Raw genomic sequence first — 57,671 nt, 5'->3', positions numbered from 1 at the left:
GGTCACCCGGACCACCGCCCAGCCCTCGCCGGTGCCCAGCGGGAACGCGGCGACCCAGCCCGCCGGGATACCGATCAGCGGCGTCAGCGCGGCCTGCGGCGTCTCCGCCGGGCGGATCGCCAGGTCACGCTGGGTGGTACCGGCCCCGGCCAGCGCCTGCTCCGCGCGCTCCCCGCCGGCCGCGACCTCACGGGCCAGGTCGATCGCCTGCTCGCGGGACTCCGCGACGGCCACGTCGGCGGTGGCCGACAGCCGGTCGAGATCCCGGCGGGCCAGTTCGGTGAGGGTCAGCTGGTCGCGGATCGCGGCCTGCGCGCCACCCACCGAGAGTGAGCTCGCGGTCACCGCCTCCGGGCCGCCCGCCTGGGCGATCGCGGCGTCGACCTGCTGATCGGTGACGGTGATCCCCTGCTCCTGCGCGGCCCGGGCGAGCAGATCCCGGATGACCAGCTGGGACACCACGGCGCGGCCGATGTCGGCCTCCGATCCGCCCTGCGCCGCCAGCCCCTCCACCAGCCCCGGCCGAACGAGCACCTGGCTGATCGACTGCTGGGTCCCGTCCAGCGGGATCGACGTCTCGCCGACGATCGCGGCCGAATCGGCCCGGTTCGGACCGGCACCGCAGCCCGCGACCAGCGCCGAGACGATCACCAGGGCCGCCGTGAACCTGCCCGTCCGTGTGCGCACCGGATCAGCCTCTCACGCGATGTGGTGGCGGTCTCCGGCGGCTCGCGACGCCGGTCACAGCTCGCTCAGCTCCACCAGCCCGTCCTGCAGGGCCCGTGCCACCAGCGCCGCCTTCGACGGCGCGGGGCGCCCGGCGTCGGCGTACTTGGTGCGGACCCGCGCGATGTAGGTGTCGACGGTCGTCACCGACAGATGCAGCCGGTGCGCGACAAGGGTCTTCGACTCCGACTCGAACCAGGCCAGCAGCACCTGCCGCTCCCGGGCCGACAGCACCGGACGCTCCGGACGGCGGTCACCGGCGAGCACACCACCCAGCATCGGCCCGGTGTAGGACTCGTCGCGGGCCGCCGCGTGCACCGCCGCGACCAGGTGCCCGGCCCCCTCGGACTTCGCCAGATAGCTCGACGCACCGAGATCGACACAGCCCAGCACGGTCTCCGGCGTCTCGTCCTGGGAGTAGACGACGACCCTGCGGCCGGTCTCGACCAGATCGCGCAGCACCGCGAAGCCCGGCGCCGGGCCGCCCAGGAACAGATCCAGGACCACGACGTCGGCGCCGGCGCCCGGGCCGTCCCGGGCGAGCTCCGGCCGGTGCCCGGCCGCCAGCACGGTGATCGGCGGATCGGCCGCGGCGCACCAGCCGCGGACCCCTTCCACGATCGCCGGATGGTCGTCGACGATCACCGCGGTGACCGCTGCTGCCATCGGACCTCCAACCAGGTACGTCCTTCGTGCTCCAGGATCGCGGTACGCACTCCGGCCGCGTCACCGGGTGCGGTCCACGGTGTGTGTCCGGGGCCGAGTTCGGCGAGCACCGACAGGACGATCTCCCCGTCGTCGTCGTGCAGGGCCACCCGGGCGGTGCCGGTCGCGGCGAGCAGCATCGCGTCCGCGTGCCCGATCAGCACCCGGCGAACCGGGGCCGGCGGCTCGGACGCGGGCGCCGCGACGGCGAACCGCACGACCAGGCCGCGGCGCTCCGCCGACTCGACGAGCGCCGCCAGCTCACCGACGAGCGCACCGCCACCGTCGTCGGCACCGGCGAACAGCCGTCGCAGCCGGGCGGACTCGATCGCGGCCCGGTGCCGCACGTCCGGATCGGCGGGGGATTCCGAGCCGTCCCGCAGGGCGCGCAGCAGCGGCAGCACACCGGCCCGCAGCGCCGCGTAGCGCTGCTCCCGGTCGCCGTGTACCCGCTGCGCGACCTCCTCCCCGGTGACGACGTCCGCCCGCGCTGCCGCCGCAGCGGTCGCCTCGGTCGCGACCGTGCGCAGCGCCACCGCCCCGAGCGCGACCGCCAGGTGCAGTCCCTCCACCCCGACCACGACGATGCCGAACTCGACCAGGGTGGCCGGGTCGGCGCGGCCCCGGACCACGAGCACACCCGCCATCAGGGCGACGTGCACCGCGATGAACCCGACGGTCCGGCGCAGTGGCCGGTCGCAGAACAGCAGCACCCCGAGGAAGCCGGTCACCCCGAGCGTCCAGTGCGCGGGCCGGACGAGCTCATCGGCGGGCAGCGACAGCGTCGCCCCGAACGACATGAGCAGCACGAACGCCGCGGCGGGCAGCCGGGCCGCGCCCCAGAAGCGGTCCGCCCGCACCAGGGCCAGGTCGGCGAGCGCGACCGCGGCGATGCCGGCGAACCAGATCCAGGCCGTCCACGGCACCGGGTACAGCTCCACCGTCGCGAGCAGGTTCCCCAGGCAGAACACCCCGATCACGATCAGCACGACCAGCGACTGCGCGAGCCGCAACCCGCGCAGCAACCGTGGCGCCGGTGTCTCCGGATCCGGGGTGCGGCCGGGCACGACGGTCCGGGCTGCGGCTGGGTCTCTGACTGCTGCTGCGGCCGGGTCTGCGGCTGCGACCGGACCTGTGGCCGTGACTGCGGCCGGACCTGTGTCTGTAGCTGTGGCTGTGGCTGTGGCTGTGGCTGTGGTCGGGTCCGGGTCCGGGTCCGGCCAGTCGAGCAGCACCGTGGTGCCGCGGCCGGGCGCGGACAGCACCGTCGCCCGGCCCCCCGCGCCCGCCATCCGTCCGGCCACCGACGCCCGCAACCCGATGCGTCCGCGCGGCACTGCCGCCGGATCGAACCCGCCGCCGTCGTCGGTGATCTCGATCCGGACGCCGCCGTCGCGCGGGTGCAGCCGGAGCCGGGCGGCGCCGGTCCCGGCGTGCCGCCGGACGTTCTCCAGCACCTCGCCGACGGCGCCGTCCAGCGCGGTGAGCGCGTGCGCCGGCAGTTCCGGATAGGACGGCGCCGGCTCGGGATGCACCCGCACCCGGGACCGGGCCACGGTGCGGGCCAGCGACGGCGCGGGCCCGCCGGACGGGTCCTCCAGGGTCGCGATGTCCCGGTCGAGCTGGCCCGGCAGCCACGGCTCCCGGCCACTCACCTCGCCCAGCCCGACCATCAGCAGGGTCCCGGCGGCGGTGTCGTGCACGGCGGCCCAGTGCCGGCGCTGCTCGGTCCGCCGGGCCGACTCGGTCGCCGCGATGCGCTCCCGGGCGAAGCGATCGGCCAGCAGCGCGTCGGCGTCCCGGCCGGCCCGGGCGACCAGGACCCGGAGCAGCCGGGACAGCAACGCGCCGACCGGCATCCAGGCGCCGCCCCCGGCCAGCAGCGCCTCCGCGAGGCCGATCCCGGAGAGCAGGCAGCCGCCCAGGTAGGCGGCGGTGAGCAGTACCGCGATCACCGCACCGGCGAGTGGGGGCCGGTACCACTGCACCGTGATCGCGGTGAAGGACACCACCACCGACACCCAGCTGAGCTGCAGCACGACGAGTTCCGGATCGACCAGCCACGGCTGCGCCAGGCCCAGTGCCGCGACCACCAGCGGATCGATCCGGCCGGCACCGGCCGGGCGCGCGGTGCGCGCCCAGTGCAGGTGGACGAGGTTCCACCCGGCGAAGGCGACCGCGACCGCGGCGCAGAGCCACGGCCCGGCGGGTGGCCCGGCGAACGGCGCGAGGCCCACCGAGAGGATCCCGACGACGGCCCGCGCGGACGCCGCGTACCGGCGGCCGCGGCGGTCCAGGAACCGCGTGGTCCCGGCGTCCCCGACCGGCAGTGTCCGGATCATCACGGAGAGGGTGTCGCATCGGCGTCCGTCCCGTTAGCCCGCCCTCCGCCGACGTGCGGAAGGTCTCTCCGCGGCGGACCCCGCTACCGGTACCCGCATCTGCACGCCGGCCGGCCCGACGGACCGCACCGCGGCCGCCTGCCGGGACACCGTGCCGGTGCCTGCGCCGCCGCGGACCCGCCGTTCATCCGGCGGGCCCGGCTGTCCGGCTCAGCGGGCGGGCCCCGCCGTGTACACCGGGGTGGACGACGGCACGATCTGCGCCAGCAGCTCGGCACACCAGGCCAGCAGCTCCACGTCGCGCACCGGCGCACCACCGATCCGCCCGCCCTGCACCGGCTTCGGCACCGTGACGACCTGCGCGGCCGCCTTGTACTGCGCCTTCGGGTAGAGCCGCCGCAGCCGCAGCTGCGCCGAGTCCGGGAGCTGCATCGGGCCGATCCGCAGCTGCGTCCCGGCGGAGGCGACCTCGCGGATCCCGAGCCGCCGGCAGAGCTGCCGGAACCGGGCCACCTCGAGCAGGTTGTGCACCGGGGTCGGCGGCTCGCCGTAGCGGTCGGTCAGCTCCTCCACGATCGCGCCCAGCGCCGCGTCGTCGGGCGCCTCGGCGATCTTGCGGTAGACCTCCAGCCGGAGCCGCTCGCCGTCGACGTAGTCGTGCGGCACGTGCGCGTCGACCGGGAGATCGACCCGGACCTCGGGCAGCTCCTCCTCGATCTCCCCGGCCTCGCCGCCCGCCTGCTTGCGGAACGCCGCCACCGCCTCGCCGACCAGCCGGATGTAGAGATCGAAACCGACGCCCGCGATGTGCCCGCTCTGCTCGGCGCCGAGGATGTTCCCGGCGCCCCGGATCTCCAGGTCCTTCATCGCCACGGCAGCGCCCGAGCCCAGCTCGGAGTGCTGGGCGATCGTCGCCAGCCGGTCGTGCGCGGTCTCGGTGAGCGGGTGCTCGGGCGGGAACAGGAAGTAGGCGTAGCCGCGCTCCCGGCCGCGGCCCACCCGGCCGCGCAGCTGGTGCAGCTGGGAGAGCCCGAGGGTGTCGGAGCGCTCGACGATCAACGTGTTGGCGTTGGAGATGTCGAGCCCGTTCTCCACGATCGTGGTGCACACCAGCACGTCGGACTCGCGATGCCAGAACGCGCTGACGGTGCGCTCGAGCAGGTCCTCGTTCATCTGGCCGTGCGCCACCGCGATCCGGGCCTCGGGCACCAGGTCCTGCACGTGCTTCGCGGCCCGGTCGATCGAGGAGACCCGGTTGTGCACGAAGAACACCTGGCCGTCGCGCAGCAGCTCGCGGCGGATCGCGGCGGTGACCTGCTTGTCGTCGTAGGCGCCGACGTAGGTCAGGGTGGGGTGCCGGTCCTCGGGCGGGGTCACGATCGCGGACATCTCGCGGATGCCGGCGAGGCTCATCTCCAGGGTCCGCGGGATCGGCGTCGCGGACAGCGTGAGCACGTCGACGTGCGCCCGCAGCGCGGTGATGTGCTCCTTGTGCTCGACACCGAAGCGCTGCTCCTCGTCGACGATCACCAGGCCGAGGTCCTTGTAGTGGATCCCGGTCTGCAGCAAGCGGTGGGTGCCGACGACGATGTCGACCTCGCCCTCGGCGAGCTTCGCGATCGTCTCCGTGCCCTCCGCCGCGTCGGTGAACCGGGACAGTCCGCGCACCGTCACCGGGAAGGCGCGCATCCGCTCGGCGAACGTCGACAGGTGCTGGGTCGCCAGCAGCGTGGTCGGCACCAGCACGGCGACCTGCTTGCCGTCCTGCACCGCCTTGAACGCCGCCCGGACCGCGATCTCGGTCTTGCCGAACCCGACGTCACCGGAGATCACCCGGTCCATCGGCACCGGGCGCTCCATGTCCCGCTTGACCTCGTCGATCGCGGTCAGCTGGTCGGGCGTCTCGGTGTAGGGGAACGCGTCCTCCAGCTCCCGCTGCCACGGGGTGTCGGCACCGAAGGCGTGCCCCGGGGACGCCTGACGGGCGGCGTAGAGCTGCACCAGCCCGGCCGCGATGTCCTTGACCGCCTTGCGCGCGCGCCCCTTGGTCTTCGCCCAGTCGCCGCCACCCAGCTTGTTGACCGCCGGCTGCTCACCGCCGACGTAGCGGCTGATCTCGTCGAGCGCGTCGGTGGGCACGAACAGCCGGTCCGCGGGCTGGCCGCGCTTGGACGACGCGTACTCCAGCACCAGGTACTCCCGGGTGGCGCCCTGGACGGTCCGCTCCTTCATCTCCACGAAGCGCCCGATGCCGTGCTGGTTGTGCACCACGTAGTCGCCGGTCTGCAGCGCCGCGAGATCGACCGCATTGCGCCGGCGCGGGGTGGTCTTGCGGGGCGCCGCGTCCAGCCCGGCGCGACTGCCGGTGAGATCGGCCTCGGACACCAGCACGAGCCCGATCTCGGTGGCGGTGAAGCCGTTCAGCACCCGGCCGCAGGTGACGGTGACGACGCCCTTCTCCGGCACGTCGGTCAGCGACGGCACCGTCGTGGCGGGCACCTCGGCTTCGCGCAGCTGCTCCATCGAGCGGTCCGCGGTGCCCTGCCCGGCCAGCACCAGCACCGCGGCACCACCGGTGGCGACGTGCGCGCGCAGGTCGGTCAGCGCCCGCTCGATGTCACCGCGGTAGGGCTCGATCTCGTGCACGCCGGGCACGATCGCCTCGTCCGAGCCGGAGATCAGCGGCGACAGCGCGATCACTGGCCGCCCGGTGGCGGTCGCGTGCGTGAGGGTGACGGTGAGGTCCCGGTACGCCGAGCCGGAGACGTCGATCGGCGCCTCCCCGCCGGCACCGGTGGCCAGCCAGGACGCCTCCAGGAACTCCTGCCCGGTGCGCACCAGATCGGCGCACCGGGTGCGGATCCGCTCCGGGTCCGCGAGCAGCACCCGGGTGTCGGCCGGGAACAGGTCGGTCAGCTGCTGCATCTCGCCGTGCAGATCGCCGGGCTCGCCGGGGTCGCCGGGGTCGCCGACGAGCACCGGGATCAGCGACTCCATGCCCTCGCCGGGGATGCCCTCGGAGAGCTTCTCCAGCAGCTCGCGGAGCGGGTTGCGGTTCAGGCCTGCCGTCTCGGGCTGCTCGGCGGCCAGTGCCCTGGCGCGCGCCCGGACCGGCCCGGTGAGCAGCAGCTCCCGGCACGCCGGGACGACCACCCGGTCCACGTCACCGACCGAGCGCTGGTCGGCGACCGAGAACGCGCGGAGCTCGGACACCTCGTCACCCCAGAACTCGACGCGCACCGGATGCTCGGCGGTCGGCGGGAACACGTCGAGCAGGCCACCCCGGACGGCGAACTCGCCGCGGGCGGTGACCATCTCGGCGCGGGTGTAGGCCAGCTCGACCAGCCGTTCCAGCAGCTGCTCGAAGTCGTGCTCCTCGCCCGGGGCCAGCGACACCGGCGCGAGCCCGCCCAGGCCCGGCGCGACCGGCTGGATCAGGCTGCGTGCCGCGGTGACGACCACCCGCGGTGCGGTCCGGGCCGACGCCAGCCGGTGGAAGATCGTCAGCCGGCGGGCGACGGTGTCCGGCCGGGGCGACAGCTTCTCGTGCGGCAGCGTCTCCCATGACGGCAGCACGACCACCGGGGCCCCGGCGCTGTCGGCGACGCTGTCGGCGGCGGCGTCCAGCGCCGCACCGTGCCCGAGCAGGTCGGACACCGCGGCCGCGAGATCCTCGGCCTCCCGGTCGGTGGCGGTCACGGCCAGCACGGTCGACGCCCCGGCCAGGCCCGCGGTGAGCAGCGGCCGCAGTGCCGCCGGACCCTCGACGCTCACCGCCGGGGTCTCGGTGGTGCGGGTGTCGGCATCGCGGGCGGCATCGACGGCGGCCCGCAGGCCGGCGTCGGACAGGGCGGAGGTGAGCAGACCGGACAGGATGGCCACGACGGCGCTGGCTCCTCGATCGGGAGTGGGCTGGCGGTGCGCAGGACAGACCCCTGCCCGGGTCTCGTGCGATCCGGGTGGAGGCGCCGGCACCTGACGATACGCCCGGCCCGCGGACCGGGTCGGACCAGCCCGGCACGGTCCGGGAGGAACCGGAAATGCGGACGATTACGACACCATGTCACTACTATCTTCCATCGTAGAACCGTGCCCGTTCGAGTGCGCTAACGTCCGATGACGCCAGCCGGGGAATCCGGATGCCGCACGGACGGAGAACACCGTTGATCACGGTCTACCTGAACCGCCGGATCGGCGACGACGAGCGCCGCGAGCTCCTTTTCGGCGGCGACTTCTTCCTCTACTCCGACATCGGCGGCGCCGACGCGCTCGCCGATCATGCCAAGGACCTGATCGGGCAGGCCTTCGACGGCCTGGACCCCGAGCGCGCCCAGTACGAGATGGACGTCGACGAGTTCATCCGGCGGGTCGAGCCGCTCAAGCGCGAGTTCACCAACGGGCAGCGCACGAAGGAACTGTGCCGGCAGTTCGCGACCGATCTCGGCGTCGACCCGGAGCTCACCTACTTCGACATCCCGCGATTGCGGGTCATCCCGGCCGATCAGTTCCTGACCGCCGGGGTCTCCTACAACTACAAGGCGCACCGCGACATGTGGTACGGCCATCCGCAGCAGCTGGTGAACTACTGGACGCCGGTGTTCCCGGTCGTCGGCGACAACGTGATGAGCATGTACACCGACTATTTCGACAAGCCGGTGAAGAACGGATCGAACCAGTACGACTACGACGAATGGGTCAGCAAGCACCGCACCGCCGCGGCCGGGGAGAAGACCACCGACACCCGTCCGCACCCGCTGCCGCTGGAGGACTTCGAGTCGCACGGCGAGATCCGGATCGCCGGCCAGGCCGGTGACGTGTTCATGTTCTCCTCGAACCACCTGCACGCCTCGGCGCCGAACACCTCCGACGTCACCCGGTTCTCCTACGACCTGCGCACCATCAACCTCGATGACGTCCGGCGTGGTCGCGGCCCGCGCAACGTCGACTCCGGCGCGACCGGCACCACGCTCGGAGACTTCCTGCGCGTCTCCGACCTGGCCCCGCTCGACGCCGACGAGTTCTCCGACGCCCTGTCCGGCTCCTGACCGACGGGCGCCGCGGGGCGGCGGGCGGCACCGCCGCCCCGCAGATGCCCGGTCAGCGGATGCCCGGTCAGCGGGCGTAGCGCAGCTCCGCGCGGGCGCGCGCCTTGGCCGCCTCGATCTCGCGATCCTTCGGCGGCGCGGTGGTGGTCAGGCCGTCCAGGAGCTCCCGGGTGGCCGCGGTCACCGCCGCCACCGCCCGGTCGAACGCCTCGGCGTTGGCCTGCGACGGCTTCGCCGTACCCGAGATCTTGCGGACGTACTGCAACGCCGCCGCCTGCACCTCGTCGGCGTCGGCGGGCGGCTCGAAGTTGTGCAGTGTCCGGATGTTCCGGCACATCGGCGCCTCCGGCGCTCGTGAGTGGTGTCGCGGTGCAACCACGATAACCACTCACGAGCGGGCGGCGGCTACTTGATGACGTGCATCGATCCGTCCAGCTCGCCGGCCTTCTGCCGGGCGTTCAGCACCGCGAGGCGGGTGAAGGAGTTGTCGAACGAGTCCTGGGTGAGGCCGCGGGCCTGGTACTCGGTCGCGAGCTGCTCCGCGCCGGCCGGGATGGTCCAGCCGGCCTCGAAGCCGAGCTCCTTGCGGGCACGGGAGAAGTCCACCCGGTACGAGCGGGGGTCGTTGCCCGCCTCGCCGGTGATGTTCAGCGTCGAGCCGGGGACGGCGTCGATGACCGCCTGGGCGATCTCGGCGACGGTCCGGTTGTTCTTCTCGGAACCGACGTTGTAGGCACGCGCCCGGACGACGTCGGCCGGGGCGCCCAGCGCGGCGACGACCGCACCGGCGATGTCCTCGGCGTGGGCCAGCGGGCGCCACGGGGTGCCGTCGGAGAGCACGGTGACCTCGTTGGTGAGCACCGCGCGGCCGACCAGGTTGTTCAGGACGATGTCGGCGCGCAGCCGCGGCGAGAAGCCGAACGCGGTCGCGTTGCGCATCGAGACCGGCACGAAGTCGGCGTCGGCCAGCTCGGCCAGATCGTCTTCCACCCGGACCTTGGAGATCGCGTACGGGGTGACCGGCTTCAGCGGGGCGTCCTCGTCGACCAGGTCGTCACCGGACTGCGCGCCGTAGACCGAGCAGGTCGACGCGTAGACGAAGCGGCCGACCCCGGCCTCCTTCGACAGCGTCGCCAGCCGGGTGGACGCGTGGTGGTTGATGTCGTAGGTGATCTCCGGTGCCATCGAGCCGAGCGGGTCGTTCGACAGCGCGGCCATGTGCACGACGGCGTCGAAGCCCTGGAGCTGGTCGGCGGTGACGTCCCGCAGGTCGGTGGCGAAGCCGTCGACGTCGGGGGTGTCCAGCGAACCCAGGATGCAGGAGGCGAACAGCCCGGAGTCGAGCCCGGTGACCTCGTGTCCCGCGGCGGCGAGGAGCGGTGCCATCACCGTTCCCAGGTAGCCCTGATGTCCGGTGAGCAGTACCCGCATGGTGATCCCTTCGAGAGTGTGGTGGTGCAGGTCAGGCGGCGCCGAAGCCGGGCGACGGCTCGGATCCGGCGATCGGTGCGACGGACAGGGTGAGCTTCTGCACGTGGAACGCCTCGGCGTAGCGGGCGTGGCACTGCACGCCGCGCACCCGGGCGAGCCCGCGGAAGGTCTCGTCGTCGAACCAGGGACGGTCCTGCTGGGAACCGTAGTGCTCGCTCAGTTTCGCGACCTTCTCGGTCAGCACCGGCTCGGCCAGCGGGAGGTAGACGGTGGGCTGGGCGAGATCGCCCTCCCACTTCAGGATCTCGTAGCCCAGCGTCAGATGGTCCCGGTAGGCGGTCGGGATCATCTGGGCGAGCGTCCGGTGGTCCTGGTGGGCGTCGTGCGGGGACGGCCCGAGGATCAGATCCGGCTCGCCGCGGGTGCGCAGCTCCTCGAGCGCCATCTTGGCCCGCTCCCAGTGCAGCGGCACCCGGCCGTCCGGCAGGTCCATGACGACGACCTCCAGCTCGGCTCCCGGGGTGAAGGCGGCGAGCGCGGAGCGCTCCTCCTCCTCACGCAGCGAACCGGCCCCGGTCAGGACCAGCGCGGTGACGTGCACGCCGGGGTAGGCGCGGCACAGCTCGAGGAGCGTGCCGCCCGCACCGATCGCGATGTCGTCGCAGTGCGCTCCCAGCAGCAGGATGCGGTCCAGCCGCTCGGGCAGCAGGTTCAGCACGTTCTCTCGGTCCCTCCGGCAACTCGGCGCGTCAGTCGCGCTGGTGGCTGCTGCTGTGCATCGCGACGATCGCGGCCTGCAGCGGGTCGCGATCGGTCCCGTGCGACTCCCACAGCATCCACGGCCGGGCGCCGCCCTGGTAGGCGGCCTCCAGAGCATTGCGCTCCTTCACGGTGTCCGCGGGCTGCCAGAATCCCCGGTGCCGGAACGCCGCCATCCTGCCCTTGCGGGCCAGCGGTGCACACACGTCGCCGATGAGGTCACAGTCCTTCTCGAGGTAGTCGAAGACCTCGGGCCGGAACATCAGGTAGCCGCCGTTCTCGTACAACGGCATCTCCTGCAGCGTGGTGATCGATTCCAGCTTCCCGTCGTCGGTCACGTCCACGCAGTGGAACGCCGACTGCGGCGGGACGGCCATCAGCTGACCGATCGCGTCGGTGCCGCGGAACTGGTCGATCATCCGGTCCAGCGGGGCGTCGGTGAGGACGTCGGCGTAGTTGGCGTGGAACATCTCGTCGCCCTCGACGAGATGGCGCACCCGGCGCAGCCGCTCCCCGATCGGCGAGTCCAGACCGGTGTGGACGAACGTGATGTTCCAGTCCTGGATGTCGCTGCCCATCAGATCGACCTCGCCGTGGTGCAGCACGAAGTCGTTGGACTCGGTCTCGTCGTAGTTCAGGAAGTAGTTCTTGATGTGGTGTGCGCCGTAGCCCAGGCACAGGACGAAGTCCTTGTGTCCGAAATGGGCGTAGTAGCGCATCACGTGCCAGATCAGCGGCCGGGGCCCGACCGGATGCATCGGCTTCGGGAGGTCGGACGCGCCGTCGCGCATGCGCATGCCGTAACCACCGCAGAACAGGACGACCTTCACGTCAGACCACCTCGAGCGACGGGATCGGGAACACCAGCCGGCCGCCCCAGTCGTGCACGTGGGCGAGTTGTCCGGCGAGCTCGGTACGCAGGTTCCAGGGAAGGATCAGGACGTAGTCGGGGCGGTCGGCGTCGATCCGCTCCGGTGGGTGGATCGGGATCCGGGTACCCGGCGTCAGCCGCCCGTGCTTGTACGGGTTCCGGTCGACGGTGTACTCGAGCAGATCGGGGCGGATACCGCAGTAGTTGAGCAGGGTGTTGCCCTTGCCCGGCGCGCCGTAGCCGACGACCCGCTTCCCCCGTCTGCGGGCGTCGATCAGGAACGAGACCAGGTCGTCCCGGATCGTCGAGACCGCCTCGGCGAACCCGTCGTGCCCCTCCGCGCTGTGCAGGCCCGCCGCCGACTCGGCCGCGAGCACCTCGCGCACCCGATCGCTCGGCTCGCCGGCGGCACCGTCGGGCCGGGCCCACATCCGGATGGAGCCGCCGTGCGTGTCGAGCAGCTCGACGTCGACCAGGGTCAGGCCGCCCGCGGCGAGCGCCCGCTGCCCGGTGAGCAGCGTGTAGTACTGGAAGTGCTCGTGATAGATCGTGTCGAACTGGCGGCGCTCGACCAGCGTGAGCAGGTGCTGGACCTCGATCGAGACCCAGCCGTCGTCGGCGACCATGGCGCGCAGGCCCTGCGCGAAGCCGACGACGTCCGGGATGTGGGCGAAGACGTTGTTGCCGCAGACCAGGTCGGCCGGGCCGTGCTCGGCGCGGACCCGGGCACCGGTCTCCGGGGTGAGGAACGCGGTGAGCGTCGGGACGCCCTTGTCCCGGGCGGCCTCGCCGACGTTCACGCTCGGCTCCACGCCGAGGCAGCGGATGCCCTTCTCGACCACGTGCTGGAGCAGGTATCCGTCGTTGCTGGCGACCTCGACGACGAACGAATCGGCCCCCAGACCGGCCCGCTCGGCGGCGGAGTCGACGAACCGGCGGGCGTGCTCCACCCAGGACGAGCTGAACGAGGAGAAGTAGGCGTACTCGGAGAACGTCTCCTCCGGCGTGATCTCCGGCGGGAGCTGCGCCAGCAGGCAGGCGTTGCACACCCGGACGTGCAGCGGGTAGGTCGTCTCCGGGCGTCCGGCCGCCTCCGGCGTGAGGAACAGCTCGCAGGGCGGCGTCGCACCGAGATCGCAGAAGCTGCGCAGGTCCGTGGAGCCGCACAGCCGGCAGGTCAGCACGCCCTCCTTGTCGCCTGCCGCGTCGGACTCCACGCCACCCTGCCTGGAAACCCCCGTTTTCAGCACGTATCTCAGTCTGTCAACTCCGGACGCTCGTGGCACGCCCGGGGGTGAGGTCGCCCGATAGTGGGTGTTTGTCCGGGGAGCAACCCTCGCAAACCGGATCGAGGGCGAGGTGCGCCGCGAGCGCGTCTGATCGCTCATGTCACCATGCTCGGTACAGTCCGCCGTGGTGTAACGGCAGCACCTCGGATTTTGGTTCCGATGGTCCAGGTTCGAATCCTGGCGGCGGAGCAAGGCCCTGGCGGCGGGACGGCCCTGCACTCGCGCTAGCAGCGCCCCTCCCGCTTCTCATCGTCCGATCTCCCGTTGGAGGTCATCGAAGTAGACGTCGGTGAGGGTGTACCCGCTGAACGACTCGCGGCCTACGCAGCCGTTACGAGACACGATCGGACCGAAGACGCCGGCCGCCCGTTCACCACCGAGGAACAACCGCTGTCACCCCCACAGGCTGCGGGCCCGGTCCCGCCAGGTCTTCCAGTGCACCCGTAGTAGTGCGGATCGAGCCGGCTGGGCATGGTGGGATGGAGCGCCGCGGCCTCGTTGCACTGCGCCATGTCGACGACGCCCACCCGAGACTGAACGAGTGCCATGGGGCAGCACTCCCGAACCCCGGCCGCCTCACACACGAGCCCGATGGCCGGCGTCGCCGACGGACCGGGATCCTGGTCCCGGCGGCGACGTACCGCCGGGAGGCGGACCGAGCATGACGAGTACCTGGACCGAGGGCGCGCCCGGTGTGCTGCGCCTCCCCTCCGGACGACTGGTGCGCGGCCGCGCACTGCGCCGACCACTCCCCGACGGGCCGGTCCCCGACTTCGGGCTCTACCTGCTCGGCAGCGAGCCCGCGGCCACCGACTGGCCGTCGCGCTGGGTGCGTTGGCCCGACTTCCTGCTCCCCCGCGACCGGACGGCGTTCGGGGCAGCTCTGCACGAGCTGCTCGACCGGGCCGGCTCCGGACGCGTGGAGGTCGCCTGTGCCGGCGGGTCCGGCCGCACCGGCACCGCGCTCGCCTGCCTCGCCGTCATCGACGGCGTTCCGGCCGGCGACGCCGTCGGGTTCGTCCGGAGCCACTACTCGCCACGGGCGGTCGAGACCCCGTGGCAGAAGCGGTTCGTGCGGCGCTTCCGAGGCTGAGACGAACGGCACCGATGAGTTCCGGCCGGGCGGACGGTCCGACGGAGGAGAACACACCCGACAGAACGGACCGAAGCATGTCGTTCCAGGCCTACCTCGACGCGATCGAGAAGAAGACCGGGAAGATCCCGGCCGAGCTGGTCGCCGAGGCGACCGCGCAGGGATTCGGCCCGGAGACGAAGGCCGGGGACATCGTGGCGTGGCTGAAGGCCGACTACGACCTCGGCCGCGGGCACGCGATGGCGCTGGCCCACGTCGTCCGCAACGGCACCACCATCAGCGACAAGCACGTCGGCACGACCGGCACCCACCGCGACGAGTCGGCGGAGCTACGTCTGGACGGCATCGCGAACCGCTGAGGTGCGCGGCCGGTGTCAACCCGGCCGATCCGGGGCGGGCAGTGCGGTCGGCAGCCCGGCCCGCCCGCCGATCCCGAGCTTGGCGTAGGCGTGCGCAAGGTGCGTCTCCACCGTGCGCACCGACAGCACCAGCCGGCGCGCCACCTCGGCGTTGCTCGCCCCCTCGGCCGCGATCTCGGCGATCTCCCGTTCCCGGGTGGTCAGCCGGGGCCGGACCAGCCGGTCCAGGGCGGGTGTCCTGGCGCCGCAGGTCCCCGCGAGCTCGGTGGCCCTGGCCGCCGACGAGGCGGACCTGCGGCGCTCCCCGGCCCGGTGGTGCGCGGCGGCCGCGGCGGCCGCGACGTCGGCGGCGTCCAGCCGGGCACCGGCCACCGCGAGATCGGCCGCCACCCGGTCGAGCCGGGCCCCCGCCGCGGTTCCGGCCCGGGCCGCCGCGGTCGCGTGTGCGGCGAACAGCTGCAGCAGCGGTGACCGGCAGCGGGCTGCGACCGCCGCGAGCCGGTCGACGACCCGGTCCGGACGGCCGAGCCGGGCCACGTCGTGGAGCAGCACGACCTCGGTGACCAGGTCCCCGCGGGACGCGGCGGATCGCGCCTCGGCCAGCAGCGCGCGGACCGGGGCGGCCCCGGACGTGTCGGCGGCCTGCAACCAGGTCCGGGCCCGCACCACGGCGGCGGTCGCGGCCGGCGGCGCTCCTTCGGGCAGCCCGTCGAGCAGTTCCCGCGCCCGATCCCGCTCACCGGTGAGCACGAGCACCAGCGCGAGCGTCGCGGTGCAGTCGGCCGCCAGGCCCATCGGGTCACGATCGGAGGTGCCGGCCCGCGCCTCGGCCAGGTGCCGTCCCGCGGCGTCGAGATCGCCCCGGACCAGGGCGGCCCGGCCCCGGTGCCAGGCGATCCACGCGTCCCCGGCCCAGCCGGGTGCGGCGAGGTTGTGGCGGTGCGCGTCCTCGGCGGCGCGCTCCAGCTCCTCCGGACGCCCGGCGACACGCAGCGCGGACAGCTCCGCGTCCACCAGCAGCAGCCGGGTGAGCGCCGGTTCGGCGCGGTCGCCGGTGTCCGGGTCCGATCGGACCCCGGCGACCGTGGCGAGCGCCTCCGCGGGCCGGCCGGCGGCCGCGAGCCGGCCGGCCCGGGCTGCGGCGGCGAGCGCGGCCCAGCGGCCGCCGGGCAGGTCCTGCCCGGCCGGCGGGGGCTCGCGCCGCGCGGCGGAGCCTCCCGCCCCCGGATCGTCGCCGGGGACCGCCTCCGGACGTCCGTCCGGCCCGTTGTCGCCGGGAGCCGGGCCAGCCGCCGTGCGGCTGTGCGGCCCGGTGGACGGACGCACGGTCCGGGCGAGCGCGACGCCGTCCAGCCGGGCGGCCGCCTCCAGCACGGCGGTCACCGCGGCGGGCGAGTCCCGCGAACCCCCCGGGTCCGCCGCGACAGCCAGGCCCTCCGGGGCGGCCGGGCTCGCCGGGGCCGCGCGCCCCGCCCCGGCGAGCGCGGCCTCGGCCGCCGCGAGCGCCGGCTCCCCGGCGCGCCGCGCGAGCAGCGCCCGGGTCAGTGCGAGCCGGGCCGGGCCGTCGCCGGTGCGTACCCGGCGGGCGGCCGCGTCGAGCAGCGGCGGCAGCTCGGCCCCGCGGTCCTGCCAGCGCAGCGCCTCGATCAGCTCCAGATGAGCGGCGCCGTCCCGGTCGTCGGCGAGTGCGTGCCGCGCGATCCGCTCGGCGCCGGCGTGGTCCAGGTCGCGGTTGGCCGCGATCGCGGCCGCCACCGGGTCCGGCCGGTCGCCGGGCGCCCGGGCGGCGGGCACCTCCGGTTCGGCGCGATCCGCACCCGCGACGACGGCGGCCACGAACGGCGGCACCTCGGCCCGCCCGGCGCGGTCGATCCGGATCAGCTCCCGCCGGACCAGCTCCCCCGCACCGCCGTACCCGGCGCCCGGCACGCCCGCCACCAGCTGTTCCAGCACGGCCCGCTCGTCGGCACCCAGCCCGGCCAGCACGAACGACCCGAGTCGCGGCGGCGGTTCCATCGGGCCGTCCCACCGCCACGGGCCGGAGTCACGGGTGAGCCGGCCGGTCTCGTGACCCGCGCGCACGATCTCCCGCAGGAACAGCGGGGTGCCCTGGGCCAGCTCGCGCAGCCGCTGCGCGGTACGGGCCTCGACGTCGCCCCCGAGCATGCCGTGCAGCAGCCGGTCGGTGTCCGCATCGGCCAGCGGACGGATCGCGAGCGGCCGCACGTCGTCGCCGAGGGTGCGCAGCCGATCGACCCGGGCATGGTCGCTGCGTTCGGTCGCGACGACCGTGGCGTCCCCGGCGAGCAGCAGCTGCTCCAGCACCGAGCAGGTGAGGTCGTCGAGCCGGTGCGCGTCGTCGACCGCGATCACCGGGCGGTCCCGATCACCGCGCAGCGCGGCGAGCGCATGTTGCAGCAGGACGAACCGGTCCGCCTCCCCCGGCACCGGCGGCACCACGTGCGCGAGCGGCCCCAGCGGGACGTCCGGCCCGGTCCCGGTGACGAGCACGGTGCGGCGCCCGAGATCGCGGGCGAGGCGGACCGCCTCCCGCAGCAGCCGGGTCCGCCCCACCCCGAGCGGCCCGGTCAGCAGCACCCCGCCCGGTGCGGCGTCCACCAGGAACCGCTGCAGGACGGCGAGCTCGGCGTCCCGCCCGACCAGCGACGGATGCGCACTCAGCACCGCGGGCCCGGCATCACGGCGGCGGTCGGACGGCGGCGCCACTGCGGCCACGCGATCCTCCCCCCGTCGGCGAGCTCCCAGGGGTATGTCCGTTCGGGGGGCCGGTTCGGTTCACCTCGGCGGCGGAGTGCTCACCGCAACGTTCCGGACACCGGCACCGATCCGGTGGCCGGAGCGGGCGCCGCGGCGCTCGCCGCCGCGGTCACCACCGGGCCGGACGCCGCCAGCAGCACCGCCACCGTCGCGCCGAGCAGCGCCCCCGCCCGCACCGGTCGTTCCCGGTCCAGCACCCGATCGGCCAGCCCGGCGGCGAGCATCGCCATCACCGGCCCGAGCAGCAGCACCGCGGCCGTCCTGGTGTCGGGGAACAGCGTCGCGGTGAGCAGCACCGCCGCGCCGGTGCCGAGCGGGGCCAGTGGGCGCCGGAAGCGCACGGTCAGCAGCACCAGGAGCGCGCCGGCGGCGATCAGGACGAGCTGTGTCGGGCTCACGTCCGGGAACACCCCGGCGCGGCCGATGAGTACCCCGCCGCCGAGCGCCGCGACGGTGGCGGCGACGAGTCCCACCGTCCACCGGCCGGCCGGGCGCAGCCGCGGTCCCAGCTGGCCGGTGCGGATGGCGTGCGCGACGAACGCCGCCAGCGCCACCGCCGCGACCGGTGTGGTCAGGACCGCGATCCCGCAGGCCAGGTAGGCACCCCGGGCCGCGGCCGGGCCCCGGCCGGCGAGCAGCGCGGCGACCAGCAACCAGAACGCCGCAGGGGCGGCCGGGTCCGCGGCCGCGTGCAGCACGACCAACGGGGGCACCGCACCGGCCAGCACGACGGCCAGGCCCACGATCGGCGCGGGCAGCCCGATCCGGCGGCCCATCGGCCACAGCAGCACCGCGGTGACCGCGCCGAGCAGCACCCCGGTGACCGGCCCGGAGGTGCCGGCGAGCGTGACCAGCGCGGCGATCTGCCGTGCACCCAGCCCCAGCGGGTCCGACGACCCGGCCACCGCGGGCAGCTGCTGCGCCCCGGCCGCGGTGAGCGCACCGATCAGCAGCACCGGCAGCAGGGTGCCGACGAGCGTCGGCAGCGCCCGGTCACCGGTGCGGTGGGTCTCGACGAGCCGGCGCAGCAGCGGCCGGCCGAGCAGCGAGAGCACCAGGCCGAGCAGCAGCGCGCCGCCGACGATCGGCAGCACCAGCAGCGCGGCGCGGACCGTGCCGAGCACCGCCTCGACCGCGACCCCGTCCCGTACCCCGGCCGCGGCGTCGTCGAGGAAACCGCGGGCTCCGCCGAGCATCTCGGGCACGACGACCGGTGCGGCCAGCAGGAACCCGCCGAGGAACAGCACCAGGAACGGGACGACGAGCGCGACCCACAGCTCGACGGTGCGGCGGACCCCCGGCCGCAGCTGGGTCAGCTTCGGGTCCGGTTTCGCGCCGGGCAGCCGGCTGCGCAGCACCGGCCCGAGATAGCTGAACAGGTCCGGGACGCCGACGATGTCGCTGAGGATGTAGTAGCCGTCGAGCCGGATCATCGGCAGGAACTGCCGGGCGGTCTCCAGGTGCAGCACCGCCAGCACGACGAGCAGCCAGTCCGTGCCGGTGACCAGCCAGGTCGCGGCGAGCCCGCCGAGCACCATCGCGTTGAAGTAGACCCCGCCCAGGTCGGTGCGCAGCCGTCCGGCCCTCGACAGCCGGTAGCTGTCGGTGACGGTGCTGTAGAAGGCCGGCCAGACCAGGTAGACGCCGAGCCCCATCGCACCGGGCCGGGCGCCGCCGTAGCGGCAGGCGGACACGTGCCCGGCCTCGTGGAAGGCCCCGGCGGCGAGGAACAGGCCGAGCACCACCAGCACCAGTGCGGGGTTCGCGACCATGTCGCCCGCCCCGCCGAGGGCGCCGGCGATCCCACCGCCGAACAGCACCGCCAGATCGAGCGCCAGCACCGCGATCAGCACCGGGACCACGACGAACGGCCGGTGCAGCCAGGTGAACATCCCGGCGATCACCCAGCTCACCGACGGCGGCACCACCGGCAGCCGGAACCGCAGCATCAGCAGGTGATCGGGACGCTGCTCCAGCCGTTCGGGCTCCTCGCCGTCCCCGGCCCCGTCGGTCTCGACCAGGCCGGCCGGGACCAGCCGCTCCCGGACGAGTGCGTCCACGTCGACCGCGGTGAGATCCTCGCCGGACTCGGCGGCGACCCGCTCGGCCAGCTCCGCCGTCCCCGAGCGGCCGTCGACGGCCGAGGCGATCCGGAAGAGCAGTTCGGACAGCTGGACGACCTGGCCGTCGCCGCGGACGACGACGTAGCGCTGCGCGGCGTAGCCCGAGCCCTGATACGGCCCCACGAGCTCGATCCCGGCGGCCGGGCGGAACGGGGCCTCGACGAGCTGGGTCGACGGGTCGAGAACCACGGTCTGCATTGCCGTCCTCTGTTCACCTGATCGCCACCGGAAATGTCTGGAACGCACCAGAGGGGCGACCCGCGGGCCGCCCCTCCGACTACCCGGAAATCATTTCACAATGATTTCCACGGATGGCTCAGCGCCAGTTCTGGAAGACCCAGGAGTCGGCGTCTCCACCGGAGCCGCCGTCGCCACCGCTGCCGCCGTCGCCACCGTCGGACGAGGCGTTGCCGCCGTCGCCGCCGGAGCCGCCCTCGGCCAGCTGGTTGGTGCTGCCACCGTCACCGATGACGCTGAAACCGCTGAGCACGGACACGTTCGTGCCGCTGCCACCGGAGCCACCGTCGGCCGACGCCGACGAGTCGCCGCCGTCGCCACCGGAGCCACCGTCGCCGCCGGACCCACCGATGACACCCAGCAGGGTCATCTGGGTACGGGCCGGGAGAAGCTCGACGTGCTCGGTGTCCAGGTGCCGGGAGATCGAGTCGCTCATATGCGGACTCCTTTTCTCGATTCGGAGTCGTGGATCGCGCTCCACGTTCTCGGGAATCGACTCGGTCGAGCCGATCTGGTTTCCATCCTGGCCGCCCCGGCGAGCGGCCCGCAATCAGAATCGGTACGTACAAATCAATGGCTCGAACCACGTAGGTTCGTTCTCGCGGTACGGAGATGACCGGATCGGCCACTGATCCCGACAGCGCCCCACAACGAGTCGGGGGCGGGCCGGGAGTCCCGGCCCGCCCCCGGGCGGTGGTGGTTGCGGCGCGCCGCTCAGCTCTCGAGCGCGGCGTCCAGGGTGATCTCGACGCCGGTGAGCGCCTTCGAGACCGGGCAGCCGGCCTTGGCCGCCTCGGCGGCCTTGCGGAAGCCGTCCTCGTCCAGCCCGGTGACCTCGGCGCGGACCTTCAGCGTGATGCCGGTCAGCTTGAAGCCGCCGTTCGCCTCGTCCGGGCCGAGCGAGACGTCCGCGGAGACGTCGAGCGACTCCGGGGTGCCGCCGGCCTGACCGATGCCTGCCGAGAGCGACATCGCGTAACAGGCCGAGTGCGCGGCCGCGATCAGCTCCTCCGGCGACGTGGCTCCGCCCGCCTCGTCGGCGGCCCGCTTCGGGAAGCTGACCTCGTAGGTGCCGGCCTTCGAGCTGCTGAGCTCGACCTGACCCGTGCCCTGCTCGAGGGTGCCGTTCCAGGCGGTGCGGGCGCTGCGGGTGGGCATGGTGCCTCCAGGCGGATCGGAATCGGTTGTACGCAACCGATCAACCCGAATCCGGCACGCTCGACTCCCGCTCCGGCGCCCGCCGCGACGAAAGGCGTCGAGCGGGCGGCGAGCGGTCGTCTCAGCGCACCTCGACCCGGTCCCCGACCTGCAGCGTGGCGAACCAGCGCTCGGCGTTCGCCCGGTCCAGCCGCACGCAGCCGGCCGACGGCGAGTCCAGGTTCCCCTCGTGGAAGGCGATGCCACCGGGGGCGAAGAACACCGCGAACGGCATCGGCGCACCGTTGAACTCGGTGCTGCGGTGGTCGCGGTTCTTCCACTCGACCTGGAACGTCCCGAGCGGGGTCTCCCGGCCCTGCCCGCCGGGCGACACCCGCACCGGCCCGGCCTCGATCCGGCCGTCCCGGATCAGCCACGCGGTGCGACCCGCCCGGTCCACGCAGGCACGCGCCTCGGTACTGCACGGCGTGCCCTCGGTCCGCCCGCCGGCCCCCTCCGCAGGAGCAGCCGGGGCCGGTGCAGCCGCGGCCGTCCCGGACGGTGCCGCCGAGGCCGTCCCGGACTGTGCGGCCGAGGCCGTCCCGGCCAGCAGCACACCGAGAGCCAGGGTCGTCACCGTGACCAGGACCGTCATCGTGCGGGACCGCCGGTGGCGACCCCCGACCTCGCGCGTCATCGCACTCCCGCTCGCCACCGTGCCCCGGCCACCGTGGCCGTCACGTGCCCGGTTGAACGACGCCGCCGCGGCCCGGTCACCACCCGAACGTTTGATCTTCACCAGGGCCACCCGTCCGGGTACCGCGGCCACGGCCCGGGACCGGCGCGGAGCCGCCCCGTACGATCCCGTACCGGCACGGGGGGCCGTTGCACCACGATCGACCGACCGTCCGCGACGCGGCCGGGCACGGGCCGTCCGACCGGCGGCGGGAACCCCAGCAGGAGGAACCGAACATGCCCGATGCCCACCAGGGCGGCACCGGCGACCGCACCGACCCGACCGCACCCGGCGCCGCCGCGGCGGTGGTCCTGGCAGCCGGGGCGGGCTCCCGGATGCGCTCGGCGACGCCGAAGGTGCTGCACCGGCTCGGCGGTCGCAGCATGCTGGGACACGCACTGCACGCGGTGGCCGCGGTGCCACCGGAGCATCTCGTGGTCGTCGTCGGGCACGAGCGCGAGCGGGTCACCGACGCCGTCACCGGCATCGCCGTCGAGCTCGGCCGCACCGTCACCGCCGCGGTACAGGAGAACCGGCTCGGCACCGGTGACGCGGTCCGCGCCGGGCTCACCGCGCTCCCGTCCGACCTGGCCGGGACCGTCCTGGTCACCTACGGCGACGTCCCGCTGCTCGACACCGCCACGCTCACCGCGCTGGTCGGCGAGCACGAGCGGGCCGGGGCCGCGGTCACACTGCTGACCTGCGACCCGGACGACCCCACCGGGTACGGCCGGATCGTGCGCGACGACTCCGACCCGGCCCGGCCGGTGACCGCCATCGTCGAGCACGCCGACGCCACCGCGGCCCAGCGCGCGATCAGCGAGGTCAATTCGGGCGTCTACGCCTTCGACGCGGAGTTCCTGCGGGCCGGGATCGGCGGCCTCGCCGCCCACAACTCCCAGCAGGAGCTGTACCTGACCGACCTGGTCGGCGCCGCCGTCGAGGCCGGGCGGCCGGTGCACGCGGTGCGCTGCGCCGACGAGTGGCTGCTGCGCGGGGTGAACGACCGGGTGCAGCTCGCCGAGCTGCGCGCCGAGCTGAACCGCCGGGTGCTGCGGCGGTGGATGGTCGACGGCGTGACCGTCGTCGACCCGGCCACCACCTGGGTGGATGTCCAGGTGCATCTGGGCACCGACGTCGTCCTGCACCCGGGGACCCAGCTGTACGACACCTGCACGGTGGGCGACGGCGCCGAGATCGGGCCGGACAGCACGCTCACCGCCTGCGCCGTCGGGCCGGGCGCGACCGTCGTCCGCACGCACGGCTCGGACGCCGAGATCGGCGCCGACGCCTCGGTCGGGCCGTTCGCCTACCTGCGACCGGGCGCCCGGCTCGGGCCCCGCGGCAAGATCGGCACGTTCGTCGAGGTCAAGAACGCCGACATCGGCGCGGGCAGCAAGGTGCCGCACCTGACCTACGTCGGCGACGCCTCGATCGGCGAGATGAGCAACATCGGCGCCTCATCGGTGTTCGTCAACTACGACGGCGTCCGCAAGCAGCGGACGACGATCGGCTCGCACGTGCGGACCGGCTCGGACACCATGTTCATCGCTCCGGTCACCGTCGGGGACGGCGCCTACACCGGCGCCGGGACCGTGCTGCGCTCGGACGTACCGCCGGGGGCGCTCGCGGTGTCGGGTGGGACACAGCGCACCATCGAGGGGTGGGTGCCCCGCAAGCGCCCGGGGACACCGGCCGCCGAGGCGGCCGAGCGGGCGGGGGCGCATCGGGCCACGCACCAGGACGACAGCGACGTCCGGACCGGTGACACCGACAACGGTGACACCGGGAACAGAGACCTCAGCCGAGGAGGCACCGCACGGTGAGCGCGATCGCAGGAACCCCGAAGAAGAACATGATGCTCTTCTCCGGACGGGCGCACCCCGAGCTGGCCGAGCACGTGGCCAAGGAGCTCGACGTCACGGTCACACCGCAGTCGGCCTACTCCTTCGCCAACGGCGAGATCTTCTGCCGTTTCGAGGAGTCCGTCCGCGGCAGTGACGCGTTCGTGATCCAGGCGCACTCCGCCCCGATCAACGACGCGATCATGGAGCAGCTGATCATGGTCGACGCGCTCAAGCGCGGCTCGGCCAAGCGGATCACCGCCGTCATGCCGTTCTGGGGCTACGCCCGCCAGGACAAGAAGCACCGCGGCCGCGAGCCCATCTCGGCCCGCCTGGTCGCGGACATGTTCAAGACCGCAGGAGCCGACCGGATCCTCACCGTGGACCTGCACACCTCGCAGATCCAGGGCTTCTTCGACGGCCCGGTGGACCACCTGTTCGCGCTGCCGGTGCTGTCCCGGCACATCAAGGACACCCGGCCGGACGCCAACTTCGCCGTCGTCTCCCCGGACTCGGGCCGGGTGCGGCTGGCCGAGCGCTGGGCGGAGACCCTGGGCGGGACACCACTGGCGTTCATCCACAAGACGCGTGATCCGCGCAAGCCCAACGAGGCCGTCGCCAACCGGGTGGTCGGTGACATCGAGGGCCGCTGCTGCGTGGTCATCGACGACATGATCGACACCGGTGGCACCGTGGCGAAGGCGGTCGACGTGCTGCTCAAGGAGGGCGCCACCGAGGTGCTGGTCGCCGCCACGCACGGCGTGCTCTCCGGCCCGGCCACCGAGCGGCTGGCGAACTGCGGCGCGTCCGAGGTGATCTTCACCGACTCGCTGCCGATCCCGGACGAGAAGCGCTTCGACGCGATGACTGTGCTGCCGATCGCCCCGCTGCTGGCCGAGGCGATCCACCAGGTCTTCGAGGACGGCTCGGTGACCAGCCTGTTCGACGGCAACGCCTGAAGTCCCCACGCACCGGCGGACGGCGCCCCACCGGTTCGGTGGGGCGCCGTTTCGTCGCTCCGCGCCCGCCCGCCATTCGCACCGTTCGCGGCGTTGCGGGTGGGGGCCTCAGGGTGTAGTAGGGCCGTGTCGTAGACTTCCGGCATCTCCGCGGCGAGGGCGGGTGCACGCTGACCCGCCGTGATCGACGTGGGCCGATCCCGGTCGGCTCCTCGCCGCGCGCACGCCTTCCAGAGCGCAGAACGCAGCAAGAACCGAGGAGCAGTCCCGTGGCCCAGACCCGCATTCCCGCCGAGAACCGGACCGAGTTCGGCAAGGGCGCCGCCCGCCGCACCCGCCGGGCCGGCAAGATCCCCGCCGTCCTCTACGGGCACGGCACCGACCCGGTGCACCTGTCGCTGCCGTCGCTGGAGTTCGCCGCCGTCGTCCGCGAGCAGGGCCGCAACGCCGTGCTCGAGCTCGACGTCGACGGCAACACCCCGCAGCTCGCCCTGACCAAGACCGTGGTCGTGCACCCGCTGCGCCCCTACATCGAGCACGTCGACCTGCTCGTCATCAAGCGTGGCGAGAAGGTCGAGGTCGAGCTCGACGTCGTCGTCACCGGCGACGCCGCCCCCGGCTCGCTGGTCACCCAGGACCTGAACACCGTCCTGGTCGAGGCCGACGTGCTGAACATCCCGGAGAACATCGAGATCTCCGTGGAGGACGCCGAGATCGGCACCCAGTACTTCGCGAAGGACCTCCGCCTGCCGAACGGCGTCGAGCTCCGGACCGACGAGGAGTACCTGGTCGTGCAGGTCGTCCCGGCCCCGACCGAGGAAGACCTCGAGGCCGAGATCGACACCGAGGGTGCCGGCGTCGTCGAGGAGCCGTCCGACGAGGAGGAGGCCGCCGCCGAGGCCGCCGAGGGCTCCGACGACAGCTCCGAGGGCTCCGCCGAGTCCTCCGACGACGCCAAGTGAGCCCCGTGCCGGGGCCCGCGCTGGTCGTCGGGCTCGGTAACCCGGGCCCGGACTACGCCGGGACCCGGCACAACGTCGGTACCCGCGTCGCCGCACTGCTGGCGGCGCGGGCCGGCGCCGGCCGGTTCTCGGTCCACAAGCGGACGAACTCCGATGTGGCCCAGGGCCGGCTGTCCGGCCGCCCGGTGACCCTGGCCGTCCCGAGGACCTACATGAACCTCTCGGGCGGTCCGGTCGCCGGGCTGGTGCAGTACTTCTCGATCCCGCCGACCGAGGTGATCGTCGTCCACGACGAGCTGGATCTCGAGTTCGGCGTGATCCGGCTCAAGCGCGGCGGCGGCGAGGGCGGGCACAACGGCCTGCGCTCGATCAGCCGCTCCCTGGGCACGAAGGACTACCTGCGCATCCGGTTCGGCATCGGGCGCCCGCCCGGCAGGCAGGACCCGGCCGACTACGTGCTGAAGCGCTTCTCCGGTACCGAGAACAAGGAGCTCGATCTCGGGATCGATCTGGCCGCCGACGCCGCCGAGGCGCTGCTGGCCGACGGGCTGGAGCCGGCGCAGAACCGCTTCCACCCGCTGTCCGGCTGATCGCGGGCTGCCGGGGCGGTCGTCGCGCGGGCCCCGGACCTGGTACGCGAGCCGGTTCTCCGCCCCTGCGGGTACCCTGAGGTCATGGCAGGTGTAGTGACGGCGACGACGCTGGCCAAGGCCGTCGCCGACCATCTGCGCACCCTGATCCATCAGGGCAAGGTCGGCCCCGGCGAGCGGCTGCCCCCGGAGCGGGAGCTCGCCGAGCAGCTGGGCGTGGCGCGGATCAGCCTCCGGGAGGCGATCAGACAGCTGCGGGCCGAGGGCTACGTCGACGTACGGCGCGGCGCGACCGGCGGCACCTACGTGACCGAGCTGCACCAGCCGGCCGCCGCGTGGCGGGCCCGGATGCGGACCCAGGACGGCGAGATCGACGACATCCTCGACTTCCGCATCGCTCTGGAGACCGAGACCGCCGTACTGGCCGCCCGGCGGCACCAGCCGGACGACCTGGTCGCCCTGCAGGAGGCGATCGACGCGCTGCGCGCTGTCGACGGCCGGGCGACGTTCCGGCACGCCGACTCGCAGTTCCACCTCGGCCTCGCGCGGGCCGCCCGCAGCGACCGGCTGGCCGAGGCGATCCAGTCCTCGCGCGGGGATCTGTTCAGTCCGCACGACCTGCTCCCGTTCGCCGAACCGGTCCGGGAGACCATCGCCGATCACCGGCAGATCCTCGACGCGGTCGCCGCCCGGGATGCGGACCGCGCCGCGCGCACCATGCGCGAGCACCTCGACCACACCCGGGCCCAGCTCCGCGCCATCGTCTTCGGCTCCGACAGCCCGGACTCGGTACTGCCCACCGACGAGTCGGCGGGGCGGGCACCGGCCGCGAACTGAGCCGGCGGGGCAGCCGCCCGGGGCGCCGCTGCCGCCCCGGACGGTGCCCGCACCCGCTCAGCTGCGGGCCTCGGTCTCCCTGCTCTCCTCCACCGTCAGCGCCTCGGCGTCGTCGAGCATCAGCCCCGGGCGGGGGAACAGCCGCAGCACCAGCCCGGTCACCGCACCGGTCACCATGCCGATCACGATCGCGCCGGCGATCGCCGCCCACTGGCCCGCCGGGGCGTCCGCCACCAGGAACGCGGCCAGCGCACCGAGCAGACCGGGGACGCCGTGCAGGTTGTGCACGCCCATCGTGTCGAGCTGCCCGGTCCGGCGGGTCAGCCAGTCGTTGAGGTACAGGAACGACAGGGTCGACACGATCCCGCCGGCGGCACCGATCAGCCAGGCCTGCCACGGCGTGGCGAGATCGACCGTCGCGCCGATCGCCACCCCGCCCGCGAGGAGCGCGTAGGTGTACGCCAGCGGGTCGATCCGCCGGCGCAGCACGTACATCAGCAGGTAGGCGCACAGCGCGGACGCCATCAACGCCAAATAGCAGTTGATCATGGCCGGGATGATCTGGTCCGGCGGCAGCAGCGCCGTCACGAACGACGGCCAGAGCACGAACAGCAGCAGGCTCGCCAGCCACACGAACGAGACACTGTGCGTGGTGGTGCGCATCGGTTCCCGGAGGATCGCACTGTTGCGCAGGGCGAGGATCACGCCCCAGCCCCAGTAGGCCGCGAACATGTGGACCAGGATCGACCCACCTGCGTCGAGCACCCCGTCGAGGTAGGAGAACATGAACCACTCGTTGAGCATGTAGCCGGGGACGAACAGCACCGCCGCCACCAGGAACAGGCTCGTCGAGATGTGCCCCAGGAACACCCCGATCGCGATGACGAGCGTGATCGAGGCGAAGACCCCGAGGATCACCGCCTCGATGTCGAGCGGGTTCCCCAGCAGGGTGTGCCCGATCAGGTAGAGCGGCCAGCTGACCGAGAGCACGAGGAGGGTCGCCAGGCAGACCCCCCACTCGTAGCGGCGGATGAACAACATCAGGAACGCCACCAGCATCAGCATCAGGAAGATGTCCTGACCCCGGTGGAACTGGAACAGCGTGGCCTCCAGGCTGCCGTCCTCCGCGGCCGAGGCGACCCCGCCACCGAGCACCGAGGCCAGCACCGCGATGGCGACCACCACGAGCACACGACGCATCGTCACGATCGGTCCTCCCTCCGTACGTCGTCCCGCCGCGGTCACGGGAACTGCAGGTAGCGGTCGACCTCGTGCTGAGCCACCACGTCGTTCACGGCGTGGAACTCGTCGCGCTTGAGGCGCGCGTAGTAGTCCACGAAGTCCTCGACCTCGCCGGGAGCGTCCGCGCGGTCCACCGGCACCGTCCCGAACGCCGACCGGAGCACGTCGTCCTTCTCCAGGTAGTGGACCGCCTCCAGCAGGCTGCCGGGCAGCAGCCCCAGACCGCGCTCCCGGAGCTGGCGCGGCGAGTACTCGTAGAGGTTCGCGGTGTTCGGTTCACCGACCTGCAGGTTGCGCTCGATACCGTCGAGACCCGCCGCCAGCGCCGCCGCGAACCCCAGGTACGGGCTTCCGGAGAAGTCCGGTGTGCGGTCCTCGATCGCACCCGGCCGAGCGATCCGCAGCATCTGGGTACGGTTGTTCCCCCCGTAGGCCATGGCCACCGGGACCCAGGTGCGGATCGCGTCGGTCCCGGCCTTCATCCGCTTGTAGCTGTTGACCGTGGGAGCCACCATCGCGGCGTAACCGCGGGCGTGGTCGAGGATCCCGGCGGCGAACCGGTAGCCGAGCTGCGACAGCCCCAGCGGGTCCTGCGGGTCCTCGAACAGGTTGGTCTCGGTCTCCGGGTCCCAGAGGCTCATCGTGTAGTGGAACCCGTTCCCGGTGTTGTCGGTGAACGGCTTCGGCATGAACGTGGCGATCATGTCGTGCTGCTGTGCGACGGTCTCGACCATGTAGCGGAAGAAGACCGCACGATCGGCGGTCTCCAGGGCGTCGGCGAAGGTCACGTTGCACTCGAACTGGCCGTTCGCGTCCTCGTGGTCGACCGCGTAGTTCTCCCAGCCGAGCCCGGTCACGTACCGCGACAGCTGGGTCACGAAGTCGTACTGCCTGGTCAGGCCCTTGACGTCGTAGCAGGGCTTCGGCCACGTGTCGTGGCGGTCGGCGACGACCAGCTTCCCGTTCTCGTCGTGATCGACGAGCATGAACTCCGCCTCGAACCCGATCCGGAACTCGTAGCCGAGCTCCGCGGCCCGGGCGATCTGCCGGCGCAGGATGCTGCGGGGGCAGTAGGGCCAGCTCCCGCCGTCGACCCGGGCGTCGCCGATGAGATGGGCCAGCCCCGGGCGCCACGGCACGATCCGCAGCGTCGCCGGATCCGGGATCAGCTCGATGTCGGGGCTGTGCGGGCCCTGCCCGATCTCCCCCGCGGCGTACCCGGCGAACCCGACGCCGGCACCGAACAGGGTGTCGAGCTGGGACACGGGCACCAGCTTCGCGCTGGACTTCCCGCGGACCTCGCTGAAGGAGGCGAAGATGAACTCGATGTCGTTGTCCTCGACGACCCGTCGGACCTCTTCGAGGGACTCGGTCTTGTCGGCCACGGCTGGTTTCCGTTCTGTCGGCACGGACGACATACGGGTGCCGCACCCTCCGCCGCCGGCCGGGGCGCCCGCTGCTGCGCCGCCCCGGGACCCGGACCTCGAAGGGAGGACCACCGGTACATCATTGGACCTAGTGAAAGACCATTCAGGGTGAAGCTAGCCACGGCCCGAGATCGGTGTCAAGGATCACAGCGGCATCGGCCACGACCGACCCACCGTCACCCTGTGTGATCGACCTCCGGCTCCGACCGGATGCCGGGTACCGCCCGGCCACCCGGGCCGGACGTTCCGTGGGCTCGCGCGGCGGGCAGCCCCGGCATCGTCGCCGGGCCGCACGCCCCGCAGCACCCGGGCTGCCGGCGAGGCCGCCCGGGCGCGGTCGGGAAGCGGTCACCTACCGGTCCCCACCGCCGCGGCATCGGTCAGCTGTGCGGCGAGGACGGTGTTGCGCAGCAGCATCGCAATGGTCATCGGCCCCACACCGCCCGGAACCGGCGTGATCGCCGACGCCGTGCGCGCGACGGCCTCGGTGTCGACGTCGCCGCACAGACCGGACTCGAGGCGGTGCATCCCCACATCGATGACCACCGCGCCCGGCTTCACCGCATCGGCGCCGATCATCCGTGGCACTCCCGCCGCCGCGACGATCACGTCGGCCCGCCGGGTCATCGCGGCCACATCCCGGGTCCGGGAGTGACAGACCGTGACCGTCGCGTTGCGTTCCATCAGCATCTGGGCCTGTGGCTGGCCGACCAGCAGTGACCGCCCCACGACCACCGCGTCCGCGCCTTCGAGCTGGACGCCCGCCCGGTCCAGGAGGTGGATCACCCCGGACGGGGTGCACGGACGCAGGCCGGCGGTGCCGAGTGCCAGCTTCCCGGCACTGCGTTCGGTCAGGCCGTCGACGTCCTTCTCCGGGGGGATGCGGGCGAGCAGCGCGGTGGCATCGAGGTGGCGCGGCAGCGGGAGCTGCAGCAGGATCCCGGTCACCTCCGGGTCCTCCGCGAGCTCGTCGAGCACCGCCGCGAGCTCGACCTGCTCCACGTCGGCAGGCAGGTGGCGGTGCAGATCGCGGATGCCGACCGCCGTGGACTGCTTGCGTTTGTTCGCGACGTAGATCGCCGAGGCGGGATCGTCGCCGACCAGCAACGTGGCCAGGCCCGGGCTCGCCGGCAGTTCGGCGACCTGCCGGGCGACCTCGGCCCGGAGCTCGGCCGCTGCGGCCTTCCCGTCGATGAGCGTGGCGTTCACGGGGATCTCCTTCGTCGTTGCCGTTCCGGTGCCGGGGCATGGGCCGGCGAGCGGGCGGCCGGGGCACCACGGCTCGCCCGCTCCTCGGGTCACTGCTCGGTCGCTGCGCTGTCGCCGGGCGCCGTCAGCGCGGCCCCCGGCCGTCGGCGACCGTGCCGGGTCCGGTGTCGAATCCGGTGACGTCCAGACCGAACTCCGCGCCCGCGTCGACGAGCTGGTCGAACAGGAACTGCCCCGACGACCGCTCGCAGTGCAACAGGTAGGACACCGCGCCGTCCCGGTCGTCACGGACCAGATCGGTCACGATCCGGGCGACCGAGGTGCGCAACGCCGAGCCGTCCGGGGTGGCGTCGTCGCCGAGGTCGATACCGGTGACCTTGGCCAGTACCTGCCGGGCGGCGCTGCCGTGCAGCCGCACCAGCGCCCGGCCGTGCGTGATGTCCACGACCGACACGAACTCGCCGGTGTCCGAGAGCAGCTTCTCCAGCGCGACCACCAGCCCGCCACCGGTTCCCACCGGCCCCAGGACGAGCCACTCCCCCGGCCCGGCACCGACCACCAGCACCGGGCCCTGGTCCGGGATCTCGGTCCGGATGATCCGGCCGAACGGCACGCCCAGCCGGGACCGCACCGACCCCGCGAACGGTCCGCGGACGACGACCTTCGCCAGCGGGGACTCGTCGCGCAGGGTCAGCTCGGCGGCGGCGGCCCGGGCGCTGATCTCCCACCCGTGCCGGACGTGGCCGTCGACGACCGCGATCGGGCTACGGGCCACCGGCGTGCTCGGCCGGCCCGTCGTTGCTGGGACACTCCGTGGCTCAGGCATCCTGGCGCTTCCCCTCCGGATCGACGTGGACGGTGTCGGTGACCTCGGCACTGATGTCGCGGCCGTCCGGCAGCCGGATCGTCACCACGGTGCCGATCCCGGCGAGACCGCGGTCGATCTGGGCGAGCCCGATCGACCGTTCCAGCGTCGGCGAGCGCCGCGACGAGGTGACGCGGCCTGCGATGGTGCCGTCGCGGTGCAGGATCTGGCTGGCCTCCGGCGGGACGATCGCGCCGTCGGTCGGACGCAGGCCGACCAGCGCCGGACCGTCGCCGCGCTCGTGCTGCCACTGCAGCTCCGGCTTGCCGATGAAGTCGTCCTTGTCCAGCTTGACCAGGCCACCGAGCCCGGCGCTGTAGGCCTGGGTGAGGCCGTCGGTGTCCTGCCCGACGATGAAGTGCCCCTTCTCCAGGCGCAGCACCCGCTGGGCCTCGACGCCGAACGGGGTCACGCCCAGGTCGGCGCCGGCGTCCATCAGCTCCTGCCAGACGTGCAGGCCGTAGGCCGCCGGGACGTGGACCTCGTACGACAGCTCACCGGTGAAACCGATCCGCCACAGCACGCAGTCCTCGACACCGGCGACGGTGCCCCGCCGGACCTGCATGTATCCGAACGCGTCCTTCGACAGGTCGACGTCGGTGCAGAGCCTGCCGAGCAGCTCGCGCGAGCGGGGCCCCGCGATGTTGATGCTCGCGTAGGAGGTCGTCACCGGGGTGACGTGCACCTGCCACTGCGGGTGCGCGGTCTGCAGCCAGTTCTCCACCCACTCCCACACCGACGCCGCCCCCGAGGAGGTGGTGGACATCAGGTAGTGGTCCTCGCCCAGTCTGCCGGTGACGCCGTCGTCGAACACGATGCCGTCCTCGGCGCACATCACGCCGTAGCGGACCTTGCCGACCGGCAGCTTCGACCACTTGTTGACGTAGAGCAGGTTGAGCAGCTTCGGCACATCCGGACCGCGCAGGTCCAGCTTCCCGATCGGGGTCACGTCGATGATCCCGACGGCCGAGCGCACCGCGCGGACCTCGGCCTCCGGGTCCCCGTAGTGCTCGGGCCGGATCCACTGGCCTGCCACCAGTGGCTGTGCGCCGTGCCGCTCGTGCCAGGACTGCATCGGCGAGTGGCGCACCGGTTCCGCCGGGCGTCCGGCCAGTGCGCCCAGGGTGACCGGCGCGTACATCGGGCGCCACGTCGTCGTCCCGGTCTCGGCGATGGTGCGGCCGGTCGCCTCGGCGAGGATCGCCACCGTGTTGACCGTCTCCAGCTTGCCCTGCGTCGGTCCCATCGTGACCGTGGTGTAGCGCTTGAGCAGCTCGACCGAGTCGTAGCCCTCCTTGATCGCGGTGGTGAGGTCCTTCGCGCCGACGTCCTCGCAGAGGTCGACGAACCCGCCGGTGCCACTCGCGAACAGCGCCGGGTGCTCGTCGGCAGGCAGGTCCGGCACCGGGTGCACCGGGCCGGGGTCGGCAGCGGTGATCCCGGCTCCCGGCGCGGCGGTGAACCGGCCGCGCGCGGCGATCGCCCGCCGGGCCGCCTCGGCACCGACGATCCCGCCGTGCTCGACGTGCTGCTCGGTGCTGCCGTCGCCGAGGATGCCGCCGGTCACGAGCAGCTCGTCGGGCAGGGCGGCCGGATCCGGCCGGAACCGGGCCGAGCGCGGGTCGTAGACCGGGTTGTGGCCGGACTGGTTGATCAGCGAGGTGGGCGCCGTCCATCCGGTGGCCGTGACCAGCAGATCGGACTCGATCCGCCGGCCGTCGGCGAGCTCGACCGCGGACAGCCCGCCCCGGCCGTGAGCCCGGACCACCCGTCCGCCTGACCGGGCGTCGACGATCTCGGCGATCTCGACGCCCGCCGCGGCGAGGTCCGCGGCCGCGGCGTCGCCGTCGGCATTGGCGGTGAACACCACCGCCCGCGAACCCGGCCGGACCCCGTAGAGGTTGATCAGACGGCGGGCCGCGCCGGAGAGCATCACCCCGGGCAGGTCGTTGCCGCCGAAGACGTACGGCCGCTCGACCAGGCCGCCGGCCACCACCAGGGTCTTCGCCCTGGCCTTCACCAGCCGCTCGTGATGGCCCGGGGCGCTGCGCTCGACGATCGGGATCCAGTTGTCGTCGTAGCGCGCCAGCGCCACCGCGTCGGTGAGCACCTCGATCGACGGCTCGGCGGCGACCCGGGCCACGAGCTCGCGCAGCAGGGCGCGCTGTGCGGGGTCGCTGCTCCACCGCAGGTGCCCGCCCAGTGCGTGCTGCTCGTCGACGAGCAGCACCTGCGCACCGCCGCGGGCCGCGGCGACGGCCGCGGACAGTCCCGCCGGTCCGCCGCCCACGACGAGCACGTCCGGATGGGCGTAGCGCTTGTCGAACCGGTCGTGCGCGGTGTCCGGCGAGATCTCACCGGCGTGCACGAACCGGCGCAGGACCTTCTCGTAGGTGGGCCAGAGCGCCTCGGGCTTGATGAAGGTCTTGTAGTAGAAGCCGGTGGCCAGGAAGCGTCCGGCCAGGCCGTTGACGGCCTTGACGTCGAACTTCAGCGACGGCCAGGTGTTCTGCGACCGGACGTCGAGGCCTTCGAGCACCTTGCGGTGCGCGCCGCGCACGTTGGGTTCGTCGGCGACCTGGAACGACGTGCCCGGATCGAGCCAGTCGGCGGTCAGCAGGCCGCGCGGGCGGTGGTACTTGTAGCTGCGCGAGAAGACCCGCTCGCCGGCCGCCGCCAGCGCCGAGACGATCGTGTCGCCGGGGTACGCGCTGTAGGGCCTGCCGTTCCAGCGGAAGCGCAGCGTGCGGCTGCGGTCGATCTCCTCGGACTCCCGGTGCGGGAGCCGATGGGTCTGCGGGGGCGGGTCCGTGCGGCCGGCCCGGCGCCCGATCCGTGGGACGGTCATGTCGATGCCTCCCCGGCGCGGACCTCGTTGGTCCCGGTGTGCCGCTGCACGGCGAAATACCGGCGGCACCCGGCCGAGTGGTACCAGTTCTCGGTGTCCCACCCGAGCGGGTTCTTCTGGAGGTGGAGGTAGCGGCGCCACCGCTCCGGGGAGGTCGTCCCGGGGTCCGGCCGTTCGACGGCTCGTCCCCCGTACCGGAACTCTGTGACGTTGCGCGGACCGCACCACGGGCACGGCAGCAGCATCATGGCATTGCGTCCTTCCACTGCCGGTGCCCCTCCGGGCCGGCAGGATCGGTCGTCGGGTCGTTGCGCTCCGGGTGCCTAGTGGCCGACGGCGGCCGCGCCCTTCTCCCCCACCAGCCGGCCGTCGGCGAAGCGGTCCAGGCCGAACGGGGCGATGATCTCCGGGACCCGCCCGGTGGCGATGTTCTCGGCCATCGCCTCACCGGACACCGGACCCGCCTTGAACCCGTAGGTGCCCCAGCCGACATCGACGTAGAACCCCTCGACCGGGGTCGGTCCCATGATCGGCGAGTAGTCGGGGGTCATGTCGCACAGACCGGCCCACTGACGGAGCAATCGCATCTTCGACAGCGCAGGCATGAGCTCCAGCACGTGCCCGGCCACCCCTTCGGTGAACTCCAGCGAGCCGCGGATCGAGTACGAGGCGAACGGGTCCACCGAGGCCCCGAACACCAGCTCACCGCGGTCGGTCTGGCTGCAGTAGACGTGCAGCGTGCCGGAGACGACCACGGTGTCGAGGAACGGCTTGACCGGCTCGGTGACCGCGGCCTGCAGCGGGAACGTCTGGACCGGCATGTCGACACCGGCCATGTCCGAGATCAGGGTCGACCATCCGGCGGTGCAGTTCACGACGATCGGCGCCGAGATCGACCCACGGTTGGTCCGCACCCCGCTCACCCGGCCACCGTCGACGTCGATCCCGAGGACCTCGGTCTTCTGGTGGATGTGCACGCCGTGCGCATCGGCGGCCCTGGCGTACCCCCACACCACGGCGTCGTGCCGGATGATCCCGCCCGGCGGGTGGTACAGCGCGCCCAGGATCGGATAGCGGGTCTGGGCGGAGGTGTCCAGGTAGGGGACGAGCTCGGACACCTTGTCCGGGCCGATGACCTCGGAATCGACCTTCTGGACCTTGTTCACCTCGGCCCGCCAGCGCATGGTGCGCAGCGACGAGTCGTTGTGCGCCAGCGTCAGGTGCCCCCGCTGGGAGAACATGACGTTGAAGTTGAGATCGGCCGCGAGGTGCTCGTAGAGCGTGACCGACCGGTCGTAGAACCGGACGCCCTCGGGGGTCAGGTAGTTCGACCGGAGGATCGCGGTGTTGCGGCCGGAACCGCCGCTGCCGATGTAGGCCTTGTCGAGCACGGCGACGTTGCGGATGCCGTGGTTCGCGGCGAGGTAGTACGCCGTGGCGAGGCCGTGCACACCGCCACCGATGATCACCACGTCATAGGAGCTGCGCAGGTCGTGGTGGTGCCAGGCCCGCGGCCACTCGTCGTTCGACAGGCCCTGCCGGAACAGGCGCCACGCGGAGTAGTCGCGCAACCGATCGGGGCGCCGGCCGTTGCCGCCGGACGCCGTCCGGCCGTTGCTGGAGCTGGACATGGATTCCTTCCTGCGGTGCGGCCGCACCGGATGGTCGCGCTGCCGGGACCGCGCGGTCAGGCCTGGGTGAGGTACCGGTTGATCTCCCAGTCGGAGACGACGGAGTGGTACTCGTCGAATTCGTCCTGCTTGATCCGGGCGAAGTAGTCGATGAAGTCACCGCCCCGCGTCTTCCCCAGCGCGGCCCGCAGCACGTCGTCCTCGACGAGCTCCTCCACCGCGCGTTCGAGGGTCTTGGGCAGCTGCGCGATCCCGCGCGACCGGACCTCCTCCGGGGAGAGCGCGAAGAGGTTGTCGTCGGTGGCGGGGCCGGGGTCCAGCCGGCGGTCGATCCCGTCGAGCCCGGCCGCCAGCAGCGCCACCGTCGCCAGGTACGGGTTCGCCGAGCCGTCGACGCCCCGGTGCTCGATCCGGCCGCCCTCGGGCACCCGCAGCAGCAGGGTCCGGTTGTTCCCGCCGTGCGCCACGTACGCCGGCGCCCAGCTCGCTCCGGACGACGTCGTGGCGACCCCGATCCGCTTGTAGGAGTTGACGGTCGGGCAGATCAGCGCGGCCGACGAGCGACCGTGCGCCAGCAGCCCCGCGAGGTAGTGCCTGCCCAGCTCCGACAGGCCGGCACCGCCGCCGTCGTCGGCGAACAGCGGCTGGTCGTCGGCGTCCCAGAGGCTCTGGTGCAGGTGCAGCCCGTTGCCGGTCACGTCGCGGAAGGGCTTCGGCATGAAGGTGGCGATCATGCCCGCGTCGTGCGCGAGCATGTGGGTCATGTAGCGGAAGAAGATCGCCCGGTCCGCGGTCCGGAGCGCGTCCGCGTAGTGCCAGTTGTTCTCGAACTGGCCGGTGCCGTCCTCGTGGTCGTTCGCGTAGTTGCCCCACCCGAGGTCGTTGAGGTTGCGCGAGACGGCGCGCAGGTGATCCCACATCCGGGTGAGGCCCTTCACCTCGTAGCAGGGCTTGTGCGAGGTGTCGTGCGGATCGGCGAACTCCAGGCTCCCGTCGGCGGCGCGCCGCAGCAGCGAGTACTCCAGCTCGATCCCGGTCTTCAGCGTCCAGCCGCGCTCCTGCGCGAGCTCGTCGAGCAGCCGGCGCAGGATCACCCGGGGTGCGTAGGGCCAGGGCTCCCCCTCGACGTAGGGATCGCAGTGCAGCACCGCGAGCCCCGGCTTCCAGGGCAGCGGCGTGTAGCTGGACAGATCGGGGACCGCCGAGATGTCCGGATCGGCCGGTGACTGGCCGAGATCACCGGCGGCGTAGCCCGCGAAACCCGCGCCGCCGTCGACGAGCTGGTCGTAGGCCTCGATCGGCACCGCCTTCGCACAGGGTTTGCCGTGCAGGTCGACGAACATCGCAAGGAAGAACTCGATGCCGTCCTGCTCGGCTCGGCGGCGAAGCGCGTCGCGCGGGTCTGCCATCGGGGTGGATCTCCTCGTCTCGGTACGCGCCGGCCGTCGGGAGACGGCCGTACTGCCATCGGGTTCGGAGGGCCGCCTGCCGGCCCGGTGGGCGGCGGCTCAGCGGCTCTTCCCGGTCAGGTCGCTGCGATGGACGCGCAGGTCACGCCGCGTCGGATGGATCACCACCCAGTCAAGGTGTTGTCTTAGTACCTTTGGAGAGGCAACACCGCCCGGCGCGGGATGTCAACCCCGTCACACCCCCGTCACGAGCCGGCGACACGGGCGTCTCACAGCACCGGGGATCGGGGTTGACTTCCCGTGCGGCCGATGCTTGCCTCTCCAAAGGTACTAAAGCAACACCTTCGGGCCGTCAGGTCCTGGACGGGCACCGGAACGACCGGGCCGCCGGATGCTCCGGCCGTCGCCACGCAGCAGCCGTTACGAGGGGCAGATCAGCATGGAAGACTCCGCGACGACCGTCGCGCCGTTGCCGGACGGGGTCCGGGACGGTTCGCCCGTGGGCCGCAGCTCCACCGCCGACGTCGGCCGCCTCCTGATGTCCTGCCAGGACGGACCCGGCATCGTCGCCGCGGCGACCTCGTTCCTGCACGCCAGGGGCGCCAACATCGCGCAGTCCGACCAGGACACCACCGACGCCGAGGGCGGGTCGTTCTTCCAGCGGATCGAGTTCCACCTCCCCGGGCTGATCGAGCGGCTGCCCGTACTCGAGCGCGAGTTCGCCGACGAGGTGGCCGCCCGGTTCGGCATGTCGTTCGAGATCCGGACCGCGGAGATCCCCAAACGGGTGGCGCTGTTCGTCTCCAAGGTCGACCACTGCCTGCTGGACCTGATCTGGCGGTGGCGCCGGGGCGAGCTGCCGATCGACATCGTGCAGGTCGTCTCGAACCATCCCGACCTGCACGACGACGTCGCCGCGTTCGACATCCCGTTCACCCACATCCCGGTGACCCGCGAGACCAAGGCCGCCGCCGAGGACGAGCAGCTCGCGCTGCTGGACGGCCGGGTCGATCTCGTCGTCCTCGCCCGCTACATGCAGATCCTCAGCGGGGACTTCCTGAAGCGGCTGGGGGTTCCGGCGATCAACATCCACCACTCGTTCCTCCCCGCGTTCGCCGGGGCGAGCCCGTACGTCCAGGCCAAGCACCGGGGGGTCAAGCTGGTCGGTGCGACGGCGCACTACGTCACCGAGGATCTCGACGAGGGGCCCATCATCGAGCAGGACGTCGCCCGGGTCTCGCACCGTCTGACGGCCCGCGAGATCTCCCGGCGGGGCGCGGACATCGAGCGGATCGTGCTGGCGCGGGCCGTCGCGTGGCACTGCGACGACAGGGTATTGCTGCACGGGAACACCACGATCGTCTTCTGACCACGTACGAGGGCAGCGCGTCCCGGACGCGTTCCCACCGACCCTCCGGGCCGCGCACCGGCACCGGAGCGAGTGCGGCACCGACCGCCGAGAATGGAGGTCCACATGTGCGGGATCATCGGTCTGCACCTCCGGGACCCCGACCTGTATCCCCGGTTGGGTCAGCTCCTGGACACGATGCTGGCCGGCGCGGTCGAACGCGGGCCGGATGCGGCCGGTATCGCCGTCTACGGCGACCGGGAGCGCGTGCCGGAGGGCCACTCCGCGGTGTCGGTGCTCGGCGCCCCGGACGACCCGGCGGCCGCGCTCGGGCAGCTGCTTCCCGCGGTGACCGCGAGCCGGGCCGGGGCGACGACCGTCATCACCGCCGCCGTCGATCCCGAGGCGCTCGCCGCCGCGGTCCGGTCCGTCGCCCCGGAGGCGAAGGTCGTCGGGATCGGCAGCGAGCTCGTCGTCTACAAGGACATCGGCAACCCGCGCGAGCTCGCCGAGACCTACGATCTCGCCTCCGCCCACGGCTGGCAGGGGCTCGCGCACACCCGGATGGCCACCGAGTCCGCCATCACCCCCGAGGGCAGCCACCCCTTCTCGGTCGGCCGCGACCTCTGCCTGGTGCACAACGGCTCGTTCTCCAACCACGCGACGATCCGGCGCGCACTGCGCCACGAGGGGATCGAGTTCGACTCGGAGAACGACACCGAGGTGGCCGCCCGCTTCGTCGCCGCCTGCCTGGCCGACGGTGACGACCTGGAGAAGGCGCTGCACCGGCTGGGCCAGGAGTTCGACGGCTTCTACACGCTCCTGGTCACCACCGCCGACGGGTTCGCCGTCGTCCGCGACGAGATCGCCTGCAAGCCGGCGATCGTGGCCGAGCATCCGCGCTGGGTCGCGATGGCCTCGGAGTTCCGTTCCCTGGCCGAGCTGCCCGGGATCTCGCAGGCGCGGGTCTTCGAGCCCGACCCCGGAAAGGTGTACGCATGGCAGCGCTGAGCAACCACCCGGATGACACCGCATCGCCTCAGGACAGCGCCCGCGACGGCGCCGGGGTGCACACGGTGGACCTCACCACCGCGACGGTGCGCACGCTGAACGCCGAGCTGCACGCCCCCACGGCGCGCCGCTACCGGGTGCTGTCCCCCCGCGGCGCGCATGCCGTCGCGGTCGGTGTCGACGACGAGCTCGACATCCACGTCGAGGGCGACGTCGGCTACTACTGCGGCGGGATGAACCAGGGCGGCACCATCGTCGTCGACGGCAGCGCCGGCCCCGGCCTGGCCGAGAACATGATGTCCGGGACGGTCCGGGTCCGCGGGGACGCCTCCCAGTCGGCCGGGGCGACCGCCCGCGGCGGGCTGCTGGTGGTCGAGGGCACCGCGTCCATGCGGTGCGGCATCTCGATGAAGGGCGTCGACATCGTCGTCGGCGGCGACGTCGGCCCGATGAGCGCGTTCATGGCCCAGGCCGGCCGGCTCGTCGTCTGCGGCGACGCCGGGGACGGTCTCGGGGACTCCATCTACGAGGCGCGCCTCTACGTCCGAGGGAAGGTCGGGGCGCTCGGTGCCGACTGCATCGAGAAGGAGATCCGCGACGAGCACCGGTCCGAGCTCGCCGAGCTGCTCACCGCGGCCGGCATGACCGATCTCGCCGGGGATCCGGCCGCGCTGGCGGAGTTCCGCCGGTTCGGCTCGGCCCGCAGGCTGTACCACTTCACCAGCGAGCGCTCGGGGAGCTACTGATGAGCACATCCGACGGTCGCGGGCTCCGCGAGTCCGCGACCTTCGACCGCGCCACGATCGCCGCGATCCAGCACGCGGCGGAGACCGGGGTCTACGACATCCGGGGCTGGGGGGCCAAGCGTCCCCTGCCGCACTTCGACGACCTACTGTTCCTCGGCGCCTCGATGTCCCGCTATCCGCTGGAGGGCTATCGCGAGCGCTGCGACACCGACGTGGTGCTCGGTGACCGGCACGCCGAGCGGCCACTGCACCTGTCCACCCCGGTGACCATCGCCGGGATGAGCTTCGGCGCGCTGTCCGCGCAGGCCAAGGAGTCCCTGGGTCGCGGGGCCAGCGAGGTCGGCACCTCCACCACCACCGGCGACGGCGGCATGACCGACGAGGAGCGCGGCCACTCCAAGACCCTCGTCTACCAGGTGCTGCCCAGCCGCTACGGGATGAACCCCGACCATCTGCGGGCCGCCGACGCCATCGAGGTCGTGCTCGGCCAGGGCGCCAAGCCCGGCGGCGGGGGGATGCTGCTCGGGCAGAAGATCTCCGACCGGGTGGCCGGCATGCGCACCCTGCCGCCCGGCATCGACCAGCGCAGCGCCTGCCGGCACCCGGACTGGACCGGACCCGACGATCTCGCCATCAAGATCCTCGAGCTGCGCGAGATCACCGACTGGCAGAAGCCGATCTACGTCAAGGTCGGGGCCACCCGCACCTACTACGACGTCAAGCTGGCCGTCGCGGCCGGGGCGGACGTCGTCGTCGTCGACGGGATGCAGGGCGGCACCGCCGCCACCCAGGAGGTCTTCATCGAGCACGTGGGGATCCCGATCCTCGCGGCGATCCCGCAGGCGGTGCAGGCGCTGTCCGAGCTCGGACTGCACCGCAAGGTGCAGCTCGTCGTCTCCGGCGGGATCCGGACCGGCGCCGACGTCGCCAAGGCGATGGCGCTCGGCGCCGACGCCGTCGCGATCGGGACGGCCGCGTTGATCGCGCTGGGCGACAACGACCCCCGCTGGGCGAAGGAGTACGAGAGCATCGGCTCGGCGGCCGGCTTCTACGACGACTTCCAGGACGGGCGGGACCCGGCGGGGATCACCACCCAGGATCCGGAACTCGCCGCGCGTCTCGATCCGCTGCAGGGTGGCCGGCGGATCGCGAACTACCTGCGGGTGCTCACGCTGGAGGCGCAGACCATCGCCCGCGCCTGCGGGAAGGGGCATCTGCTGCACCTGGAGCCCGAGGACCTGGTGTCGCTGACCATCGAGGCCGCGGCGATGGCCCGGGTCCCGCTCGCCGGGACCAGCTGGATCCCGGGGCGGACGCCACTCTGAGCGGGCCGGCCCCGCCCCGGCGATCCCGGCCAGGCGGGGCCGATCCCGGCCGGGCGGGCCGGGTGGGCCGGGCGGTCGGGCCGGGCGGGTGGTCCCGGACGGGCAGGACCGGGGGATCTGCCGCGCCGCGCACCGTGGTAGGCAGAGCGCCTCGCCCGTGTCAGGAAGGACCACCCCGCCGATGTCTCGTCCCGGGCTGGTCGGCGCCACCGTCTCGCTGCTCGGCGCGACGCTGTTCTGGGCCGGTAACTACATCGTCGGGGCCCGGGCGGTGCAGAGCATCGACCCGTTCAGCCTCACCCTGCTCAGGTGGGTGCTGGCGCTCCCGCTGCTGCTGGCGCTCGCGCAGCTGATCGAGCGCCCGGACTGGCGGCAGGTGCTCGCCGCCTGGCGGTGGTTGCTGGCGCTGTCGTTCTTCGGGCTGCTCGCCTACACCGGATTCCTCTACGCCGCCCTCGAGGCCACCAGCGCCTTCAACGCCTCGCTGATCAACGCCTTCAATCCCGCGCTCATCGCGCTCGCCGGGGCGGTCTTCCTGCGCGAACGGCTGACCCCGCTCGCGGTCGCCGGAATCCTGGTCGCGCTGATCGGCGTGCTGATCGTCGTGACCGACGGCGATCCGGCGAGCGTGCTCCGCACCGGATTCGGGCCGGGCGAGCTGCTCATGCTGGGTGCGATCACCGCCTGGACCGGTTACGCGGTGGTCGGCCGACGCGTCCCGCCGCTGCCGCCGATCGCCTCGACCGCCGCGCAGGCGGCGGTGGCGGTGCTGCTGCTCGCCCCGATCGGGCTCCTCACCGGGGTCACCCTGCCCGGCGATCCGGCGTCGACGGGCTCGTTGCTGTTCATCGTGGTGTTCCCCTCGGTCCTGTCGTACCTGTTGTGGACCAGGGCCCTGCTCGTGCTGCCGGCCGGGAGCGCCGGGGTGTTCCTCAACCTGATCACCGTCTTCACCGCCGCCTTCACGATCATCGTGGGCGACCCCTACACCTCGGCGCAGGTCGTCGGCGGGCTGGTGGTGATCGCCGGGGTCGTGCTCACCAACGGAGGGCACCTGCGTCGACGGCCCGGCTGAGCGCTCCCCCGGCGGCGACGGGCCCGTCGACCGGCCGGTGGGGTCAGCCCGCGGTGCCGAGCAGGTCGGCGGTGGCGGCGCGGCGGAGCTTGCCCGACGGGGTCTTCGGCAGCGTCCCCGGCGCCAGCACCGCGACCCGGGCCGGGCGCACGCCGACGGCGGACACCACCCGGTGCGTGACGTCGTCGCGGATCGCCTTCACCGCCTCCGGGCTGTCGGCGCCCTTCGCCTCGACCGCGACCGCGAACGACTCGCGATGGCGCCCTTCGCCGGCCGCCAGCCGCACCGCGACGACGTTCCCGGCCCGCACCCCGTCGGCCGCACCCGCGGCACGCTCGATGTCGGTCGGGTAGATGTTGCGGCCGCCCATGATGATCACGTCCTTGGTCCGGCCACAGACGACGACCGCACCGTCCGTGGTCAGATAGCCCTCGTCCCCGGTGTCGAACCAGCCCTCGGCGTCCTGTGTGGACCGCGGGCCGTCGACGGTGAGATAGCCGGGCGTCACCGCCTCGCCGCGCAGCTGCAGCACGCCGACCTCGCGCGCCCCGAGCACCCGGCCGGCGGGGTCGACCGCCCGGACCTCCAGGCCCGGCAGCGGCGGCCCGAGCTCGGGGAACTCCCGCACCGGACCGTCCGAGGCCGGCTCGGCACGGCGGTGCGCCTCCAGCGACTCGGCATCCACCCGGTCCACCGTGAGTCCGGTGTGGACCGGTGCGAACGCCACCCCGAGCGCCGTCTCGGCCATCCCGTAGGCGCACAGCACCGACTCCGGCCGCAGCCCGAACCGTGCCCCCGCATCGGTGAACGCGGTGACGGCCGCCGGATCGACCGGCTCGGCGCCGTTCAGCGCGATCCGCAGTGACGACAGGTCGAGCTCGCCGTCGTCGACCCTGGCGAGCTGACGGGCCAGCACCGCATAGGCGAAGTTCGGCGCCGCGGTGACCGTGCCGCGGTACTTCGAGATCAGCTCGGCCCACAGCCGCGGCCGCCCGAGGAAGTCGACCGGGGTGACCGTGACCAGATCCAGCCCGACCGTCATCGGGATGGTCAGGAAACCGACCATCCCCATGTCGTGGAACAGCGGTAGCCAGGACACCATCCGGTCCGAGGCGACGTCCAGTTCGGACGCGGCGACCATCGAGCCGATGTTGGCGTGCAGGTTCGCGTGGGTGATCCGGACGGCCTTCGGCGCCGCGGTGGAGCCGCTGGTCAGCTGCAGCAGTGCGGTGTCGCCCTCGTCGGCGACGGCGGCGTCCGCGACGAAGGCGTCCGGGTCACCGGCCAGCGAGTCCAGGGTGCGGAACGGGATGCCCTGCTCCATCAGCACCGGGGCGAGCGCGTCGAACGGGGCCCCGAGCAGCACCATCGAGGCATCGATCATCTTGAGCGTGGTGACGGTGTCCGCAGCCCACTCCGCGAGATCGGTCCGGGGGGTCGGCTGGTGCAGCATCGTCACACTGCCACCCTGCAGCCACACCGCCTGCGCACACGGCGCGATCGCCGCGGGCTCGCCGGCGAGCACCCCGACCGCGCCGCCGAACGGGAGTGCCGGCTCGCCGTCGGCGCCGGGCCGGCGCAGCGCCTCCGCGCAGGACCGGGCCTCCCGGTGCACTTCCCCCCAGCTGCGCCGCACGGGCTCGCGCGGCTCCCCGGTGGTCATCCCGCGGAGATCCCGGTCGGGACCGGTCGCGGACTCCAGCAACGTCGCCAGAAAACGGGACATGCGCCCGACACTAATGCCTCGTCGGCGACCGGCCGGGCCCTCGCGCGGCCACGATCGGTGGCCGGTGGGCCGGGCGTAGCATCCGGTCCCATGACGGACCAGCCGATCAGCACTCCGCCGGCCGAGCTCGCCGAGGCGGTCACCGCGGTCCTGCCCGGGGCCCGCACCGATCTGGAGGCGCTGGTCCGCATCCCGAGCATCTGGGCCGATCCGGCACACGCCGACGACACGCGTCGCTCCGCGGACGCGGTCGCCGAGCTGGCCCGCGACGCCGGTGCCGCCGAGGTACGGGTGATCGCCGCCGAGGGTGGCGCGCCGGCCGTCGTCGCACACTGGCCGGGCCCCGAGGGCACGCCGACCGTCATGCTCTACGCCCACCACGACGTCCAGCCCACCGGTGGCGACGAGCACTGGACGTCGCCACCGTTCGAGCCGACCGAGCGGGACGGCCGGCTCTACGGCCGGGGCGCAGCGGACGACAAGGCCGGCGTCATGACCCACCTGGCGGTGCTGCGCGCCTACGGCGGCACGCCGCCGGTCGGGGTGGTGCTGTTCATCGAGGGCGAGGAGGAGTCCGGTTCGCCGACCCTGACCGCGCTGCTCGCCGAGCACCACGCGAGCCTCGCCGCGGACGTCATCGTGATCGCCGACGCCGCGAACCCCGCGGTCGACGTGCCGGCGCTGACCACCAGCCTGCGCGGCCTGGTCGACGTCGTCGTCGAGGTGTCGATGCTGGAGCGGCCGGTGCACTCCGGGGTCTACGGCGGCCCGATCGGCGACGCGCTCACCGCGCTCTGCCGGATACTCGCGACCCTGCACGACGACAAGGGCGAGGTCGCCGTCCCGGGGCTGGTCCACGGCAGCTCCGACGCCCCCGACCCGGACGAGACGACCTACCGCACCGACGCCGGCCTGCTCGACGGCGTCGAGCTGCTCGGCTCCGGCAGCATCCCGGAGCGGGTGAATGTCAAGCCGGCGGTCGCGGTGCTCGGCATCGACGCGCCGCGGGTCGCGGAGGCCTCGAACGTGCTGCTCCCGCGGGCCCGCGCGATGGTGAGCATGCGGCTCGCCCCCGGTGAGGACGCGGTGCAGGCGCAGCAGGCGCTCGCCGAGCACCTGGAGCGCAACGTGCCGTGGGGCGCGCACGTCACGGTCACCCCCGGCACCGGGGTCGCCGAACCGTTCAGCCTGTCCGCGACCGGCGAGGTGTACGACCACGCCCGCGCCGCGTTCGCCTCCGCGTACGGCAACTCCGCGGTGGAGACCGGGATCGGCGGCTCGATCCCGTTCATCGCCGAGTTCGCGCGCACCTTCCCGGGCGCCGCGGTGCTGGTGACCGGTGTCGGCGACCCGGCCAGCCGCTGGCACGGCATCGACGAGAGCCTGCACCTGGGCATGTTCGGCCGGAGCGTGCTCGCCGAGGCGCTGCTGCTGCACCGGCTCGCCGGGAACGGCTGAGCACCCGGCCACCGGCCGAAATCGGACATTCCCGGAATCGCTCGACCAACAATTGCAACGATCGAAATCTTTGAAACGAACGAAACAGTGTGATAGCTCGCACAGTCCCTTGTTCGCATATCTTCCGGGTTCGTATCTTCGAACCATGCGACAGATCATCGAGTCTCTCGATGCAGCGGCGGACGAGCCCGGTGCCCGGGCCGTCCGCTGTCGCCGTCACTGTCGCTGTCGTCACTGACGCCTGACCTCCTCCGTCGGCGCACACATCACTGGGCGATCCTGCCGTCCCCCGCCTGACCTGCGGCGAGCCACGGCACGGACTCCGAACCGATGGCATTACCTCGCCGTCGGACCACGCCCCTCGGACACGATCCCCACCACTGCGGCCCCGCTCGCTCTCTCGGTGGATCGTCGCCGGACCGACCTCGACACACAGAGGAAACAATGGTCAGCAAGTTCTCCGATTTCGGCAACATCATTCTCAACACCGACAGCTACAAGCATTCCCATCACGTTCTCTACCCGCCCGGGACGGAGTACGTATCCAGCTATGTCGAGTCCCGTGGCGGGCCCTTTCCGGCACACCTGTTCGTCGGGCTCCAGGCCTTCATCAAGGAGTACCTGCTCAAGCCGATCACGATCGAGGACATCGACGAGGCGGAGATCGTGACCCGCCAGCACAAGATCCCGTTCAACCGGGACGGCTGGCTGGGGATCCTCAACGAGCACGACGGCTACCTGCCGCTCGAGATCGAGGCGATCCCCGAGGGCACGGTGCTGCCGGTCCGCAACGCACTCGTGCAGGTCATCAACACCGACCCGAAGTACTTCTGGCTGACCAGCTTCGTCGAGACCCCGCTGCTGCGTGCGATCTGGTACCCGACGTCGGTCGGCACGCTGAGCTGGCTGTCCAAGCAGATCATCCGGCACGCGCTCGATCGGACCTCCGACCACCCGGAGATCATCCGGGACCTGCTTCACGACTACGGCGCGCGCGGCGTGAGCTCGCAGCAGTCGGCGGCGCTCGGCGGCCTCGCGCACCTGGTGAACTTCGAGCAGACCGACACGATCTTGGGCTCGCTGGCCGCCCAGCGCTATTACAACGCGATCGCCCCCGGCGCATCGGGCCCCAACTCCGAGCACTCCACGATGACGGCGTGGGGGCGGGAGAACGAGGCGAAGGCCTACGCGAACGCGATCCACAAGTACCGGGGCTGGCCGATCGTCGTGATCGTCTCCGACTCCTACGACCTCGACAACGCCGTGCACAACATCTTCGGTGGCGAGCTCAAGGAGCTCGTGGACAACCACCCCGGCACGGTGTTCGTCCGGCCGGACTCCGGGGATCCCGTGCAGGTCGTCTCGGACACCATCGAGGGCCTGATCGAGCACTACGGCGCGATCGAGAACAGCAAGGGCTACCGGGTGCTGCCCGACCGGATCCGGGTCTGCCAGGGCGACGGGATCACCCTCGACAGCCTGCGCGCCATCTACGCCGAGCTCGACCGCAGGAGGCTCGCGGCGGACAACGTCTACTTCGGGATGGGCGGCGGCCTGCTGCAGCAGGTCAACCGGGACACCCTGCACTTCGCCCAGAAGGCCAACGCGGTGCGGATCGACGGGCGCTGGGTCGACATCTGGAAGAGCCCGAACGGGGTCGACCTGAAGGCCTCCAAGCGGGGGCGGCTGGCCGTCCGCCAGGTCGACGGCCGGATCGAGACCGTGCCCCGGGACGCGGTGGCTCCGGAGGAGAACCTGCTCCAGCCCGTGTACCGCAACGGCAAGCTGTTGCGCCGCTGGGACTTGCTCGACCTGATCGAGCGCAGTGAGCGGACCGTGCCGCGCGAGTACTACGCGCCGGTGCTGCCCGAGGAGTCCTCCGCCGAGCAGCAGCCCCTGCCCTCGGCCGGCGCCTGACCGACACCTGCTGTTCCCGGTCGTCCCGGCCTGTGCCGGGACGACCGGGAGCGGTACCACCGAGGAGAGTCCCCGTGCCCGACCGTCCCACGTCCGGGATCGTCCCGGCCCTCGACGTACCCGACATCGACACCGCCCGGAGGCTGGCCGAGGCCACCGCCACCGTGCCGGGGGTGCTCGGTTTCAAGATCGGCCTGCAGCCGGTGCTGGCCTCCGGGCTGGCCCACACCGTCCGCGCGCTGCGCGAGGTCACCGATCTGCCGCTGTACTACGACCACCAGAAGGCCGGTCTGGACATCCCGTCCAACGGGCCGGGTCTCGCCGCCACGGTGGCCGCGGCCGGCGTCGACGGCCTGATCGTCTTCCCGGTCGCCGGTCCGAGCGCGGTACAGGGCTTCGTGCGGAGCGCGCTCGACCATCGGGTGCGGCCGATCGTCGGCGCCGCACTCCCGCTGGCGGACTACACGGTCTCGGGCGGCGGCTGGATCGCCGACGACGTGCTCGCCCGGGTCACCGAACTGGCGGTGCAGCACGGCGCACGCGACCTCGTCGTCCCCGCGCACGATCTCGGCCGGGCGGCGGCCGTCACCGCGGCACTCGTCGAACGGCACGACGGCCTCACGTTCTTCGTCCCCGGGGTGGGTGGCGACGCGACACCCGTCCTCGACGCCCTCCGTGCGGTGCGCGGTCCCCGGGCCATCGCGATCGTCGGGCGAGCCGTGCACGCCGCGCCCGATCCGCTCGAGGCTGCCCGGCGGTTGGCCGGCGACGCCGCGGAGCGTGCCACCAGGACCTGAGCACGCCACCGTCCGGTGCCCCCACAACCGCACGATCACACGACAGCACGATCACAAGGAGAGCGGACCATGTCCGAGCTTTTCGACAGCGAGCTCCTCGACCAGGCCGCGCAGGTGCTCGACAGCGCGCGCCGGGCCGGGCTCCGCATCGCCACCGCCGAGACCGTCACCGGGGGCCTGGTGGCCGCCGCGCTGACCTCGGTCGCGGGTGCCTCGACCGTGTTCGAGCGCGGGTTCGTCCTCTACCACGCCTCGGTCAAGGCGGTCGGGCTCGGCGTCGGGCCCGAGATCGCGCAGGAGCACGGGCTGGTCAGCGCCGCCGTCACCGAGGGCATCGCCAACGGCATCCTGGAGCACTCCGCCGCCGACGCCGGGGTGGCGCTCACCGGGTACGCCGGCCCCACCGGGGGCAACGACCGCGATCCGGTCGGCACCGTCTACACCTCGGCCGTCCTGCGCGACGGGAAGATCGTGACCGAACGACACGTGTTCGACGGGGACCGGACGGCCGTCAAGCTGCAGGCCGTCGAGGCCGCGCTGCGGCTGCTCGGGGACCAGCTCGGCGGCAGTGATGCGCGGTGAGCGCGCTGCACGTCTTCGACATGGACGGCACGCTGCTGCGCGGGACCAGCGCGAGCCTGGAGATCGGCAGGCGGATCGGCAGGCTCTCCGAGATCGAGGTGCTGGAGGTCGCGTCCTCCGCCGGTGAGATCGACAACCTGGAATTCCACCGCGCCTGTCACCCCATCTGGCAGACCCTGACCGACCAGGACATCGACGCGGCCTTCCGGGGCGCCCCCTGGTTGCAGGGCATCGCCGAGGTGTGGGCGGACATCTCCGGGCGTGGTGAGCACTCGGTCGTCGTGTCCATGTCCCCGCGCTTCTTCGTGGACCGGCTGCGCGGGTGGGGGGCGGACGCGGTGCACGCCACCGACGTGCCGATCGCCGGGCCGCTGGACGAGGAGCGGGTGCTGACCGCCGCGGCGAAGGTCACGATCGTGGCGGACCTGTTGCGACAGCACGCTCTCACGCCCCGCGACTGTGTCGCCTACGGCGACTCCTACACCGACGTACCGCTGTTCCGGGCCGTCCCGCTCTCGGTGGCGGTCAACGCCGACGACGAGATCAAGGGACTCGCCCGGCTCAGTTACGACGGCGACGACCTGCGGGAGGCCTACGCCGCCGGACGCGGGCTGCTGCAGGACCGGGCGGTCCGGGAAGGAGCCGGATGACATCGGAGCCGACCACGACCGGGCCCGGCCCGGCGGACCCGCCCACCCGGCCGCGGGTCCGGCTGCTGGTCGAGATCGAGACCGCCGATCCAGCGGAGTCCGCACACGACGTCGCTGACGTGGTGCGCACCCTGCTCGACCGGCTGCCCCGGGTCGCGCCCGGCCATCACGTCCCGACGGTGTCCGTGCTCGGCTCGGCCAAGCACCCGCTCGCCACCCGCGGGGTCTACGAGCTCGGCGCCCAGGAGCTGCTCGTCGACGGGGTGGAGGTCCGGCTGACACCACGGGAGTCGACCGTGCTCACCCATCTCGTGCAACGTCCGCACCAGCCGGTGTCACGCCAGGAGCTCTGCGAACGCCTGGACGACGCGGACGGGTCGCTCGGTCCGCGCGCCGTCGACGTCATCCTGTCCCGGTTGCGGGCCAAGCTCACCTGGACCCCGGCACCGGTGGTCACCGTCCGCGGCGTCGGTTACCGCTACGACCCCTCCGAACGGTTCCTGGTCATCGACGGACGCCCCTGACCACCGGTCCGGTCAGCGCCTCCGGGGCGTCGAGCCGGATCCGCTGCCCGGCAGCGGATCCCGCTGGGCACCGGTCCTCCGGGGTCCGGGTGTCCTCGGTACCCGCACACGATCCGCACCGGCAGGTCGGGCGAAGCGCCGCTCGGCCCGGCCGACCGACTGCCGCCCGGCCGGAGCGGGTATCACTGGCACCATGAAGTTCGGTATCGCCACGTTCGTGACCGACGAGGGCATCCGGCCGGGCCCGCTGGGCCGGGCATTGGAGGAGCGCGGGTTCGACTCGGTCTTCCTCGCGGAGCACTCGCACATCCCGGTCAGCCGCGAGTCGCCCTATCCCGGTGGCGGTGACCTGCCGCGCGTCTACTACCGGACGCTCGATCCGTTCGTCGCGCTCACCGCGATGGCGGCGACGACGACCGATCTGCTGCTCGGCACCGGGATCGTGCTGCTGCCGCAGCGCGACGTCATCCACACCGCGAAGTCCGCCGCGAGCCTGGACCTGCTGTCCGGCGGACGGCTGCTGTTCGGCGTCGGCGCCGGCTGGAACCGGGAGGAGATGCGCAACCACGGCACCGATCCGGCGAAGCGCGGCCCGCTGATGACCGAGCAGCTGCACGCGCTGAAGGCACTGTGGACCGAGGAGGAGGCCGAGTTCCACGGCGAGCACGTGCACCTCGAGCGGTCGTTCTGCCGGCCGAAGCCGGCCCGCGAGCCGCACCCGCCGATCTACCTCGGCGGGGAGAGCGAGGCCGCCCTGAACCGGCTCGCCGCGGTCGGTGACGGCTGGCTGCCGCGCGGGCACCTGTCGTTCGACGAGATCCGCCGGGTCCGGGCCGATCTCGCCGACCGCGGGAAGCCGGACGTGCCGACCACCGTGTTCGCCGCCCAGCCGGACCCGGAGACGGTGGCCGGATACGCCGACATCGGCGTCGAGCGGGTGACGTTCCTGCTGCCGACGCGGCCCGAGCGGGAGACCCTCACGAAGCTGGACGAGCTGGCGCAGGTGGTGCAGCGCTCCCGCTGAGCCCGCCGAGCACCAGCGCCGTCAGCGCCTCCGGGGCGTCGAGTTGGATCAGGTGCCCGGCGGCGGGCACCAGATGCAGTTCGGCGCCCGGGATCGCGGCGGCGAGCCGGTGCGCCCGGTCCACCGGGATCCAGGTGTCCTCGGTACCCCACACGATCCGTACCGGCAGGTCGAGCTCGCCGTAGCGCGGCTCGATCTCGTCGGTGAAGCGCTGGTCGGCCTGCGCGATCTGCCGGTAGAACGCCGCCTGCCCCTCCTCCCCCAGCCAGGGCGTGACCAGCATGTCCTCGTCGCCCGGGCGCAGCGGCCGGAACGCCGCGCCGCGCACGTAGGCGCGGACCAGCGCCTCGTGCAGCGGCTCGGGCAACGCGGCGAAGACGTCGGCGTTGTCCCGGACGAGCCGGAAGAACTCCGATCCCCACGGGGCGAGTGCGACCACGTCGACCAGCGTCAGCGAGGTGTACGCCGCACCGTGCAGCAGGTGCGCCCGCAGCGCGACGGCACCGCCGTAGTCGTGCGCGACGACGTGCGGCGCCTCGTCGAGATCCCACCGGCCGAGCAGGGTGGCGAGTATCCGGCCCTGGACGTCGAGCGACACGTCCCCGCTCTTCGACGAGACCCCGTAGCCGGGCATGTCCCACAGGTACACCCGGTGCGACGACGCCACCGCCTCCGCCACCGGCCCCCACAGTCGTGACGACCACGGTGTGCCGTGGCAGAACACCACCGGCGGACCGGAACCCCGGGCCGTCCACCGCACTCGATGACCGTCGACGGTGCATGCCTCGTCCATATCCACAGGCGGAGCGTCGCACACTGCGGGCAGAATGAGCCTCGATGGAAATCCGGCTGCTCGGCACCGTGTCCGCGCTCGACGGGTCCGGTACGGAGCTGCTGCCTGCCGGTCCGCGGCTGCGCGGGCTGCTGGCCCGCCTGGCGCTGGACGCCGGCCATCCGGTCGACGCCGGCACCCTGGTCGACGCCCTGTGGGGCCCGGCCCCGCCGTCGACGGCGAACGCGCTGCAGTCGCTGGTGTCCCGGCTGCGGCGATCCCTGGGCGCCGACCGGGTCCGTTCGGTACCGGGTGGCTACCGGCTCGACGTCGGCACCGGCGCGGTCGACGCGTTGCGGTTCGCGGCGCTGCGGCGCGACGCCGGAGCCGAACCGGATCGTGCCCGGGCCCGTGACCTCCTGGAACGGGCGCTCGGTCTGTGGTCCGGCCCGGCGCTGGCCGACCTGCGGGAGGTCCCGTTCGCCGGACCGGCGGCGGCCCGGCTGGCCGAGGCCCGTGCCGCGGTGGCCGAGGAGCTGGCCCGCCGCACGATCGACGACGGAGTACCCGGGCCCGGGGCGGTCAGCGGTGTGCTGTCCGACGTACTGACCGAGCAGCCGCTGCGGGAGTCCTCCGCCGTCGCGCTGGCCAGGGTGCTGCACGCGACCGGGCACCGGGCCGACGCACTCGCCGTGCTGGATCGCACCCGCTCCGCGCTGGCCGAGGAGCTCGGTGTCGACCCGGGCCCGGAGCTGCGGGCCGCCCGGACCGAGCTGCTGCACGACGCCCCCTCCGGCAACGGCCCGGGCGCCGGTCGGGCGCCGGCGGCCCGGGCCGGGACCGCGGTGACCAACGGCGGGACCGCGGTAGCCGCCGACGGGACCGCGGTAGCCGACGGCGGGACGGCAGTGCCCGGTGCCGGGACAGCAGTGCCCGGTGCCGGGACGGCAGCTCACAGTGCCGAAACGGCGATGACCAGGGCCGGAACGGTGGTCACCAGGGCCGAACCGGCGGTGACCCCGCGCCACCGGGCACCCGCGCTGACCTCGTTCGTCGGCCGGGACGACGATCTCGCCCGGCTCCGTTCGCTGCTCCCGAGTGCCCGCCTGATCACCGTCACCGGACCGGGCGGGGCCGGGAAGACCCGGGTCGTCAGCGAGGTCGTGCGCGATCTCGACCGCCCGGTGGAGGTGGCCGAGCTGGCGCCGCTCGCCGGGGCCGAGCAGCTCGCGGCGACCGTGCTGCACGCCGTCGGCGGCCCCGATCTCGCCCTCGGCGACCGCACCGGGCCGGACACCCTGACCCGGTTGCGCAGCACGCTGGCCCGCCGTGAGCTGCTGCTGGTGCTGGACAACTGCGAGCACCTGATCGACTCCGTCGCCGGGCTCGTGGACGACCTGCTGGGCACGGTGCCGGGCCTGACGGTGCTCGCCACCAGCCGGGAGCCGCTGGGGGTGCCCGGCGAGCTGCTGCACCCGCTCGGCGCGCTCGACGACGCGCAGGCCGCCCGGCTGTTCACCGACCGCGCGGCGGCGGTCGCCCCCGGGTTCACCGCGGATCCCGCGACCGTCACCGAGATCTGTCGCAGGCTCGACGGGCAGCCGCTGCCGATCGAGCTGGCCGCGGCCCGCGCCCGGACGCTGAGCGCCCGCGAGATCGCCGACCGCCTGGCCGACCGGTTCCGGCTGCTGGTCTCCGGCAGCCGCACGGCGCTGCCCAGGCACCAGACGCTGCGCGCGGTCGTCGACTGGAGCTGGGACCTGCTCGGCGGGCCCGAACGCGTCCTGGCCGGGCGGTTCGGCGTGTTCGCCGGGCCGGTCGAGGCGAATGCCGTGGAGGTCGTGTGCGGTGCCGGCGATCTCGACGGCGACCCGCTCGGCCTGCTGGACTCGCTGGTCGAGAAGTCCCTGGTCGTCGCGACGCAGGATCCCGATGGCGGGCCCACTCGCTACCGGATGCTGGAGACGATCCGGGAGTATGCGGCGGCCCGGCTGGCCGAGTCCGGAGAGTCCGGACCGGTGGTGCGGGCGCACGCCGACTGGCTGCTGGCGGTGCTCGAACCCGGCGAGCCGGTGCTGCGCACCCGCAGCCAGCTCGACCGGCTGGCGGTACTGCGCCGGGTGGAGGGCGAAGCGTTCCGGGCCCTCGACCGGGCGGTCACCGATCCCCGGCCCGCGCACGCACACCGGCTGCTGGCGGCGGTGTCCTGGAGCTGGGTGATCCGCGGCGAGAACATCGCGCTGCTCCACTGGTCCGACCTGGTTGCCCGGCTCGACCCGCCGGAGGGGGAGCCGGCGGCGACCACGAACCGGGCGATCCGGGCACTCCTGCTCGCCGGCTACGTCGCCGTCGAGGGTGCGCCCGCCGAGATCGACGCCGTGGAGGCCGCGCTCCCCGGCCTGCCGCACCCACGGCACCCGGCCGTCGTCCTCGCCGGACCGGCCGCGCGGGCATTCAGCTCGGGTGACCGCTCCGAGCTGGGCGCCCTGGTCACCGGGGATGAGGCCCCCTGGCTGCGCGGCGCGGCCGCGCTCCTGGCGGCGGTGCACGCCGAGAACGAGGGCGACATCGACGAGCAGCGCGCCTACCTGCGGGTCGCGCACCCGCTGTTCCGCGCGGTCGGTGACCGATACGGACTCGGGCTGGCCGTCGCGTCGCTCGGCGAGCTGGAGGATCTCGCCGGCAACGGGGAGGCCGCCTGCGCCGCCTGGACCGAGTCGATCGCGCTGACCGCGGAGCTGGGCAATCTCGACGACCTCCCGCACTTCCGCATGCAGCTGGCCGGTCTCGCGGCCCGCCGCGGCGACGAGTCCGCGGCCCGCGAACAGCTGGAGCTCACCGAGAGGCACCTGCGTGAACACCCCCGCCAGCGCACCATGTCCTGGATCGACTGGGGCCGCGCCGACGTCGAGCGACGGCTCGGCAGGCCGGCCCGTGCCCGGACCCTCCTCGACGAGTCCTGGACCGTCAGCGGGCCCGAGGCGGGCCGGCTCCAGCGGGTGACCCTGCAGCATCTCTTCGCGGCCGCCGCCGAGCTCGACCTCGGCCGGATCGACGCCGCCCGGGAGTTCCTCGACACCGCCGCGGACACCGCCCTGGAGAGCAACGACGGCCCGGTGCTCGGCATGGCCGCCGAGGGATCGGCCCGCTGGGCGGTCGCCGTCGGCGACCCGGAACGGGCCGGTGAGCTGCTCGGTATCGCGATCGCCCGGCGGGGAACCCTGCATCTCGGCGACCCGGACGTGATCGCGACCCGCGACGCCGTCGTCGCCGCGCTCGGCCGGGGTGGCGCGGACACCGCGATCGCCCGCGGCCGGGTCGCCGCCCGCGACGTCGCTCCCCGGCCGCTGCGATCTCACGACGTCAGGTCCGCCGCCGGTACAGGGTGACCGCCAGCGGCGCGAAGATCGCAACGACGATCGCCGACGTCACCAGCGAAGCGGTGGTCGCCGCCGCGGCGGGCTCACCGGCCAGCAGGGCCCGGACCGCGTCGGCACACCGGCTGACCGGGTTCACCTCGGCGAACGGACGCAGCCAGTCCGGCATGGTCTCGACCGGGACGAACACCGAGCTGGCGAACGTCAGCGGCAGCATGATCATCGCGCTGATGCCCTGCACCGAACGCGGCTCGCGGGACACCACCCCGAGTGCGGTGAAGATCCAGCACATCGCGAAGGCGAACAGCACCACCAGGCCGAACGCACCCAGCACCGCGAGCGGACCGGCCGAGGTCCGGTAGCCGAGCGCGAAACCGAAGGCCAGCATGATCACGCCGGAGGTGATGTAGCGGACCAGGTCGGCGCCGACCGCGCCGACCAGCGGCGCCGCCCGGGAGATCGGCAGGCTGCGGAACCGGTCGAAGATCCCGGTCTTGAGGTCCTCCGCCAGGCCGACACCGGTTCCGGCCGAGGCGAACACGACGGTCTGCAGCAGTACCCCGGGCAGCGCGTACTGCAGGTAGTCGTCGCTGCTGCCGGCGATCGCACCACCGAACACGTAGACGAACAGCAGCAGGAAGATGATCGGCTGCAGTGTCACGTCCAGCAGCGCCTCCGGCGAGTGGATCGTCTTGATCAGCCCGCGGCGGGCGAGCGCGGCGCTGTGCCGCAGCGGGGCGGGCACCCAGCTGCGGCGGGCGGCAGCCGGCGCCGTCGGGCCGGGCGTCGGCGGGTGCTCGGTCAGGGTGGCGGTCACGCGGATTCTCCGTCGGTGGTGCCGGTCTGGTGGCCGGTGAGGCTGAGGAAGACGTCGTCGAGGCTGGGCAGCCGCAGGCCGATCTCGGCGACCGCGATCCCCGCCTCGGTCAGCCGGATGTCGGTGCGGCCCAGCGCGCCCGGGTCGGCGGCGGCGACGCTGACCTCGCCGGAGGGCGCGATCGAGGGCTCGGCGCCGGTCTCGGCCGCGACGACCGCGGCGACCTGCCGGGCGTCGCCCTGGCGGACCGGACGCACGTGCAGGAGCTGGCCGCCGGTCTGCGACTTCAGCTCGGCCGCCGTCCCGGCGGCGATCACCCGGCCCCGGTCGAGGACGACCAGATCGTGGGCGAGCTGATCGGCCTCCTCCAGGTACTGGGTGGTGAGCAGGACGGTGACGCCCTCGTCGGCCAGCCGGCGGACGGCCTCCCACACCTCGTTGCGGTGCCGCGGGTCGAGCCCGGTGGTCGGCTCGTCGAGGAACAGCACCTCCGGGTCCCCGACCAGGCTGGCGGCGAGGTCGAGCCGGCGGCGCATGCCGCCGGAGTAGGTGCGGACCCGGCGCCCGGCGGCCTCGGTGAGCCCGAACCGCTCGATCAGCTCGTCGGCACGGGCCCGCGCGGCCCGGCCGGGGAGATCCAGCAGCCGGGCGATGAGCACCAGGTTGTCGCGGCCGGTGAGCGCCTCGTCGACCGCGGCGTACTGCCCGGTGAGACCAATCCGGCGGCGCACACCGGCGGGATCGGCGACGACGTCGTGCCCGAGTACGGCGGCCCGCCCCGCCGTCGGTGGCAGCAGCGTGGCGAGCATCCGGACGGTGGTGGTCTTGCCGGAGCCGTTCGGGCCGAGCAGACCGAGTACCTGACCGGGATGTGCGGTGAAGGAGATGCCGTCGACGGCGCGGACGTCGCCGAAGGTGCGGACCAGCCCGTCGACCTCGATGGCGGGCGGAAGAGCATTCATGGGTCCAGGGTGCGCCCGGGCGCTGGCACCGGGCTGGCACGGCCCTGACACGGGCTCCGATACACCTGGCACTTTTCTGGCGCTGCCCTGGCACGGCCCGGACGCG

At 73.0% G+C, this 57,671-nt stretch carries 47 protein-coding genes and 1 tRNA gene (1 of these 48 only partly in view); 22 read left to right on the top strand and 26 right to left on the bottom strand.

The features are described from left to right. From Pdca_RS04970 to mfd, 4 genes are all read right to left on the bottom strand, one after another. Positions 1 to 687, bottom strand: partial view of a SurA N-terminal domain-containing protein gene (locus tag Pdca_RS04970; RefSeq protein ID WP_085914703.1) — the 5' portion only. 237 nt of this gene lie to the left of the window's left edge; only the first 687 of its 924 coding nucleotides appear in the window; its start codon is at positions 685 to 687; its stop codon lies off the left edge, out of view. Positions 688 to 741: 54 nt separating this feature from the next. Beyond that, complete coding sequence (locus Pdca_RS04965; RefSeq protein ID WP_085914704.1) at positions 742 to 1,392, bottom strand: response regulator; 651 nt, start codon at positions 1,390 to 1,392, stop codon at positions 742 to 744. Further along, on the bottom strand, positions 1,368 to 3,773 hold the full coding sequence (locus Pdca_RS04960) for an ATP-binding protein (RefSeq protein ID WP_125911266.1): 2,406 nt from the start codon (positions 3,771 to 3,773) through the stop codon (positions 1,368 to 1,370). The genes Pdca_RS04965 and Pdca_RS04960 overlap by 25 nt, the downstream gene beginning before the upstream one ends. 210 nt (positions 3,774 to 3,983) lie before the next feature. After that, positions 3,984 to 7,646 carry a transcription-repair coupling factor gene (mfd, locus tag Pdca_RS04955; RefSeq protein ID WP_085914761.1) on the bottom strand — a complete coding sequence of 1,221 codons (3,663 nt, stop codon included), beginning with the start codon at positions 7,644 to 7,646 and terminating at the stop codon, positions 3,984 to 3,986. 290 nt (positions 7,647 to 7,936) lie between these two features. On the opposite strand from mfd, the gene Pdca_RS04950 reads away from it, so the two are divergent. Next, on the top strand, positions 7,937 to 8,818 hold the full coding sequence (locus Pdca_RS04950; RefSeq protein ID WP_085914706.1) for a phytanoyl-CoA dioxygenase family protein: 882 nt from the start codon (positions 7,937 to 7,939) through the stop codon (positions 8,816 to 8,818). 67 nt (positions 8,819 to 8,885) lie between these two features. Here the strand turns inward: Pdca_RS04950 and Pdca_RS04945 are convergent, their stop codons facing one another. The 5 genes from Pdca_RS04945 to Pdca_RS04925 form a co-directional block, all read right to left on the bottom strand. Next, positions 8,886 to 9,155, bottom strand: coding sequence for a DUF2277 domain-containing protein (locus Pdca_RS04945; protein ID WP_085914707.1), 270 nt, complete (start codon positions 9,153 to 9,155; stop codon positions 8,886 to 8,888). 68 nt (positions 9,156 to 9,223) lie between these two features. Next, positions 9,224 to 10,249: an NAD-dependent epimerase/dehydratase family protein gene (locus Pdca_RS04940; protein ID WP_085914708.1), complete on the bottom strand. Its 1,026-nt coding sequence runs from the start codon at positions 10,247 to 10,249 to the stop codon at positions 9,224 to 9,226. A 31-nt stretch (positions 10,250 to 10,280) separates the two neighbouring features. Next, complete coding sequence (locus tag Pdca_RS04935) at positions 10,281 to 10,967, bottom strand: PIG-L deacetylase family protein (protein WP_085914709.1); 687 nt, start codon at positions 10,965 to 10,967, stop codon at positions 10,281 to 10,283. Between the two features lie 31 nt (positions 10,968 to 10,998). Next, the gene (locus Pdca_RS04930; RefSeq protein ID WP_085914710.1) at positions 10,999 to 11,838 is read right to left on the bottom strand and encodes a sugar phosphate nucleotidyltransferase; all 840 of its coding nucleotides are present in this window, start codon (positions 11,836 to 11,838) and stop codon (positions 10,999 to 11,001) included. 1 nt (position 11,839) lies between these two features. Then, positions 11,840 to 13,063: a class I SAM-dependent methyltransferase gene (locus tag Pdca_RS04925; RefSeq protein WP_085914762.1), complete on the bottom strand. Its 1,224-nt coding sequence runs from the start codon at positions 13,061 to 13,063 to the stop codon at positions 11,840 to 11,842. Between the two features lie 223 nt (positions 13,064 to 13,286). On the opposite strand from Pdca_RS04925, the gene Pdca_RS04920 reads away from it, so the two are divergent. The 3 genes from Pdca_RS04920 (at position 13,287) to Pdca_RS04910 (ending at position 14,620) form a co-directional block, all read left to right on the top strand. Then, positions 13,287 to 13,357 (top strand) — tRNA-Gln (locus tag Pdca_RS04920). A gap of 472 nt (positions 13,358 to 13,829) precedes the next feature. Beyond that, a complete protein-coding gene (locus Pdca_RS04915) occupies positions 13,830 to 14,261 on the top strand; it encodes a protein-tyrosine phosphatase family protein (RefSeq protein WP_085914711.1) in 432 nt (143 codons plus the stop codon). Between the two features lie 77 nt (positions 14,262 to 14,338). Next, positions 14,339 to 14,620, top strand: a complete 282-nt coding sequence (locus Pdca_RS04910; RefSeq protein ID WP_085914712.1) for a DUF4287 domain-containing protein — start codon at positions 14,339 to 14,341, stop codon at positions 14,618 to 14,620. 15 nt (positions 14,621 to 14,635) lie between these two features. On the opposite strand, the gene Pdca_RS04905 is transcribed toward Pdca_RS04910, so the two are convergent. The 5 genes from Pdca_RS04905 to Pdca_RS04885 form a co-directional block, all read right to left on the bottom strand. Continuing rightward, positions 14,636 to 17,356, bottom strand: a complete 2,721-nt coding sequence (locus Pdca_RS04905; RefSeq protein WP_125911265.1) for a helix-turn-helix transcriptional regulator — start codon at positions 17,354 to 17,356, stop codon at positions 14,636 to 14,638. 80 nt (positions 17,357 to 17,436) lie between these two features. Continuing rightward, positions 17,437 to 19,719: a hypothetical protein gene (locus tag Pdca_RS35320; protein ID WP_158092255.1), complete on the bottom strand. Its 2,283-nt coding sequence runs from the start codon at positions 19,717 to 19,719 to the stop codon at positions 17,437 to 17,439. Positions 19,720 to 19,837: 118 nt separating this feature from the next. Beyond that, the gene (locus Pdca_RS04895) at positions 19,838 to 20,194 is read right to left on the bottom strand and encodes a hypothetical protein (protein WP_085914714.1); all 357 of its coding nucleotides are present in this window, start codon (positions 20,192 to 20,194) and stop codon (positions 19,838 to 19,840) included. A 278-nt stretch (positions 20,195 to 20,472) separates the two neighbouring features. Continuing rightward, positions 20,473 to 20,916 (bottom strand): OsmC family peroxiredoxin, encoded by a 444-nt coding sequence (locus tag Pdca_RS04890; RefSeq protein WP_085914715.1) that lies wholly within the window; start codon positions 20,914 to 20,916, stop codon positions 20,473 to 20,475. Positions 20,917 to 21,037: 121 nt separating this feature from the next. Beyond that, entirely contained in the window at positions 21,038 to 21,694 is a 657-nt protein-coding gene (locus Pdca_RS04885; RefSeq protein WP_232021419.1) for a L,D-transpeptidase, read from the bottom strand. Positions 21,695 to 21,867: 173 nt separating this feature from the next. Between Pdca_RS04885 and glmU the strand changes: the two genes are divergently transcribed. The 5 genes from glmU (at position 21,868) to Pdca_RS04860 (ending at position 26,823) form a co-directional block, all read left to right on the top strand. Next, the gene (gene glmU, locus Pdca_RS04880; RefSeq protein ID WP_085914764.1) at positions 21,868 to 23,457 is read left to right on the top strand and encodes a bifunctional UDP-N-acetylglucosamine diphosphorylase/glucosamine-1-phosphate N-acetyltransferase GlmU; all 1,590 of its coding nucleotides are present in this window, start codon (positions 21,868 to 21,870) and stop codon (positions 23,455 to 23,457) included. Further along, positions 23,454 to 24,434 carry a ribose-phosphate diphosphokinase gene (locus Pdca_RS04875; RefSeq protein ID WP_085914716.1) on the top strand — a complete coding sequence of 327 codons (981 nt, stop codon included), beginning with the start codon at positions 23,454 to 23,456 and terminating at the stop codon, positions 24,432 to 24,434. The genes glmU and Pdca_RS04875 overlap by 4 nt, the downstream gene beginning before the upstream one ends. 269 nt (positions 24,435 to 24,703) lie before the next feature. Continuing rightward, positions 24,704 to 25,396: a 50S ribosomal protein L25/general stress protein Ctc gene (locus tag Pdca_RS04870; RefSeq protein WP_085914717.1), complete on the top strand. Its 693-nt coding sequence runs from the start codon at positions 24,704 to 24,706 to the stop codon at positions 25,394 to 25,396. Next, positions 25,393 to 25,986: an aminoacyl-tRNA hydrolase gene (pth, locus tag Pdca_RS04865; protein WP_085914718.1), complete on the top strand. Its 594-nt coding sequence runs from the start codon at positions 25,393 to 25,395 to the stop codon at positions 25,984 to 25,986. The genes Pdca_RS04870 and pth overlap by 4 nt, the downstream gene beginning before the upstream one ends. An 84-nt stretch (positions 25,987 to 26,070) precedes the next feature. Further along, positions 26,071 to 26,823 (top strand): FadR/GntR family transcriptional regulator, encoded by a 753-nt coding sequence (locus Pdca_RS04860; protein WP_085914719.1) that lies wholly within the window; start codon positions 26,071 to 26,073, stop codon positions 26,821 to 26,823. A gap of 57 nt (positions 26,824 to 26,880) precedes the next feature. Here Pdca_RS04860 and Pdca_RS04855 read toward each other — a convergent pair whose 3' ends face one another. The 8 genes from Pdca_RS04855 to glnT (Pdca_RS04820) form a co-directional block, all read right to left on the bottom strand. Beyond that, positions 26,881 to 28,023 (bottom strand): ammonium transporter family protein, encoded by a 1,143-nt coding sequence (locus Pdca_RS04855; protein WP_085914765.1) that lies wholly within the window; start codon positions 28,021 to 28,023, stop codon positions 26,881 to 26,883. A 41-nt stretch (positions 28,024 to 28,064) separates the two neighbouring features. Beyond that, the gene (glnT, locus tag Pdca_RS04850; RefSeq protein WP_232021418.1) at positions 28,065 to 29,450 is read right to left on the bottom strand and encodes a type III glutamate--ammonia ligase; all 1,386 of its coding nucleotides are present in this window, start codon (positions 29,448 to 29,450) and stop codon (positions 28,065 to 28,067) included. Positions 29,451 to 29,840: 390 nt separating this feature from the next. Next, a complete protein-coding gene (gene folD, locus Pdca_RS04845) occupies positions 29,841 to 30,701 on the bottom strand; it encodes a bifunctional methylenetetrahydrofolate dehydrogenase/methenyltetrahydrofolate cyclohydrolase FolD (RefSeq protein WP_085914721.1) in 861 nt (286 codons plus the stop codon). A gap of 124 nt (positions 30,702 to 30,825) precedes the next feature. Beyond that, complete coding sequence (locus Pdca_RS04840; protein ID WP_158092256.1) at positions 30,826 to 31,476, bottom strand: sarcosine oxidase subunit gamma; 651 nt, start codon at positions 31,474 to 31,476, stop codon at positions 30,826 to 30,828. 43 nt (positions 31,477 to 31,519) lie between these two features. Beyond that, positions 31,520 to 34,414, bottom strand: a complete 2,895-nt coding sequence (locus tag Pdca_RS04835; protein WP_085914723.1) for a 2Fe-2S iron-sulfur cluster-binding protein — start codon at positions 34,412 to 34,414, stop codon at positions 31,520 to 31,522. Then, positions 34,411 to 34,662: a sarcosine oxidase subunit delta gene (locus tag Pdca_RS04830; RefSeq protein WP_085914724.1), complete on the bottom strand. Its 252-nt coding sequence runs from the start codon at positions 34,660 to 34,662 to the stop codon at positions 34,411 to 34,413. The genes Pdca_RS04835 and Pdca_RS04830 overlap by 4 nt, the downstream gene beginning before the upstream one ends. Positions 34,663 to 34,737: 75 nt before the next feature. Next, on the bottom strand, positions 34,738 to 36,045 hold the full coding sequence (locus Pdca_RS04825) for an FAD-dependent oxidoreductase (RefSeq protein ID WP_085914725.1): 1,308 nt from the start codon (positions 36,043 to 36,045) through the stop codon (positions 34,738 to 34,740). Positions 36,046 to 36,101: 56 nt separating this feature from the next. Beyond that, entirely contained in the window at positions 36,102 to 37,454 is a 1,353-nt protein-coding gene (gene glnT, locus Pdca_RS04820) for a type III glutamate--ammonia ligase (protein WP_085914726.1), read from the bottom strand. 439 nt (positions 37,455 to 37,893) lie between these two features. Here glnT (Pdca_RS04820) and purU point away from each other — a divergent pair, with 439 nt between their 5' ends. The 5 genes from purU to Pdca_RS04795 all read left to right on the top strand — a co-directional run bounded on the left by purU (position 37,894) and on the right by Pdca_RS04795 (position 42,959). Next, positions 37,894 to 38,823 carry a formyltetrahydrofolate deformylase gene (purU, locus tag Pdca_RS04815; RefSeq protein ID WP_085914766.1) on the top strand — a complete coding sequence of 310 codons (930 nt, stop codon included), beginning with the start codon at positions 37,894 to 37,896 and terminating at the stop codon, positions 38,821 to 38,823. Positions 38,824 to 38,928: 105 nt separating this feature from the next. Continuing rightward, a complete protein-coding gene (locus tag Pdca_RS04810) occupies positions 38,929 to 39,813 on the top strand; it encodes a class II glutamine amidotransferase domain-containing protein (protein WP_085914767.1) in 885 nt (294 codons plus the stop codon). Continuing rightward, complete coding sequence (locus Pdca_RS04805) at positions 39,801 to 40,559, top strand: glutamate synthase (RefSeq protein ID WP_085914727.1); 759 nt, start codon at positions 39,801 to 39,803, stop codon at positions 40,557 to 40,559. Before Pdca_RS04810 ends, Pdca_RS04805 begins: the two co-directional genes overlap by 13 nt. Next, complete coding sequence (locus tag Pdca_RS04800) at positions 40,559 to 41,884, top strand: FMN-binding glutamate synthase family protein (RefSeq protein ID WP_166665899.1); 1,326 nt, start codon at positions 40,559 to 40,561, stop codon at positions 41,882 to 41,884. Before Pdca_RS04805 ends, Pdca_RS04800 begins: the two co-directional genes overlap by 1 nt. Positions 41,885 to 42,065: 181 nt before the next feature. Further along, on the top strand, positions 42,066 to 42,959 hold the full coding sequence (locus tag Pdca_RS04795; RefSeq protein ID WP_085914728.1) for a DMT family transporter: 894 nt from the start codon (positions 42,066 to 42,068) through the stop codon (positions 42,957 to 42,959). Between the two features lie 43 nt (positions 42,960 to 43,002). Here Pdca_RS04795 and Pdca_RS04790 read toward each other — a convergent pair whose 3' ends face one another. Then, the gene (locus Pdca_RS04790; RefSeq protein ID WP_085914729.1) at positions 43,003 to 44,685 is read right to left on the bottom strand and encodes a fatty acyl-AMP ligase; all 1,683 of its coding nucleotides are present in this window, start codon (positions 44,683 to 44,685) and stop codon (positions 43,003 to 43,005) included. Between the two features lie 90 nt (positions 44,686 to 44,775). On the opposite strand from Pdca_RS04790, the gene Pdca_RS04785 reads away from it, so the two are divergent. The 7 genes from Pdca_RS04785 to Pdca_RS04755 all read left to right on the top strand — a co-directional run bounded on the left by Pdca_RS04785 (position 44,776) and on the right by Pdca_RS04755 (position 51,637). Beyond that, a complete protein-coding gene (locus Pdca_RS04785) occupies positions 44,776 to 46,143 on the top strand; it encodes a dipeptidase (protein WP_085914730.1) in 1,368 nt (455 codons plus the stop codon). Positions 46,144 to 46,587: 444 nt separating this feature from the next. Further along, positions 46,588 to 48,060, top strand: coding sequence for a nicotinate phosphoribosyltransferase (locus tag Pdca_RS04780; protein ID WP_085914731.1), 1,473 nt, complete (start codon positions 46,588 to 46,590; stop codon positions 48,058 to 48,060). Positions 48,061 to 48,134: 74 nt separating this feature from the next. Further along, positions 48,135 to 48,857, top strand: a complete 723-nt coding sequence (locus Pdca_RS04775; protein ID WP_197719923.1) for an orotidine 5'-phosphate decarboxylase / HUMPS family protein — start codon at positions 48,135 to 48,137, stop codon at positions 48,855 to 48,857. 69 nt (positions 48,858 to 48,926) lie between these two features. Next, entirely contained in the window at positions 48,927 to 49,439 is a 513-nt protein-coding gene (locus Pdca_RS04770; RefSeq protein ID WP_085914733.1) for a CinA family protein, read from the top strand. Next, the gene (locus tag Pdca_RS04765; protein WP_085914734.1) at positions 49,436 to 50,089 is read left to right on the top strand and encodes an HAD family hydrolase; all 654 of its coding nucleotides are present in this window, start codon (positions 49,436 to 49,438) and stop codon (positions 50,087 to 50,089) included. Before Pdca_RS04770 ends, Pdca_RS04765 begins: the two co-directional genes overlap by 4 nt. Further along, on the top strand, positions 50,086 to 50,613 hold the full coding sequence (locus tag Pdca_RS04760) for a winged helix-turn-helix domain-containing protein (RefSeq protein WP_085914735.1): 528 nt from the start codon (positions 50,086 to 50,088) through the stop codon (positions 50,611 to 50,613). Before Pdca_RS04765 ends, Pdca_RS04760 begins: the two co-directional genes overlap by 4 nt. A gap of 193 nt (positions 50,614 to 50,806) precedes the next feature. After that, positions 50,807 to 51,637, top strand: coding sequence for an LLM class F420-dependent oxidoreductase (locus tag Pdca_RS04755; RefSeq protein WP_085914736.1), 831 nt, complete (start codon positions 50,807 to 50,809; stop codon positions 51,635 to 51,637). On the opposite strand, the gene Pdca_RS04750 is transcribed toward Pdca_RS04755, so the two are convergent. Continuing rightward, complete coding sequence (locus Pdca_RS04750) at positions 51,591 to 52,430, bottom strand: alpha/beta fold hydrolase (protein WP_085914737.1); 840 nt, start codon at positions 52,428 to 52,430, stop codon at positions 51,591 to 51,593. The genes Pdca_RS04755 and Pdca_RS04750 overlap by 47 nt on opposite strands. A 44-nt stretch (positions 52,431 to 52,474) precedes the next feature. Between Pdca_RS04750 and Pdca_RS04745 the strand changes: the two genes are divergently transcribed. Next, complete coding sequence (locus Pdca_RS04745; protein WP_085914738.1) at positions 52,475 to 55,798, top strand: AfsR/SARP family transcriptional regulator; 3,324 nt, start codon at positions 52,475 to 52,477, stop codon at positions 55,796 to 55,798. Here Pdca_RS04745 and Pdca_RS04740 read toward each other — a convergent pair. Together Pdca_RS04740 and Pdca_RS04735 are read right to left on the bottom strand one after the other, a co-directional pair. Further along, positions 55,773 to 56,603: an ABC transporter permease gene (locus tag Pdca_RS04740; RefSeq protein ID WP_232021417.1), complete on the bottom strand. Its 831-nt coding sequence runs from the start codon at positions 56,601 to 56,603 to the stop codon at positions 55,773 to 55,775. The two genes, Pdca_RS04745 and Pdca_RS04740, sit on opposite strands and share 26 nt — an antisense overlap. Then, the gene (locus tag Pdca_RS04735) at positions 56,600 to 57,565 is read right to left on the bottom strand and encodes an ATP-binding cassette domain-containing protein (protein ID WP_085914739.1); all 966 of its coding nucleotides are present in this window, start codon (positions 57,563 to 57,565) and stop codon (positions 56,600 to 56,602) included. The genes Pdca_RS04740 and Pdca_RS04735 overlap by 4 nt, the downstream gene beginning before the upstream one ends. Positions 57,566 to 57,671: the final 106 nt, after the last annotated feature.

The organism is Pseudonocardia autotrophica, assembly GCF_003945385.1.
In the GTDB taxonomy this organism is placed as follows: Bacteria; Actinomycetota; Actinomycetes; order Mycobacteriales; family Pseudonocardiaceae; genus Pseudonocardia; species Pseudonocardia autotrophica.
Note: the sequence above shows the minus strand (reverse complement) of the source record. Positions and strands in the feature narration are given on the sequence as shown.

Excerpts from the sequence above, each read along its gene's own strand:
- Pdca_RS04770 (WP_085914733.1), top strand. The coding sequence starts at position 48,927 with ATGTCCGAGCTTTTCGACAGCGAGCTCCTCGACCAGGCCGCGCAGGTG.
- Pdca_RS04915 (WP_085914711.1), top strand. The coding sequence starts at position 13,830 with ATGACGAGTACCTGGACCGAGGGCGCGCCCGGTGTGCTGCGCCTCCCC.
- Pdca_RS04940 (WP_085914708.1), bottom strand. The coding sequence starts at position 10,249 with ATGCGGGTACTGCTCACCGGACATCAGGGCTACCTGGGAACGGTGATG.
- Pdca_RS04800 (WP_166665899.1), top strand. The coding sequence starts at position 40,559 with ATGAGCACATCCGACGGTCGCGGGCTCCGCGAGTCCGCGACCTTCGAC.
- Pdca_RS04830 (WP_085914724.1), bottom strand. The coding sequence starts at position 34,662 with ATGATGCTGCTGCCGTGCCCGTGGTGCGGTCCGCGCAACGTCACAGAG.
- Pdca_RS04780 (WP_085914731.1), top strand. The coding sequence starts at position 46,588 with ATGGTCAGCAAGTTCTCCGATTTCGGCAACATCATTCTCAACACCGAC.
- Pdca_RS04735 (WP_085914739.1), bottom strand. The coding sequence starts at position 57,565 with ATGAATGCTCTTCCGCCCGCCATCGAGGTCGACGGGCTGGTCCGCACC.
- Pdca_RS04960 (WP_125911266.1), bottom strand. The coding sequence starts at position 3,773 with ATGATCCGGACACTGCCGGTCGGGGACGCCGGGACCACGCGGTTCCTG.
- Pdca_RS04895 (WP_085914714.1), bottom strand. The coding sequence starts at position 20,194 with ATGAGCGACTCGATCTCCCGGCACCTGGACACCGAGCACGTCGAGCTT.
- Pdca_RS04750 (WP_085914737.1), bottom strand. The coding sequence starts at position 52,430 with ATGGACGAGGCATGCACCGTCGACGGTCATCGAGTGCGGTGGACGGCC.
- Pdca_RS04890 (WP_085914715.1), bottom strand. The coding sequence starts at position 20,916 with ATGCCCACCCGCAGCGCCCGCACCGCCTGGAACGGCACCCTCGAGCAG.
- Pdca_RS04945 (WP_085914707.1), bottom strand. The coding sequence starts at position 9,155 with ATGTGCCGGAACATCCGGACACTGCACAACTTCGAGCCGCCCGCCGAC.
- Pdca_RS04825 (WP_085914725.1), bottom strand. The coding sequence starts at position 36,045 with ATGTCCAGCTCCAGCAACGGCCGGACGGCGTCCGGCGGCAACGGCCGG.
- Pdca_RS04795 (WP_085914728.1), top strand. The coding sequence starts at position 42,066 with ATGTCTCGTCCCGGGCTGGTCGGCGCCACCGTCTCGCTGCTCGGCGCG.
- Pdca_RS04965 (WP_085914704.1), bottom strand. The coding sequence starts at position 1,392 with ATGGCAGCAGCGGTCACCGCGGTGATCGTCGACGACCATCCGGCGATC.
- Pdca_RS04855 (WP_085914765.1), bottom strand. The coding sequence starts at position 28,023 with ATGCGTCGTGTGCTCGTGGTGGTCGCCATCGCGGTGCTGGCCTCGGTG.
- Pdca_RS04755 (WP_085914736.1), top strand. The coding sequence starts at position 50,807 with ATGAAGTTCGGTATCGCCACGTTCGTGACCGACGAGGGCATCCGGCCG.
- Pdca_RS04860 (WP_085914719.1), top strand. The coding sequence starts at position 26,071 with ATGGCAGGTGTAGTGACGGCGACGACGCTGGCCAAGGCCGTCGCCGAC.
- Pdca_RS04745 (WP_085914738.1), top strand. The coding sequence starts at position 52,475 with ATGGAAATCCGGCTGCTCGGCACCGTGTCCGCGCTCGACGGGTCCGGT.
- Pdca_RS04910 (WP_085914712.1), top strand. The coding sequence starts at position 14,339 with ATGTCGTTCCAGGCCTACCTCGACGCGATCGAGAAGAAGACCGGGAAG.
- Pdca_RS04760 (WP_085914735.1), top strand. The coding sequence starts at position 50,086 with ATGACATCGGAGCCGACCACGACCGGGCCCGGCCCGGCGGACCCGCCC.
- Pdca_RS04835 (WP_085914723.1), bottom strand. The coding sequence starts at position 34,414 with ATGACCGTCCCACGGATCGGGCGCCGGGCCGGCCGCACGGACCCGCCC.
- purU (WP_085914766.1), top strand. The coding sequence starts at position 37,894 with ATGGAAGACTCCGCGACGACCGTCGCGCCGTTGCCGGACGGGGTCCGG.
- Pdca_RS04785 (WP_085914730.1), top strand. The coding sequence starts at position 44,776 with ATGACGGACCAGCCGATCAGCACTCCGCCGGCCGAGCTCGCCGAGGCG.
- Pdca_RS04810 (WP_085914767.1), top strand. The coding sequence starts at position 38,929 with ATGTGCGGGATCATCGGTCTGCACCTCCGGGACCCCGACCTGTATCCC.
- Pdca_RS35320 (WP_158092255.1), bottom strand. The coding sequence starts at position 19,719 with ATGCAGACCGTGGTTCTCGACCCGTCGACCCAGCTCGTCGAGGCCCCG.
- glnT (WP_085914726.1), bottom strand. The coding sequence starts at position 37,454 with ATGGCAGACCCGCGCGACGCGCTTCGCCGCCGAGCCGAGCAGGACGGC.
- Pdca_RS04790 (WP_085914729.1), bottom strand. The coding sequence starts at position 44,685 with ATGTCCCGTTTTCTGGCGACGTTGCTGGAGTCCGCGACCGGTCCCGAC.
- glmU (WP_085914764.1), top strand. The coding sequence starts at position 21,868 with ATGCCCGATGCCCACCAGGGCGGCACCGGCGACCGCACCGACCCGACC.
- Pdca_RS04805 (WP_085914727.1), top strand. The coding sequence starts at position 39,801 with ATGGCAGCGCTGAGCAACCACCCGGATGACACCGCATCGCCTCAGGAC.